This is a genomic window from Variovorax sp. OV329 (assembly GCF_900114785.1).
Taxonomy (GTDB): domain Bacteria; phylum Pseudomonadota; class Gammaproteobacteria; order Burkholderiales; family Burkholderiaceae_C; genus Variovorax.
The window spans coordinates 1-57,671 of record NZ_FOUG01000026.1 but is presented as its reverse complement, the minus strand read 5'-3'; the positions used below and the strand labels follow the sequence as shown (position 1 = coordinate 57,671).

48 protein-coding genes (1 of these 48 running past the window's edge) are annotated in these 57,671 nt (G+C 67.5%); 31 read left to right on the top strand and 17 right to left on the bottom strand.

Features of this window, described 5'->3' with window-relative positions:
• The 12 genes in view from napA to ccmI are tightly spaced (at most 16 nt apart) and all read left to right on the top strand, a layout consistent with a single transcriptional unit that may run on beyond the window.
• On the top strand, positions 1-1,064 hold the end of the coding sequence (gene napA, locus BM345_RS27680) for a periplasmic nitrate reductase subunit alpha (protein WP_093386535.1). It extends 1,435 nt beyond the left edge of the window; the window shows 1,064 of its 2,499 coding nt (coding positions 1,436-2,499); its start codon lies off the left edge, out of view; it ends in the stop codon at positions 1,062-1,064.
• Between the two features lie 16 nt (positions 1,065-1,080).
• Positions 1,081-1,527 (top strand): nitrate reductase cytochrome c-type subunit, encoded by a 447-nt coding sequence (locus BM345_RS27675; protein ID WP_093386532.1) that lies wholly within the window; start codon positions 1,081-1,083, stop codon positions 1,525-1,527.
• Between the two features lie 13 nt (positions 1,528-1,540).
• Positions 1,541-2,215: a cytochrome c3 family protein gene (locus tag BM345_RS27670; protein ID WP_093386530.1), complete on the top strand. Its 675-nt coding sequence runs from the start codon at positions 1,541-1,543 to the stop codon at positions 2,213-2,215.
• 13 nt (positions 2,216-2,228) lie between these two features.
• Complete coding sequence (gene ccmA / locus BM345_RS27665; RefSeq protein ID WP_093386527.1) at positions 2,229-2,870, top strand: cytochrome c biogenesis heme-transporting ATPase CcmA; 642 nt, start codon at positions 2,229-2,231, stop codon at positions 2,868-2,870.
• Entirely contained in the window at positions 2,836-3,501 is a 666-nt protein-coding gene (gene ccmB / locus BM345_RS27660) for a heme exporter protein CcmB (protein ID WP_093386524.1), read from the top strand. Before ccmA ends, ccmB begins: the two co-directional genes overlap by 35 nt.
• Before the next feature lie 11 nt (positions 3,502-3,512).
• On the top strand, positions 3,513-4,283 hold the full coding sequence (gene ccmC, locus BM345_RS27655; RefSeq protein WP_093386522.1) for a heme ABC transporter permease CcmC: 771 nt from the start codon (positions 3,513-3,515) through the stop codon (positions 4,281-4,283).
• Positions 4,280-4,417 (top strand): heme exporter protein CcmD, encoded by a 138-nt coding sequence (gene ccmD, locus BM345_RS27650; protein WP_093386519.1) that lies wholly within the window; start codon positions 4,280-4,282, stop codon positions 4,415-4,417. Before ccmC ends, ccmD begins: the two co-directional genes overlap by 4 nt.
• Positions 4,407-4,853 (top strand): cytochrome c maturation protein CcmE, encoded by a 447-nt coding sequence (ccmE, locus tag BM345_RS27645; RefSeq protein ID WP_093386517.1) that lies wholly within the window; start codon positions 4,407-4,409, stop codon positions 4,851-4,853. The genes ccmD and ccmE overlap by 11 nt, the downstream gene beginning before the upstream one ends.
• Positions 4,850-6,853 carry a heme lyase CcmF/NrfE family subunit gene (locus tag BM345_RS27640; RefSeq protein WP_093386514.1) on the top strand — a complete coding sequence of 668 codons (2,004 nt, stop codon included), beginning with the start codon at positions 4,850-4,852 and terminating at the stop codon, positions 6,851-6,853. The genes ccmE and BM345_RS27640 overlap by 4 nt, the downstream gene beginning before the upstream one ends.
• Positions 6,850-7,371 carry a DsbE family thiol:disulfide interchange protein gene (locus BM345_RS27635; protein WP_093386511.1) on the top strand — a complete coding sequence of 174 codons (522 nt, stop codon included), beginning with the start codon at positions 6,850-6,852 and terminating at the stop codon, positions 7,369-7,371. Before BM345_RS27640 ends, BM345_RS27635 begins: the two co-directional genes overlap by 4 nt.
• Positions 7,368-7,805 (top strand): cytochrome c-type biogenesis protein, encoded by a 438-nt coding sequence (locus tag BM345_RS27630; RefSeq protein ID WP_093386509.1) that lies wholly within the window; start codon positions 7,368-7,370, stop codon positions 7,803-7,805. Before BM345_RS27635 ends, BM345_RS27630 begins: the two co-directional genes overlap by 4 nt.
• Positions 7,802-9,004 carry a c-type cytochrome biogenesis protein CcmI gene (gene ccmI / locus BM345_RS27625; protein WP_093386506.1) on the top strand — a complete coding sequence of 401 codons (1,203 nt, stop codon included), beginning with the start codon at positions 7,802-7,804 and terminating at the stop codon, positions 9,002-9,004. The genes BM345_RS27630 and ccmI overlap by 4 nt, the downstream gene beginning before the upstream one ends.
• Positions 9,005-9,372: 368 nt before the next feature.
• On the opposite strand, the gene BM345_RS27620 is transcribed toward ccmI, so the two are convergent.
• Genes BM345_RS27620 through BM345_RS27605 form a run of 4 tightly spaced genes read right to left on the bottom strand, consistent with a single transcriptional unit; the run spans position 9,373 to position 15,675 of the window.
• Positions 9,373-10,203, bottom strand: a complete 831-nt coding sequence (locus BM345_RS27620; RefSeq protein ID WP_093386504.1) for an SDR family NAD(P)-dependent oxidoreductase — start codon at positions 10,201-10,203, stop codon at positions 9,373-9,375.
• A 40-nt stretch (positions 10,204-10,243) separates the two neighbouring features.
• Complete coding sequence (locus BM345_RS27615; RefSeq protein ID WP_093386501.1) at positions 10,244-11,431, bottom strand: lipid-transfer protein; 1,188 nt, start codon at positions 11,429-11,431, stop codon at positions 10,244-10,246.
• A 54-nt stretch (positions 11,432-11,485) separates the two neighbouring features.
• Complete coding sequence (locus BM345_RS27610; RefSeq protein ID WP_175545176.1) at positions 11,486-14,146, bottom strand: winged helix-turn-helix domain-containing protein; 2,661 nt, start codon at positions 14,144-14,146, stop codon at positions 11,486-11,488.
• 26 nt (positions 14,147-14,172) lie between these two features.
• On the bottom strand, positions 14,173-15,675 hold the full coding sequence (locus BM345_RS27605) for an aldehyde dehydrogenase family protein (RefSeq protein WP_093386497.1): 1,503 nt from the start codon (positions 15,673-15,675) through the stop codon (positions 14,173-14,175).
• A gap of 194 nt (positions 15,676-15,869) precedes the next feature.
• On the opposite strand from BM345_RS27605, the gene BM345_RS27600 reads away from it, so the two are divergent.
• The 3 genes from BM345_RS27600 to BM345_RS27590 all read left to right on the top strand — a co-directional run bounded on the left by BM345_RS27600 (position 15,870) and on the right by BM345_RS27590 (position 23,023).
• Entirely contained in the window at positions 15,870-16,955 is a 1,086-nt protein-coding gene (locus BM345_RS27600) for a Zn-dependent alcohol dehydrogenase (protein ID WP_093386495.1), read from the top strand.
• Between the two features lie 14 nt (positions 16,956-16,969).
• Positions 16,970-18,847 carry an AMP-binding protein gene (locus tag BM345_RS27595; protein ID WP_093386492.1) on the top strand — a complete coding sequence of 626 codons (1,878 nt, stop codon included), beginning with the start codon at positions 16,970-16,972 and terminating at the stop codon, positions 18,845-18,847.
• Between the two features lie 165 nt (positions 18,848-19,012).
• A complete protein-coding gene (locus BM345_RS27590) occupies positions 19,013-23,023 on the top strand; it encodes an autotransporter outer membrane beta-barrel domain-containing protein (protein WP_175545175.1) in 4,011 nt (1,336 codons plus the stop codon).
• A gap of 37 nt (positions 23,024-23,060) precedes the next feature.
• Here BM345_RS27590 and BM345_RS27585 read toward each other — a convergent pair whose 3' ends face one another.
• The 4 genes from BM345_RS27585 to BM345_RS27570 form a co-directional block, all read right to left on the bottom strand.
• Complete coding sequence (locus BM345_RS27585; protein ID WP_254790030.1) at positions 23,061-24,737, bottom strand: hypothetical protein; 1,677 nt, start codon at positions 24,735-24,737, stop codon at positions 23,061-23,063.
• Positions 24,738-24,813: 76 nt separating this feature from the next.
• Positions 24,814-25,326 carry a GNAT family N-acetyltransferase gene (locus BM345_RS27580; protein WP_175545174.1) on the bottom strand — a complete coding sequence of 171 codons (513 nt, stop codon included), beginning with the start codon at positions 25,324-25,326 and terminating at the stop codon, positions 24,814-24,816.
• A gap of 118 nt (positions 25,327-25,444) precedes the next feature.
• Complete coding sequence (locus tag BM345_RS27575; protein WP_093386482.1) at positions 25,445-26,713, bottom strand: porin; 1,269 nt, start codon at positions 26,711-26,713, stop codon at positions 25,445-25,447.
• Between the two features lie 105 nt (positions 26,714-26,818).
• Entirely contained in the window at positions 26,819-27,919 is a 1,101-nt protein-coding gene (locus BM345_RS27570) for an acyl-CoA dehydrogenase family protein (protein ID WP_093386480.1), read from the bottom strand.
• Positions 27,920-28,126: 207 nt separating this feature from the next.
• Here BM345_RS27570 and BM345_RS27565 point away from each other — a divergent pair, with 207 nt between their 5' ends.
• From BM345_RS27565 to BM345_RS27545, 5 genes are all read left to right on the top strand, one after another.
• Positions 28,127-29,245 carry an acyl-CoA dehydrogenase family protein gene (locus BM345_RS27565; RefSeq protein WP_093386477.1) on the top strand — a complete coding sequence of 373 codons (1,119 nt, stop codon included), beginning with the start codon at positions 28,127-28,129 and terminating at the stop codon, positions 29,243-29,245.
• A complete protein-coding gene (locus BM345_RS27560) occupies positions 29,242-30,312 on the top strand; it encodes a CaiB/BaiF CoA transferase family protein (RefSeq protein ID WP_093386474.1) in 1,071 nt (356 codons plus the stop codon). The genes BM345_RS27565 and BM345_RS27560 overlap by 4 nt, the downstream gene beginning before the upstream one ends.
• Complete coding sequence (locus tag BM345_RS27555) at positions 30,309-31,058, top strand: electron transfer flavoprotein subunit beta/FixA family protein (RefSeq protein WP_093386472.1); 750 nt, start codon at positions 30,309-30,311, stop codon at positions 31,056-31,058. Before BM345_RS27560 ends, BM345_RS27555 begins: the two co-directional genes overlap by 4 nt.
• A 21-nt stretch (positions 31,059-31,079) precedes the next feature.
• Positions 31,080-32,012: an electron transfer flavoprotein subunit alpha/FixB family protein gene (locus tag BM345_RS27550; protein WP_093386469.1), complete on the top strand. Its 933-nt coding sequence runs from the start codon at positions 31,080-31,082 to the stop codon at positions 32,010-32,012.
• Positions 32,013-32,340: 328 nt separating this feature from the next.
• Positions 32,341-35,067 (top strand): winged helix-turn-helix domain-containing protein, encoded by a 2,727-nt coding sequence (locus tag BM345_RS27545; protein WP_093386467.1) that lies wholly within the window; start codon positions 32,341-32,343, stop codon positions 35,065-35,067.
• 5 nt (positions 35,068-35,072) lie between these two features.
• On the opposite strand, the gene BM345_RS27540 is transcribed toward BM345_RS27545, so the two are convergent.
• From BM345_RS27540 to BM345_RS27500, 9 genes are all read right to left on the bottom strand, one after another.
• Positions 35,073-36,770, bottom strand: a complete 1,698-nt coding sequence (locus tag BM345_RS27540) for an AMP-binding protein (RefSeq protein ID WP_093386464.1) — start codon at positions 36,768-36,770, stop codon at positions 35,073-35,075.
• A 38-nt stretch (positions 36,771-36,808) separates the two neighbouring features.
• Positions 36,809-37,639 (bottom strand): SDR family NAD(P)-dependent oxidoreductase, encoded by an 831-nt coding sequence (locus tag BM345_RS27535; RefSeq protein WP_093386462.1) that lies wholly within the window; start codon positions 37,637-37,639, stop codon positions 36,809-36,811.
• 40 nt (positions 37,640-37,679) lie between these two features.
• The gene (locus tag BM345_RS27530; RefSeq protein ID WP_093386459.1) at positions 37,680-38,105 is read right to left on the bottom strand and encodes a MaoC/PaaZ C-terminal domain-containing protein; all 426 of its coding nucleotides are present in this window, start codon (positions 38,103-38,105) and stop codon (positions 37,680-37,682) included.
• On the bottom strand, positions 38,105-38,560 hold the full coding sequence (locus tag BM345_RS27525) for a MaoC family dehydratase N-terminal domain-containing protein (protein ID WP_093386457.1): 456 nt from the start codon (positions 38,558-38,560) through the stop codon (positions 38,105-38,107). The genes BM345_RS27530 and BM345_RS27525 overlap by 1 nt, the downstream gene beginning before the upstream one ends.
• 17 nt (positions 38,561-38,577) lie before the next feature.
• Entirely contained in the window at positions 38,578-39,762 is a 1,185-nt protein-coding gene (locus BM345_RS27520; RefSeq protein WP_093386454.1) for a lipid-transfer protein, read from the bottom strand.
• Positions 39,763-39,888: 126 nt separating this feature from the next.
• Positions 39,889-41,028 (bottom strand): acyl-CoA dehydrogenase family protein, encoded by a 1,140-nt coding sequence (locus BM345_RS27515; RefSeq protein ID WP_093386452.1) that lies wholly within the window; start codon positions 41,026-41,028, stop codon positions 39,889-39,891.
• Positions 41,029-41,152: 124 nt separating this feature from the next.
• Complete coding sequence (locus tag BM345_RS27510; protein ID WP_093386450.1) at positions 41,153-42,319, bottom strand: acyl-CoA dehydrogenase family protein; 1,167 nt, start codon at positions 42,317-42,319, stop codon at positions 41,153-41,155.
• Positions 42,320-42,338: 19 nt separating this feature from the next.
• Complete coding sequence (locus BM345_RS27505; protein ID WP_093386447.1) at positions 42,339-43,523, bottom strand: CaiB/BaiF CoA transferase family protein; 1,185 nt, start codon at positions 43,521-43,523, stop codon at positions 42,339-42,341.
• A gap of 4 nt (positions 43,524-43,527) precedes the next feature.
• On the bottom strand, positions 43,528-44,292 hold the full coding sequence (locus tag BM345_RS27500) for an enoyl-CoA hydratase/isomerase family protein (protein ID WP_093386445.1): 765 nt from the start codon (positions 44,290-44,292) through the stop codon (positions 43,528-43,530).
• A 134-nt stretch (positions 44,293-44,426) separates the two neighbouring features.
• Here BM345_RS27500 and BM345_RS27495 point away from each other — a divergent pair, with 134 nt between their 5' ends.
• From BM345_RS27495 to BM345_RS27445, 11 genes are all read left to right on the top strand, one after another.
• The gene (locus BM345_RS27495) at positions 44,427-45,281 is read left to right on the top strand and encodes an IclR family transcriptional regulator (protein ID WP_093386442.1); all 855 of its coding nucleotides are present in this window, start codon (positions 44,427-44,429) and stop codon (positions 45,279-45,281) included.
• Between the two features lie 100 nt (positions 45,282-45,381).
• On the top strand, positions 45,382-46,377 hold the full coding sequence (locus BM345_RS27490) for a Bug family tripartite tricarboxylate transporter substrate binding protein (protein ID WP_093386440.1): 996 nt from the start codon (positions 45,382-45,384) through the stop codon (positions 46,375-46,377).
• Between the two features lie 9 nt (positions 46,378-46,386).
• Complete coding sequence (locus BM345_RS27485) at positions 46,387-47,469, top strand: phosphotransferase family protein (RefSeq protein WP_093386437.1); 1,083 nt, start codon at positions 46,387-46,389, stop codon at positions 47,467-47,469.
• A 22-nt stretch (positions 47,470-47,491) separates the two neighbouring features.
• Positions 47,492-48,739, top strand: a complete 1,248-nt coding sequence (locus BM345_RS27480; protein ID WP_093386434.1) for an acyl-CoA dehydrogenase family protein — start codon at positions 47,492-47,494, stop codon at positions 48,737-48,739.
• Positions 48,740-48,821: 82 nt separating this feature from the next.
• Positions 48,822-50,486 (top strand): arylsulfatase, encoded by a 1,665-nt coding sequence (locus tag BM345_RS27475; RefSeq protein ID WP_093386432.1) that lies wholly within the window; start codon positions 48,822-48,824, stop codon positions 50,484-50,486.
• 148 nt (positions 50,487-50,634) lie between these two features.
• Complete coding sequence (locus BM345_RS27470; RefSeq protein WP_093386429.1) at positions 50,635-51,798, top strand: ABC transporter substrate-binding protein; 1,164 nt, start codon at positions 50,635-50,637, stop codon at positions 51,796-51,798.
• Positions 51,799-51,808: 10 nt separating this feature from the next.
• On the top strand, positions 51,809-52,684 hold the full coding sequence (locus tag BM345_RS27465) for a branched-chain amino acid ABC transporter permease (protein ID WP_093386427.1): 876 nt from the start codon (positions 51,809-51,811) through the stop codon (positions 52,682-52,684).
• A 2-nt stretch (positions 52,685-52,686) separates the two neighbouring features.
• The gene (locus tag BM345_RS27460) at positions 52,687-53,763 is read left to right on the top strand and encodes a branched-chain amino acid ABC transporter permease (RefSeq protein WP_093386424.1); all 1,077 of its coding nucleotides are present in this window, start codon (positions 52,687-52,689) and stop codon (positions 53,761-53,763) included.
• On the top strand, positions 53,760-54,650 hold the full coding sequence (locus tag BM345_RS27455; protein WP_093386422.1) for an ABC transporter ATP-binding protein: 891 nt from the start codon (positions 53,760-53,762) through the stop codon (positions 54,648-54,650). The genes BM345_RS27460 and BM345_RS27455 overlap by 4 nt, the downstream gene beginning before the upstream one ends.
• Positions 54,647-55,420, top strand: coding sequence for an ABC transporter ATP-binding protein (locus tag BM345_RS27450; RefSeq protein ID WP_093386419.1), 774 nt, complete (start codon positions 54,647-54,649; stop codon positions 55,418-55,420). Before BM345_RS27455 ends, BM345_RS27450 begins: the two co-directional genes overlap by 4 nt.
• Positions 55,421-55,436: 16 nt before the next feature.
• A complete protein-coding gene (locus BM345_RS27445; protein WP_093386417.1) occupies positions 55,437-57,302 on the top strand; it encodes an AMP-dependent synthetase/ligase in 1,866 nt (621 codons plus the stop codon).
• Positions 57,303-57,671: the final 369 nt, after the last annotated feature.

Genomic DNA, 57,671 nt, shown 5'->3' with positions numbered 1-57,671 from the left:
CCTACTGGGTCATGGTCAACAACAACATGCAGGCCGGCGCCAACCTGATGAACGAGGGCTATCCGGGCTACCGCAACCCGGAGAACTTCGTCGTCGTGTCCGATGTCTATCCCACCGTGACCGCGCTCACGGCGGACTTGATCCTGCCGGCGGCCATGTGGGTGGAAAAGGAAGGCTGCTACGGCAACGCCGAGCGCCGCACCCACATGTGGCACCAGCTCGTGAACGCGCCGGGCGAGGCGAAGTCGGACCTGTGGCAACTGATGGAGTTTTCCAAGCGCTTCAAGATCGAGGAAGTCTGGCCCGAGGAACTGCTCGCCAAGAAGCCCGAGCTGCGCGGCAAGACCGTGTACGAGGTGCTGTTTCGCAACGGCCAGGTCGACAAGTTCCCCAACGCGCAGATCGAGGCCGGCTACGAGAACGCCGAGGCCAAGGAATGCGGCTTCTATGTGCAGAAGGGCCTGTTCGAGGAATACGCGAGCTTCGGCCGCGGCCATGGCCACGACCTGGCGCCCTTCGACACCTATCACCAGGTGCGCGGCCTGCGCTGGCCGGTGGTCGACGGCAAGGAAACCCGCTGGCGCTACAAGGAGGGCCTCGACCCCTATGTGAAGGCCGGCACCGGCTACCAGTTCTATGGCTACCCGGACGGCAAGGCGCTGATCTTCGCGCTGCCCTACGAGCCGCCGCCGGAGATGCCCGACAAGGAATTCCCCTTCTGGCTGTCGACCGGCCGCGTGCTGGAGCACTGGCATTCGGGCTCGATGACGCGGCGCGTTCCCGAACTGCACAAGGCGGTGCCCAACGCCGTCTGCTACATGCACCCCGAGGACGCCAAGGCGCTGGGCATCCGGCGCGGCATCGAGGTGGAGATTTCCTCGCGGCGCGGCAGCATGCGCACCCGCGTCGAGACGCGCGGGCGCAACAAGCCGCCGCAGGGCCTGGTGTTCGTGCCCTGGTTCGACGCCAGCCAGCTGATCAACAAGGTCACGCTCGACGCCACCGATCCGATCTCCTTCCAGACGGACTTCAAGAAGTGCGCCGTAAAAATCACCAAGGTCTGACGCGAACGAGCCCGCCATGAAGCTGCGCCATCTCCTTCTCCTGCTGGGCCTGGTGGCGCTCGTGGCCAGTGCCCAACCGGACACCGGCCTGGTGGACGCGGCGCGCGGCCCGGTGGCGGTGAACCAGCCGACCGACCCGCCGCGCCTGACCAACGCGGTCAACGACGACGTGCGCCGCCCGCGCAACTACGACATGCAGCCGCCCACCATCCCGCACCGGGTGGACGGCTACCAGATCGACAAGAACTTCAACAAGTGCCTGGACTGCCACGCGCGGGCCAAGACGGAGTTCTCCCTGGCGATCCCGATCAGCCCCACGCACTACCTGGACCGCGCCGGCAAGGTGTTGCCGCAGGTCTCGACGCGGCGCTACTTCTGCATGCAGTGCCACGTGACACAGGAGCCGGTGCTGCCGATCGTCGGCAACGCGTTTGAAGGCGTCCCGGCGCCAAGCGGCAAATGAGAGGCAGCCCAGCATGATCGAACGCCTCAAGCGCTACTGGACCATCATCCGCCGGCCCAGCGTGCACTACAGCCTGGGCTTCCTGACGTTGGGCGGCTTCATTGGCGGGATCATCTTCTGGGGCGCCTTCAACACCGCGATGGAGCTGACCAACACCGAGAAGTTCTGCACTGGTTGCCACGAGATGCGCGACAACGTGTTTGCCGAACTGAAGACGACCATCCATTACACCAACCGCTCCGGCGTGCGCGCGATGTGCTCTAACTGTCACGTGCCGCACGACTGGACCGACAAGATCGCGCGCAAGATGCAGGCCTCCAAGGAAGTCTGGGGAAAGATCTTCGGCACCATCGCCACGCGCGAGAAGTTTGTCGACAAGCGGCTCGAGCTGGCGCAGCACGAGTGGGCCCGCTTCAAGGCGAACGACTCGCTCGAGTGTCGCAACTGCCATGACTACGAGTACATGGACTTCACGCGCCAGAGTGCGCGCGCGCAGAACATGCACACGACCTACCTGGCCAACAAGGAGAAGACCTGCATCGATTGCCACAAGGGCATCGCGCACCACCTGCCGCACATCCCGCCGGGCCAGGGGCCCTCGGACTCGCCAGGGCAAGTGGTGCCCAAGGAAGGCGGCGAGGCGCTGGCGCCCACCGCCGAGCCCGGGGCCGCAAAGAAGGGTGGCTGAGGTCTTGCAACCCATGCTGGCCGTTTGTGACCTGGCATGCACGCGCGCCGGGCGCCTGGTTTTTTCCGGGCTCACGTTCTCGGCACAGGCCGGCGCGACCTTGCAGGTCCGCGGCGCCAACGGCAGCGGCAAGAGCAGCCTGCTGCGCCTGCTGTGCGGTCTGCTGCAACCCGCGCGCGGCGAAGTCCACTGGCGGGGCCGGCCGATCGCGGCGCGGGGTGCGCACTTCAGCGCGCAACTGGCCTACCTGGGCCACGCCGACGGATGGCGCGGCGAACTCACGCTGCGCGAGAACCTCGATTTCTCGCTGCACATCGCCGGGCAGCGGCCGGATGCGGCGGTCAGTCGTACGGTGCTCGAACGCCTGCAGCTGGCCGGTCGCGAGAACGATCCGGTGCGCCTGCTGTCGCAGGGCCAGCGCCGCCGCCTCGGACTGGCGCGCGTCCTGCTGAGCCGGCGACCGCTGTGGCTGCTGGACGAGCCGCATGCCGGGCTGGACACGGGTGGCGAAGCGATACTCGAAGCGTGCCTGGCCGAACACACGCAAGGCGGCGGCCTGGCGGTGGTCGCGACACACCGGGCTGGCAGCGGCGATGCCCTGGACATGGACGAATTCAACGATGCTCCTCGCCGTGATCCCGATCGTCGAGCGTGAACTGCGCACGGCGGCGCGGCGGCCGATGGATGCACTCGGTGCGCTGCTGTTCTTCGTGGTGGTGGGCACCCTGTTCGCGCTGGCCGCGGGGCCCGATCCGGTACTGCTGCGCACCATCGGTCCGGGCGTGGTCTGGGTCGCGGCGCTGCTCGCCTTGCTGGTCTCGCTGCACCGGCTCTTCCTGCCCGAACTGGAAGACGGCGTGCTGGAACAGCTGCTACTGTCCCCACGTTCCCTGCTCGCGCTGGTCTGGGCCAAGGTCGCGGCCCACTGGCTCGTGACCTGCCTGCCGCTGCTGCTGGTGGCGCCCCTGCTGGGCCTGCAGTTCGACCTGTCCACGGCGTCGATCGCCGTCCTGCTCGCCTCTTTGCTGCTGGGCACGCCGACGCTGTCGCTGCTCGGGGCGCTCGGCGCCGCGCTCACCCTTGGCCTGCGCGGCAATGCCTTGCTCGCGCTCATCGTGCTGCCGCTGTGCGTGCCGGTGCTGGTGTTCGGCAGCGGCGCGGTCGGCGCCAGCCAGCAGAGCATGCCGGTCGGCCCGCACCTGTCGATCCTGGGAGCTTGGCTGCTGCTGGCCGCCGTGCTGTGCCCCTGGGCGATCTCGGCCGCGCTGCGGCTCGCGCTGGAATGAAGGGCCCCGCGATGGATGGCCTGCGCCCCCTCGATCCCGCCCTGCAGCGCGTGTCAGGCGGCGCGCCACGCGCCCGTTGGCGGCGCCTGGCCTCGCCGCCGGTGTTCCATCACTGGGCCGGGCGGGCGCTGCCCTGGTTCGCGGCGCTCGCGGGCGTGCTCGCGGCGGCCGGGCTGTTCGTCGGCTTCGTCGTGGCACCCACCGACCACCAGCAGGGCGAGGTCTACCGCATCATCTTCATCCATGTGCCGGCAGCCTGGATGTCGATGTTCATCTACCTAGTGGCCGCGCTGCATGCGGGCCTGGGCCTGGTCTTCCATACCCGCCTGTCGCCGCTGATGGCGCGCGCCCTGGCGCCGACCGGCGCGCTCTTCACCGTCATCGCCCTGTGGACCGGCATGGCCTGGGGCAAGCCGACCTGGGGCACTTGGTGGGTGTGGGACGCGCGCCTGACCTCCGAGCTGATCCTGCTCTTCCTGTACTTGGGGTACCTGGGACTGGTCTCTGCCATCGACGATCCGCGGCGTGCCGACCGGGCCGGGGCGATCCTGCTCCTGGCCGGCGTCGTCAACGTCCCGATCATCTATTTCTCGGTGCAGTGGTGGAGCACGCTGCACCAGGGCGCCTCGATCAGCTTCACCGCGGCGCCGACGATGGCCCGCACGATGGTCCTTGGCCTGTTGCTGATGGCGCTCGCGTGCTGGGCCTATTCGGTGGCGGCCGCCCTGGCACGGGTGCGCTGCCTGATTGCCGAACGCGACGCGCTGGCGAGGGGTGCATGAGCCAGGCTGGCGCCCATGTCTTCTTCATCGTCGCGGCCTACGCCGTGCCGGTGCTGCTGCTGGCCGTCGAGGTCTGGCACCTGGCACGGCGCAGCCGGCAGCTGCCACCGCAGGAGCTTGCGGATGAAGCCTAGGAACCGCCGCTTGGCCTTCGTCGCCGCAGGATTGATGGCGCTGGGCGCCGCGACCTGGCTGGTGCTCGATGCACTGCAGTCGAATCTGGTGTTCTTCTTCACGCCGACCCAGGTGGTGGGCCATGCCGCGCCACGTGCCGGCGCCTTCCGGCTGGGCGGGCTGGTGGAGGAAGGGTCGTTGCACAAGGCCGCGGACGGCCTGGCGCTGAGCTTCGTGGTGACCGACCGGGCGCAGCGGGTGCCGGTGCACTACCGCGGCCTGCTGCCCGACCTGTTTCGCGAAGGCAAGGGCGTGGTGGTATCGGGCCGCCTGCAGGACGACGGCAGTTTCATGGCCAGCCAGGTGCTGGCCAAGCACGACGAGAACTACATGCCGCCCGAGGCCGCAGCGGCGCTGGAACAGGCCCGTCCGTCCGCACCGGGGGGTCCGCAATGATCCCGGAGCTGGGCGTGTTCGCGCTGGTGCTGGCGCTGCTGCTGGCGCTGGTGCAGGGCAGCCTGCCGCTGGCCGGTGCGCACTGGGGCGTGGCCGGCTGGATGGCGGTGGCGCGCCCGGCCGCCATCGGCCAGTTCGCCATGGCCCTGCTGGCCTTCGCCTGCCTGGCGACGTCTTTCCTGCAAAACGACTTCTCGGTGCTCTACGTGGCCTCCAACTCGCACACCGAGCTGCCCACCGCCTACCGCTTTGCGGCGGTGTGGGGCGGGCACGAAGGCTCCATGCTGCTGTGGCTGTGCATGCTGTCGGGCTGGACGCTGGCGGTGGCGCGATTCAGCCGGCAACTGCCGCCGGCCTTCGTGGCGCGGGTGCTGGCGGTGATGGGATGGCTCAGCGTGGGCTTCCTGCTCTTCATCCTGTTCCTGTCGAACCCCTTCGCGCGCCTGATGCCCCCGGCACTGGAAGGGCGCGACCTCAACCCGCTGCTGCAGGACCCGGGCATGGTGATCCATCCGCCCATGCTCTACATGGGCTACGTGGGCTTCTCGGTGGCCTTTGCCTTTGCCATCGCGGCGCTGCTCTCGGGCGAGCTGAATGCCGCCTGGGCGCGCTGGTCGCGCCCGTGGACGGCGGCTGCCTGGACGTTCCTGACGCTGGGCATCCTGCTGGGCAGCGCCTGGGCCTACTACGTGCTCGGCTGGGGCGGCTGGTGGTTCTGGGACCCGGTGGAGAACGCCTCCTTCATGCCCTGGCTGGCCGGCACCGCGCTGCTGCATTCCCTGGCCGTCACCGAGAAGCGCGGTGCTTTTCGCAGCTGGTCAGTGCTGCTGGCCATCCTTACCTTTTCGCTAAGCCTGCTTGGCACCTTCCTGGTCCGCTCGGGCGTGCTGACCTCGGTGCACGCCTTCGCGGTCGATCCGGGCCGGGGCCTGTTTATCCTGGCCTTCATGGTGGCGGTGGTGGGCGGCTCGCTGCTGCTCTTCGGCTGGCGCGCGCCGCGCATCGGGCTGGGCGGCAGCTTCGGCCTGCTTTCGCGCGAATCGCTGCTCCTGGCCAACAACGTGGTGCTCACCGCCGCGGCCATGTCGGTGCTGCTCGGCACCCTCTACCCACTCGCGCTGGATGTGTTGCGCGGCGAGAAGATCTCGGTCGGGCCGCCGTACTTCGAAGCCGTGTTCGTGCCGCTGATGGCGCCCGCCATTTTCCTCATGGGCGTGGGGCCCATGGCGCGATGGAAGAACGCCCAGCTTCCCGAACTGGCCCGGCGCCTGCGCTGGGCGCTGGCGGTGGCGGGCGGGGCCGCCGTGCTGTGGCCCTTCGCCCTGCCGGCCGAGCAGCGTGCCTGGTCGCCGGTCTCTACCTTCGCCCTGCTGCTGGCCGGCTGGGCGCTCGGCAGTGCTGGCCTGCACGCCTGGCAGCGCCTGCGCGAGGGCCCGGGCGACTGGCGCACCAGGGCGCGCCGCCAGCCACGCGGCTGGTGGGGCATGCTGCTTGCCCACGCCGGCGTCGGCGTGTTCATCTTCGGCGCGACGCTGGCCGACGGCTTCGAGAGCAAGCGCGAGCTGAGCGTGCGCGTGGGCGAGACGGTGTCCCTGGCCGGCCATGACTTCCGCTTTGCGAGCATCGGGCCGGTTCGCGGCCCGAACTACGACGCCCAGCGCGCCAGCGTGGTGGTGAGCCGGGCCGGGCGCGAGGTCGTGACGCTGCATCCGGAAAAGCGTAGCTACCGGGCCCAGCAGATGCCACTCACGCAGGCCGCGATCGACGTGAGCGTAACGCGCGATCTCTTCGTCGCGCTGGGCGAGCCTGCGGGCGATGGTGCCTGGACCATGCGCCTGCATGTGAAGCCGTACATGGCCTGGATCTGGGCCGGCTGCCTCCTGATGGCGCTGGGTGGCATGCTGGCCGCCACCGATCGCCGCTATCGGCTGTCGCGCGCGCCACGCGCCGCGTCCGGGCCGGCCGCTGCATTGCAAGCGATGCCGCGGGAGGGCACCTGATGCGCTTCAAGCTGCCGCTGGCGATCTTCCTGGTGCTGGCCATCCTGCTGGCGGCCGGGCTGAGCCGGGATCCGCGTCGGCTGCCCTCGGCGCTGGTCGGCAAGCCGGCCCCCGCCATCGACCTGCCACTGCTGGAAGACCCGCAGCGGCACCTGCAGACCGACGCGTTGCGCGGGCAGGTTTGGCTGCTCAACGTGTGGGCCTCCTGGTGCGCGCCCTGCCGCGAGGAACTGCCGGTGCTGCAGGACGCCGCGCGCCGCGACGGCGTCGCGCTGTACGGCCTGAACTACAAGGACCAGGACGAAGCCGCACGCAGCATGCTGCGCCGGCACGGCAATCCCTACCGCGCTTCGGCCGTCGATAACGACGGTCGCGTCGGCATCGACTACGGCGTCTACGGCGTGCCCGAGACTTTCGTGATCGATCGCGAGGGCCTCATCCGCTTGCGCCATCCCGGGCCGGTGACAGCAGCGATCTGGCAGAGCGAGCTGCTGCCGCTGGTTCGGAGCCTGCAATGACGCACCGCTGGCTCCTGCTGCTGGCCTTGCTCGCGGCATTGGGGCGGGTGCAGGCCGCACCGGGGCTGGAAGAACGCGAGGTCGCGCTGGCCACCAGCCTGCGCTGCATGGTCTGCCAGAACCAGACCCTGGCCGAATCGAACGCGCCGCTGGCGCTCGACATGCGCAGGCAGATTCACGAGCAGCTGGCCGCCGGGCGCAGCGAGGCCCAGATCCGCGACTACTTCGAGGAGCGCTATGGCGCCTTCGTGCGCTACGACCCGCCCTTCAGGCCCTCGACTTGGCTGTTGTGGCTCGGGCCCTTCGCGCTCTTGCTGCTGGGCCTGGCCGTGCTCGCTCGCATCGTGCGGCGGCGTCAACGCGCAGCGCCTCAGCCCTTGACACCCGCCGAGCGTTCGCGCGCCGCGGCCTTGCTGAAGGGCGACTCGCCGTGACTGCCCTGTGGCTAACGGTCGTTGTACTCATCGCGCTGGCGCTCGCGCTGGTGCTGGCGCCGCTCTTCAAAGCCCACGACGCGATCGGCACGACGCAACAGGCGCTCGCGCGCCGCGTCTACGCCGAACAGTTGGCGCAACTCGCGCACGACCAGGATGCGCAGGCCTTGGACCCCGCAGACCGGGCGCAGGCCGTCGATGACCTGCAGCGCCAGTTGCTCGATGAAGCGTCTCGGCCTTCGGCTCCCACAAGGCCGGAAAAGCCCTGGATGGGCTGGGGCGTGGCCCTTGTCTTGAGCCTCGCGCTGCCGGCGGCGGCGCTGCTGCTCTATCAACAGGTGGGTGATCCGCGGGCTGCGGCTGCACTGGCGGCCGCCCCGGCCGGCTCGCATGAGCGCGCGGGCCAGGATCTGCAACAGCTGGTGGCGGCGCTGGCCGCGCGCCTGCAGGCGCAGCCTGCCGACGTGGAAGGCTGGACCATGCTGGCGCGCTCCTACGAGGTCCTGCAACGCTACGACGATGCAGTACTGGCCTACCGCAAGGCGATTGAGCTGGCGCCAGGCCAGCCGCAACTGCTTGCCGACTACGCGGATGCGCTTGGCTCGGCCCGCAAGGGCGACCTGGGTGGGCCGGCGCAGGAGGCCATCGACGCCGCACTGGCCGTCGACTCCCAACATCCCAAGGCACTGGCCTTGGCCGGAATGGCGGCCTATCAGCGCGGCGATGCGGCCTTGGCGCGCGCCCGCTGGCAAGCCGTGCGCGAGTTGATGCCGCCAGACTCCGAAGCGCGGCGCAGCATCGAGGCCAACCTGGCGCACCTGGACGCACCACCGGCGCCGAGCCGACCCAGCCCCGCGGCGCACATCAGTGGCACCGTATCGATTGCGCCGGAACTGCGCAACCGGGTTGCGCCGCAGGCCACCGTTTTCGTCCTGGCGCGGGCGACATCGGCCGGGCCCATGCCAGTGGCAGTGCTGCGCCTTTCGGCCAAGGACCTTCCAGCGCGCTTCGTTCTCGACGACAGCGTGGCGATGACGCCAGAACGGCCCTTGTCACGCTTCTCGTCAGTGATCGTGGAGGTGCGAGTGAGCGCGTCCGGCCAAGCGGCGTCGCAACCTGGCGATCTGTACGGGGTCGTGCGCGACGTCACCCTCGGTCAAGACGGTATTTCCTTACTCGCGAGCGAACAAGAAAAGTGACGCTGCTTGTTTGATCGGGCTCCATGGCCTGGATGCGCAGTAGTGCCGTCGCCTTTCGGCCCTCGGTTGCAAAGGTCACATCCGACGGCATGCGACGAAAGTCTGTTCTAAGAGGCACACCGGTCGAACGGCTCTTGAGCATGAGGGACAGCAACGGGCCCTGAACGCCATTTCGCGACGTTGGGAAACAGCCATTCAAAACGTCGTGGCCCTGGTCGTTGGCAGCACTGGACAGCGAAGGTCAAGTTTCCAAGTAGACCAGCCGGTCGCGCATAAAAGCGCGAACGTCAGCTATCCGCGGCCTCCGACGCTCGCCGGCGGAAATCGACTGGCTGCTACCAGTCTGATCCGGCCCTTCGCTTCGCCACTCAGACGTTTCCGAAACCACCGCCACAAACGAGGACTTGGCCCGACACGTAGTTGGATTCGGGCGCGCAGAACAGGTAGACCGCATCAGCTGCTTCTTCCGGTGTGCCCGGGCGGCCCAGCGGGATCGTGTGTTTGCTGGCGTCGATCATGGACTGCTGGATGCCCACCTTGATCTCGCGGCCCTCGATGCTCACCGTCTTGCTGTCCGTGCCGGCCAGGGCCTGAGTCAGGCGCGTCTCGATGTGGCCGAAGGCGACAGCGTTCACATTGATCTTCAGGCGCCCCCATTCGCGCGACAGCGTCTTGGTCATGCCCATCAGGCCCGCCTTTGCCGACGAGTAGTTGGCCTGGCCCACGTTGCCGCCGGCGGCAATCGACGAGATGTTGACCACCTTGCGGAATACTTCCTTGCCCTGCGCCGCCTCGGCCTTGGCCGCGGCGCTGATCACCGGATAGGCGGCACGCAGGATGCGGAAGGGCGCCTTCAGGTGGCAATCGAGGATGGCGTCCCACTGCTCGTCGCTCATCTTCTGGATCACGTTGTCCCAGGTGTAGCCGGCGTTGTTGACGACGATGTCGATGCCCTGGAAGCGGTCGACGGCGGTCTTGACGAAGCGCTCGGCAAAGTCGGGTGCGGTCACGCTGCCGGGGCAGGCGACGGCTTCGCCGCCTTGGCCGCGGATGGTCTCGACCACTGCGTGGGCCGGTTCGGCGTCCAGGTCGTTGACGACGACTCGCGCGCCTTCGGCGGCGAGCTTGAGGGCCAGAGCGCGGCCGATGCCTCGGCCAGAGCCGGTGACGAGTGCGGTCTTTCCAGTGAGCTTGGTCATGTGCTTGTATTGGGAATGGAAAAAGAGAAAAGGAGGGGGATCACGCGCGGCCGTACAGCGTGACCACGCAGGCGCCGCCCAGGCCCAGGTTGTGCTGGAGGGCCAGCTCGGCGCCTTTCACTTGCCGCGCTTCGGCCGTGCCACGCAACTGATGGGTCAGTTCGTAGCACTGAGCCAGGCCGGTGGCTCCCAGCGGGTGGCCCTTGGACAAGAGGCCGCCCGAGGGATTGGTCACGACCTGGCCGCCATAGGTGTTGTCGCCATCCATGACGAACTGCTCGGCGCCGCCTTCGGGGCAGAAGCCCAGCGCTTCGTAGGTGAGCAGCTCGTTGTGCGCGAAGCAGTCGTGCAGCTCGCACACGCGGATGTCCACGGGGCCGACGCCGGCCTGCTCATACACCTGTTGCGCGGCCGCCTTCGCCATGTCGAAGCCCACCATCCTGATCATCGAGGGTGGCTCGAAGGAACTCACGGCGTCGGTGGTCATGGCCTGGCCCAGGATGCACACGTCGGTGCGCAGGCCATGCTTCTTGGCGAAGCGTTCCGAGACGATGATGGCGGCCGCTCCTCCGCAGGTCGGAGGGCAAGCCATCAGGCGCGTCATCACGTCGGGCCAGATCTGCACGTCGTTCATCACGTCATCCACCGTGACTTCCTTGCGAAAGAGGGCCAGCGGGTTGTTGGCAGCGTGCCGGCTGGCCTTCGCACGGATGGCGGCAAAGGTCTCCAGCTGGGTGCCGTACTTCTGCATGTGTTCGCGGCCGGCGCCGCCGAACATGCGGATCGCCATGGGCATGTCCGGCACGTCGTGGGCGAGGATGTCCGCGACTCCAAAGCAGTTGCCCATGGCGGCGGGGCGGTCGTTGTACATGTTGCCGAGCGCACCCGGCTGCATCTGCTCGAAGCCCAGTGCCAGCGCACAGTCGACTGCGCCGCTTTGCACCGCCTGGCGTGCCAGGAACAACGCCGTCGAGCCTGTCGAGCAGTTGTTGTTGACGTTGACGATCGGTATGCCCGACAGGCCCACTTCGTACAGGGCTGACTGGCCGCTGGTTGAATCGCCGTACACGTAACCGACATAGGCCTGTTGGACCAGGTCGTAGCCGATGCCCGCATCGTCGAGCGCGAGGCGGGCGGCCTGCGCCCCCATCTCGATGTAACTGGCACTGGCGCCAGGCTTCCTGAAGCTGATCATGCCGACTCCGGCAACGACGACTGCTTGTGTCATGGGTCTATCTCCTGTGGGATTCAATGAAAAGGGAAGAGGGAGGCTGCAGGCGGGTCAGGCCTGCAGCCTGCGCGCCCGCGTGACCGCGTCGTAGCGGGTAGATACGCCGAGCTTGCGAAAGATGTTCTTCAGGTTCCACTTGACGGACTCGTAGGTGATGTCCAGCGTGAGTGCGATCCGCTTGTTTGACATCATCTGTGCGAGCAACTCCAGGATCTCGCCCTCGCGCCGCGTCAGCTTCGTGCCCTCCGGGGGGCTGCGCGGGTCGTCATTCGCCTGCTCGCGCACGGCGAAGGCATCGCTCAGCTGCACGAGGTACTCGCACAACCTCTCATCCGCCGGCGGCTCGAGACGGACCAGCGCAGCGCCTACCTCGGCGCCTTCGTCGATCACCGTCCGCAGCAGGCCGCGCCGCTGCGAAAGCGCCAACGCGGCGTGCCAGCGCGGCAGGGATTCGTCGGCACGCCCCAGGGCGTCGAGTGCCAGTGCGGCGAGCAGTTCGGCGGTAACCAGGAGACGCGAGCATCCGTGCGCTGTTGCGTGGCGGGCGACCCGTTCGAGCTCTCCCAGCGCGAGCACTGGCTTGCCGGTGGCCAGGGCGATCCTCGCATGCACCAGTGCGGCCATGACCGGAACTTGCGAGAGCAAGCCGCTGGCATCCCGATGCTTCGCCGCGAGCTCGTCGAGCTCGGTCGCCAGCTGGATCGCGCGGTCCACGTCGCCCTGAGCGAGCCCGATGCGCGCATGCTCGGCCAATACGTTGGCGAGTGCCCGGTCGGTGCCTGCCTGGCGGATGCGTGCCTCTTCCTGCGCCAGGGCCAGGAGCGCGGCCTGCGGGCTGTCTTCGACCTCCAGGAGCTTGGCATGGCAGAGCATCGCGTGCGCGGCCGCATGGCGCGACGCGGATTGCAGCATGTCGAGCCGGTTGGCCAGGGCCTCGCGCGCCTGGTCGACGCGGTTGGACTCGTAGAGCACGTCGGCCAGCACCGCGGCGCAGCCGTTAGCGCTGATCGAGCGCCGTCCGAATCGCTGCTCGGCGCGCGCGAGGCATTCGGCCGCAGTCTGTTGCGCCCGCGGTATGTCGCCCTGACGGAGCGCGGAATGTGCCAGGTGCAGCGTGGCCAGGATGGCCATTTCGTCGTCGCTGGTGCGCGTGATTCGTGCCACCGCCGATTCGTAGTGGCGCCGGGCCTCCAGGTGCCGGCCGGCGACACCATGGCAGGCGACGATCATCGCGGTACGCACGTGCGAGAAGAATGGATCCGAGAAGGGGTAGTCGGCCCATGGTGCGATCCACTTCCACATCTCCTCGGTGTCTTCCCGGCTGCTGGCGATCATGGCTCTCAGCACGCCGATCTGTGCCTGCATCTGCGCATCGGCCTGCCCCGGTGGAATCTGGTCGAGCCAACGCTGCGCGTCGTCGTAGCGGCCGCCCAGCACGAAGGTGCAGCAGGCGGTCACCAGCACGCCAGGGTGCCGCAGTGCGGTGCCGGCCGGCAGGCGATCGAAGCAGCGCAGGAAGGCGCCCAGGTGGCTCAGGTCGAGCGTCCGGGGTGCGCTGCGCTCGATGAGCCTGAGCGCGCCCTCCGGTTCCTCGCCCAGCAGGGCGTAGCGGATGCCTTCGGCCAGCAACTCGCGCTCGGCGAACCAGGCGCTGGCGCGAAGGGAGAGGCGGGCTGACTCGCGAGGCGCCAGGCGTTCGCAGAGGAACTCGGCGAACAGCGGGTGAAGGCGGAACCATGAGTAGCCGTCGTCAGAATCGACGGCAAAGACGAACAAGTTCCGGCGCTCGGCCTGCGCGATCAGCGCGGCCGCGTCGGGCGTTTCGGTGACCATGGCGGCCAGGTCGGCATTGAACCTGCGCAGGATCGAGATGCGTTCCAGGAAGCCCAGCAGCTCGGAAGGCAGGTGGGCGATGACGTCTTCCAGCAGGTAGGCGCGCAGGTCGGCTGTCCGGGGCATCAACCGGCGCAGCCGCGTGCGTGCGTTCGGATCCGCCTTGAACGCGATCGTCATCAGTTGCAGCCCAATTGGCCAGCCATCGGTGAGCGCGTGCATCCAGTGCGCGCCATCGGCGTCGATCGCCGCGTCGAGGTTCTCCTTGAGGAAGGACAGGCTCTCGTGGAAGTCGAAACTCAGGTCCGCGCAGTCGATCTCGGCCAGCTCGCCGCTCGCGCGCAGCCGCCCCAGCAGAAGGCCGGGCGTGGCGCGCGACGCCAGAACCAAGTAGAGCCGGTCCGGGGCGCAGTCGACCAGCGTCTGCAGCAGCTTGTTGACCTGCGAATCGTCGACGTGGTGGAAGTCGTCGATCATCAGGTGCACGTCTTGCTGGACCTTGGCCAGCGCATTGACCATCGCCCACGCCACGGGCTCGGGCGAGCTGCCGCGGTCGGCGCCGGCCGGGTAGGGAAGCTCCTGCTCGATCGGCACGCCCGCTTTCCGCAATGCGCCGATGAGGCTCGCGCAGAAGGGCACGAGCTGCCCGTCCTCGGCCACCAGCGACAGCCACGCGACCTGTTCGCCGGCCTTCAGCAGTTCCTTGCGCCGCTGCGCGAGCAAGGTTGTCTTGCCGTAGCCCGCCCCGCCGGTGACGAGGACCAGCCGGCACTGGCGGCTCTGCTGCAGCCGGTACAGCAGGTGTTGTCGCAGCACCGACCGGGCACCCGTCCTTGGTGGCGAGAACTTGGTGCTGGGCAGCAGCCTGGCGCCTTGCATAGTCGTGCGCCTGCCGGCAGGTTGCATCAGAGCGCGATGGCCACCGACTTGAGCTCGGTGTATGCGTCGACGCCTTCGCGGCCCAATTCGCGCCCGACGCCGGACTCCTTGTAGCCGCCGAAGGGAAGCGCCAGGTCCAGCCCGGCCGGCGCGTTGACCCGCACGGTGCCTGCCTTGATCTTGCGGGCCAGCTTGTGGGCCACGCTGATGTCGCGCGTCCAGATGTTCGACGACAGGCCGTAGTGGGTGTCGTTGGCCAGGCGCGCGATGGTGTCCAGGTCCTCGTCCTCGAAGGGCATGGCGCACAGTACAGGGCCGAAGATCTCCTCGCGCATCACCGACATGTCGGGCAGCGTGCCGGTCAGCACCGTCGGCTGCACGAAGTTGCCGGCGCCCTCGATGACGCCGCCGCCTGCGATGACCTGTGCGCCCGCCTGCCGGCCTGCCTCGATGTAGCCGGTAACGCGCTTGAGGTGCTCGGGGGTCACGAGCGGGCCGATCTCGGTGCGCGGGTCCAGGCCCGAGCCCACGCGCAGTTTGCCCGCGGCGCCGGCGATGGCACCGACCACGTCGTCGTACACCTTCCGGTGGACATACAGGCGCGAGCCGGCGATGCACATCTGGCCGGTGTTGCCGAAGATGCTGTGCACGGCTGCCGTGACGGCCTGTTCCAGGTTGGCATCGGGAAACACGATGAAGGGCGACTTGCCGCCCAGCTCCAGGGTCACGCGCTTCATGGTGCGCACGGACTCCTGCACGATGGCCTTGCCCACGGCCGTCGACCCGGTGAAGGTGATCTTGTCCACCAGCGGATGCGCGACCAGCGCCTGCCCCGCTACCGTGCCCAGGCCGGTGACGACGTTGACGACGCCGGGCGGAAAGCCCGCGCCCTCTACGAGCTGCGCCAGGCGCACGGCCGTCAGCGGCGTCTGCTCAGACGGCTTGAGCACGATGGTGCAGCCCGCGGCCAGAGCGGACGCAATCTTGGTCACGGCCATCATCAGCGGGTAGTTCCACGGCACGATGGCACCGACCACGCCGATCGGCTCGCGCAGCGTGTAGGCGTGCCATTGCCCAGGCATCGACGACGAGATCGTCTCGCCGTTGAGCTTGGTGGCCCAGCCTGCCATGTAGCGCAGGCACTCCGAGGCCAGCGCCACGTCGCCGATGCGGGCGATCTTCAGCGGCTTGCCGTTGTCCAGTGATTCGAGCAGCGCCAGTTCGTCGGCGTGGGCATCGATCGCGTCGGCCAGCCGGTGCATCAGCCGCGAGCGGCCCGCGGGCGGCATACGCGCCCAGGGGCCGGCGTCGAAAGCCTGGCGCGCGGCCTTCACGGCCATGTCGATGTCGGCGGCGCCACCGGCAGCGGCCTGGCCCAGCAAGTGATGGGTCGCGGGATCCACCACGCCCAGGATCTCGCCCGACTGGGCGGGCATCCATTTGCCCCCGATGAAGTTCTGCAGCGGCTGCGCCAGGAAGCCGGCGGCCAGGGCCGAGGCTTGTTGCTCGATGGTCAGGTTGGTGGTCATGGCGTCGTCTCGGTCGTCATTGGGGATTGAAGTTCACTCGCGGCAAAGGATTGCAGAGGCGGGGGTGGCGCGCACCACTCCGGTGGAGTGGCGAGGGCCCGCGCGCCACTCCACCGGAGTGGTGAATCGCTCGCGGGTGCGCTCTAACCTCGCGCCACCCCGTCAGCTTCAGCAACTTGAAAGAGATAGAGACAATGAAAGCAGCCGTTTTCCACAGCCCCGGCACGCCACTCCTCATCGAGGACATTTCCATCGACAAGCCCGGTCCGCATGAGGTGCTGATCCGCACCGTCGCGGCCGGTGTGTGCCACTCCGACCTGCACTTTGTTGACGGCATGCTGCCGCACCCGGCGCCTGTGGTGCTCGGTCATGAAGCAGCCGGGGTTGTCGAGCAGGTCGGCGCGCTGGTGCGCACCGTCAAGCCCGGCGATCACGTGGTGACCTGCCTGTCGGCCTACTGCGGGCATTGCGACCATTGCCTTACCGGCCACCTCTCGCTGTGCGTCTCGCCCGACACCCGGCGCGGCAAGGGGGAAGAGCAGCGCCTGTCCTACCAGCACAAGCCCATGCCCCAGTTCGGCAACCTGTCGGCCTTCGCCGAGCAGATGCTGGTGCATGAGCACGCCTGCGTCGCCATTCGGCGCGACATGCCACTGGACCGCGCAGCCCTCATCGGCTGCGCCATCACTACCGGCGCGGGCGCGGTGTTCAACACGGCGGGCGTGCGGCCGGGCGAGACGGTGGCGGTCATCGGCTGCGGCGGCATCGGGCTGGCGGCGATCAACGGCGCGGCGCTGGCCGGCGCCGGCCGCATCATCGCGATCGACATGCTCCCCGGCAAGCTCGACCTGGCCAAGCTGTTCGGCGCCACCGACGTGATCAACGCCGCCGACGGCGACGTGGTGAAGGCCGTGCGCGATCTCACCAACGGCGGCGTGCACTACTCCTTCGAATGCATCGGCTTGAAGGCGACCGCCGAACAGTCCTTTGCGATGCTGCGCCGCGGCGGCACTGCGACTGTGATCGGCATGATCAAGCCCGGTGTGAAGCTGGAACTGGACCCGAACCACCTGCTGCACGAGCGGCGCATCCAGGGCTCGGTGATGGGATCGAACCGCTTTCCGGTGGACATGCCGCGCCTGGTCGACTTCTACATGGCCGGCAAGCTGCACCTGGACCCGATGATCTCGCGCCGCCTGCGGCTCGACCAGATCAACGAGGCCTTCGACGAACTGCGCCGCGGCGAACTGGCCCGTTCGGTCATCGTGTTCGAACAGTAAGCAGTGAGAACGCCATGTCCTATGCACCACAAGGCTCGGCCCAGGCGAGCTATCGCGACTCGAAGCTGCTGAACTCGGCTGCATCGCACCAGCGTCTCGCTGACGGCACCCTGTTGATGAAGTCCCTGGACGAGCCGGGCGTGATCGCCGAGTCCAGCTTCAGCGAATTCGTTGCCCAATGGGCGCAATCTCGCGGCGCTCAGGTGGCGCTGGCCGAGCGCAACGGGCCCGACAGCTGGCGCACCGTCGACTGGGCGGCGTTCCACCGCCAGATGCTCTCGGTCGCTGCCGCACTGCTTGAGCTGGGCCTGTCGCAGACGCGGCCGCTGATGATCCTGTCAGGCAACTCGATCGAGCTGGCCGTGCTCACCATGGCGGCCGACTACGTCGGCATCCCGACGGCGCCGGTCACCCCGGCCGCCGCGCTGATGAGCCAAGAGTTCACGCGCCTGATCGACATGCACGCGCTGGTCGAGCCGGCCGCGGTCTTCGTGCAGTCGCTCGGGCCCTTCGCCAAGGCGTTGGAAGTGCTGGGAACCCCGGCCGCCGAGATTATCGCGGTCCAGGGCAGCACCGCGGGCCAGATCACGTGGCAATCGCTCATCGAGACGCCCATGACGCCCCAGAGGCGGGCCGCCGTGCAGGCCGCGCACCAGGCCATCGATGCCGAGCGCGACGTGGCGCGCATCTTCTTCACCTCGGGCTCGACCGGCGTTCCCAAGGGCGTGCCGCTGCACTACCGCAATGCCGCGGCCATGATCGGACAGATTCGCTACATGCACCGCCCCATGCTCGCCGAGACAGTGGTGATGCTGGATTGGCTGCCCTGGAGCCACGCTTTCGGCGCCGTGGCCAACCTGGGCCGCCTGTTCGTCACAGGTGGCTCCTTCTACATCGACGACGGCCGGCCCCTGCCTGCGCTGTTCGGGCGCACGGTGCAGAACCTGCGCGAAGTCTCGCCCTCGTTCTACGCCAACGTGCCGGCGGCCTGGGCCATGCTGAGCGCCGAACTGGAGCGCGACGAGGCACTGGCCCACTCCTTCTTCTCGCGCCTGAACTTCGCCGGCTATGGCGGGGCCAGCCTGGCGCGCGACGTCTGGAAGCGCTTCCAGGACGTGGCGGTGCGCACCGTGGGCCAGCGCATCGTCTTCGCCTCCGGCTTCGGTGCGACTGAGACCACCGGCCTTGGGTCGGGTTTTACGATGCCGGGGGAAGAGGTGGACAACATCGGCCTGCCCGGTCCGGGCGTCGAACTCAAGCTGGTCCCGCTGGAAGGCGAGGAGGGCCGCTACGAGATCCGCACGCGCGGTCCCCACGTCTTCCCCGGCTACCTCAAACGCCCGGACCTGAGCACAGCCGCCTTCGACGACGAGGGCTACTACTGCCTGGGCGACGCGGTCCGGCTGGCCGATCCGCAAGCCCCGGAGGCGGGCCTGCGCTATGCCGGCCGCTGCGTCGAGGATTTCAAGTTGGGCAGCGGCACCTGGGTGCGCACCGGCGCGGTTCGCCTGGGCCTGGTCGAGTCCTGCGCGCCGCTGCTGGCCGACGCGGTGATCTGCGGCCACGACCGCGACAAGGTGGCCGCGCTGGCGTGGCCGAACGTCGCGCAATGCCGCAGCCTGGCGCCCGAGCTGGCAGAAGCGCCGGTCGAGACGCTGATCCGGCATCCGCTGGTGATCGGTGCCTTGCGCGCCATGCTGCGTACGCAGACCGGCCCCGGCAGCCAGCAGGTGTACCGAGTGATGCTGATGGCCGAGGCGCCGTCGCCGGATGCCTACGAGATCGCCGACAAAGGCTATGTGAACCAGGCCATCACGCGGCAGCGACGTGCGCACCTGATCGACGTGCTCTACGCCGATCGGGCCGATGCCGCTATCGCCCGGATCGACTGAGAAAGCGCGCGGACTTCGGTTGGCCGTTTGCCCCATGTGCTGGACATTGCCGTCGGCCTCCGCCACCATCGCGCAGAGTTCAGGGAGCCGATCGAGTCTCTAGGCCACATGCGAGCCTGCTCTGGCCAGGCCGGTTCGGAGGCTGCATTCGCCAGGAGGCGGGCAATGAACAAGAAGGCACGTGGCCCCGGCACCTTCCGCAACGCCCAGTTGCGCAGGGCGCACCCTGATTGCGCGAGCGCCTCACGCTGGGTCATCCGATCGACCAGCGCCGCGGCTTTCTTGCTTGTCGCGACTCTCGCGGGGCAGGTTTGGGCCCAGACATGTCCTGCACCTGTCGTCGTTAACAACACGGCATGCACCGTGCCCCCTGGCAGTTCCGTCAATGTCCCAACTGCCAATGCCATCGGACTGCGGGCTACCGGCGCAAGCGGCCTCATCACGGCCAACGAAGCGCTGGTCAACCTCCTGACCTTGGGTACGACCGGTGCTCTTGCCGAGCAGGGCGCGGCAATCAGCTTCGATCGCGGGATTCTGAGCGCGACCTCTGGGGCGCTGGGCAACGCCGCCGGCCGTATCGGCCTGCGAGCCACCGACGGTGGCTCGATTGGGGCCAGCGCTGCCTCCATCATCATGGGGCTCGGCACCACGACCGGGATCAACCTGGTGGGGGTATCGGCGGAGGCCGGCGGGGTCCTGACCTTGACCAACAGCGCAGTCTCCATGAACACCGGCACCAACGGCACGGGTATCGTCGGCGCTCGTGCGGTCGGCGAGGGCAGTCGCATCGCCTTCTCCGGCGGCGCGGTCACCGCCGGCGGGCGCGCGGGGATCGGCGTTTCTGCGGAGAGCGGTGGCAGGGTCGATTTGAGCAATGGCTTCAACGTCACGACCAGCGGCCTCCAAACGACCGGCACCAACCCGCTGCCTTCCCTGGCACTACTGGCCACCGGCGCCGGGTCAGTCGTCGCTGGTGCCGGCATTTCATCGACGACCACGGCTACCTTGGGCAGTGCAGCCCGCGCAGAGCTCGGCGGAGTGATCCAGCTCGCCGACAGCACCTTGACTGCAAGCGGCGCCGGCAATGCGGTGACAGTTGCGGCCGCGGCAGCGGCGCTGTCGGGCGGTCAGCTCGCCTTGACGCGCGTCAAGGCGCTGGCTGAGGGTCAGACCGGCTACGCGCTGCACATCCAAGGCGCGGGCTCGACGGCCGCAGTCGAGAGTTCCCAGTTCACGGCCACCGGCAACCGCAGCCTCGCAGTCAATGTGGCCGGCGGCGCAGCGCTGGCCATGAAAGACAGCACCGTGACCAGTTCGTCGGGCGGAGCGCAAGGCGGAAGCGCCGTGTTGGTGGAGGGCGCCGGCTCCACGGCAGAATTCACGAACACCATCGTGCTTGGCGCGCCGACGAGCGACAGCCTTTCATCAGGGGTACAGGCCACGACTGGCGCCGCGGTGACGCTCGACGGCGGCTCCATCACCACCCATGCCAAGAACGGCACGGCGTTGGGCGCTTCCAATGCGGCGATCACGGCAACGAACGTGGTGATCAACACCACGGGGCCCGACAACTCCATGGGAGTGCTGGCCGATCTCGGCGGCCGAATCGATCTCATCGGCGGGTCCGTCACAACCAGCGGCAGCGAGGCACGCGCAGGCGCCCGCCCGCATGGGCTTGCTTCGCGCAACCCAGGAGGCACGTTGACGTCCACCAACACGGCGGTCCGCGTAGCGGGGAAAGGAGGCATGGGGGCCGTTGCAGATGACGGCGGCACCACCAACCTCCGTGGCAACACGATTCGCACCGAAGGGCTTGGCGGGATTGGCCTGTTCTCGGTGGTAGAGCAGGCCGGGCCAAAGTTCGCCGCCGCCATCAATGGCACCAACATCTCGGTGGAGACCCTCGGGCTCAACGCGCACGGCGCCCTGGCATCGCGCAGCTTCCTGGAGGCGCCAGCCACGATCGCGCTGACCGGCCAGAATTCCATCACGACCCACGGCGACAACTCTGTCGGATTGCGCGCCATCGGCGGCGGCGCTGTCGACGCCACGGGCACGACTGTACGCACGGAAGGCCTGATCTCCCACGGCATGCTGGCGCGTGACAACCCCAGCGCGGTCAGCATTCGGCAAAGCTCGATTTTCTCGACGGGCAGCAATGCCCACGGTGCGGTCGCCGAGACCGGCGGGCGGATCATTGGCGAGAACGCGACGGTGACTGCGACGGGGGCCAACGCATCGGCGCTCTACGCCGCCGGCGCGACGGGCAAGGTCTCCATTGCCACCTTCTCGGGCAGCACCCTTGGCAGCCGATCTGCGCCGGCCATTGCGATCGGTGGGCCGGCAAGCGTAGGCCTGGTGAGCACGCACGTGGGATCGGAAAGCGGCGAGTGGCTGCGGGTCGCAACAGTGGCGGATTTCCCTTTGCTGGCAGAACCAGAGCCGCCCATTGGCGGGGTCGGCGAGTTTCCGCCCGCCGATCCGCTGCCGCCGGATCCACCGGCCGGCGCCCAGAAGTCGCGACCGACTCTGCAGGCGCCGATTTCCGTGTCTCAAGGCGACGCAAGCATCGTCGCGAGCGCCTCCACCTTGACGGGATCAGCGTTCACGGCCGCTGGCAGCACGTCAAACCTCAGCTTGCAAAACGGCACGGTATGGAACCTGACCGGCAGCTCGAACGTCACGAACCTCACGCACGATGCGAGCCAGATTCTCTTTTCGCCGCCAGGTGGCGCCGGTTTCAAGACGCTCACTGTCAAGAGCCACGTGGGCAGCAACGGTGCCTTGATTGGTCTGAATACTGTCCTCGCTGGCGACGGCGCGCCCTCGGACAAACTGGCCGTCGACGCTGGCGCGGTCACCGGGAGGACGCTGCTGCGCATCACGAACGCAGGCGGGTCTGGCGCGGTCACCCAGGCCAGTGGCATCCAGGTGGTCGATGCGGTCAATGGCGGCACGACCGCAGCTACGGCGTTTGCACTTTCCGGTCGCGCGGTCGCCGGCCCCTACGAATACCGCCTCTATCGAAGCAGCATCGACGCATCGAACGCCAACGCCTGGTACCTTCGTTCCGAAGCGCCTGCGCCACCCGGGCCACCCGGGCCACCCGGGCCACCCGGGCCACCCGTGCCACCGGTGCCACCCGTGCCGTCGGACGACCCGGTGCCTGCGCCGACGCCCGCGCCGCGGCCTCTCTACCGGCCTGAGGTCGGCGCCTATCTTTCCAATCAGCGGCAGGCCGCGGGGATGTTCTTGCACAGCATGCATGACCGCTTGGGCGAGCCCCAATGGGTCGAAACGCAGAAATTCGACGAGCCTGATGACAAGCGGCGCTCCGGCTGGCTGCGTGTGGTGGGCAAGGACGGAAAGACGAGCAGCAGTGACGGCAACTTCGATGTCGATACCCGCAGCTGGCTGATCCAGGGCGGTGGCGACGTTGCGCGCTGGTCCGTGCTCAAGGATCAAGACGAGACCCCACCCGATCGCCTCCACCTGGGCCTGATGCTGGGCTATGGCAGCGCCACCAGCGACGCCAGCGCCTACGCGAACCCGGCGCGCGCCGAGGGCACGACCGAAGGTTGGAGCGCCGGCGCCTATGCGACCTGGTTCCAAAACGACGAGGATCCCAAGAAGCTCGGCTGGTACGTCGACGTGTGGGGCAACTACGGCTGGTACAGGAACACGGTCCAGGGCGACCTCTTGCCGCAGGTGCGATACGACTCCAATTCTCTGGCGCTTTCGGCGGAGACGGGCTACGCCAGGCGCATCCGTGAGGACAGCGACTGGATTGTCGAACCGCAAGCCCAGCTCATCTACATCCACTACGACGAGGACGACATCACCGAGCCCAACGGCACGGCAATCAACGGCAGCGAGGGCGGTGGCTGGGTTTCCCGCCTGGGCGTGCGCATGCACCGGACCTGGATTCACGAGGACGGTCGACGCACGCAGCCGTACTTCACGATCAACTGGTGGCACGACAACGTCGACAACGCGGTGCGCTTGAACCAGTTGCAGTTGGGCGACCTGTACCCCAGCAACCGCTACGAGCTGAAGCTGGGCGTCAATGCGCAATTCGACAGGGGTTGGACCGGTTGGACGAATCTCGGCTACCAGTGGGGCAATCAGAACTACCGCAACGTGACGGCTCGTGTCGGAGCGAAGTACACGTGGTGAGGCGCCAACCCCCACAGGGACGAGGCGACTGGTGGTTTCAGTCGTCCAGCCGCTTCATCTTCGAGGTGTCCATCCGCACCAGCCCGAACGCCATCCCAAACAGGATGTTCCCCTCCGGGTCGCACTTGATCGGCGCAAACATGCCGTTGAAGCGCGGATCGGTGCCAGTACGGATCCGCAGCACGGTCTTGCCGGTATCAAGGTCCATGCCGATCAGATGACGGTCGTTCATGCGGTCCGCGAAGTAGCCGTCGATGATGGCCATCCGGCTGCCGCCGCTGATCATCGGCACGATTGACACCGAGCCCACGTCGGTGCGGGCCCACTGAGTTTTCCATTCATGCTTGGCCGAGTCCCACTTCATCATCGCGGCGCCTCGTGGGCTGGGTCGGGTCGCGCCGTTGATCATGGACGCGAAATACGATTGGTTGCTCAGGTGCGGCGCCTGCTTGGTCGGGATGTTGTTGATCACGAATGCATAGTCACCATGCACGGCTACTGATTGCTCCGATTGCACCGTGTCGATCTCCGGGCCCAGGTCGACTTCCCGCTGGTCGGCGATGCGCCGAGATAGCGTGCCAGGCTTCTGCTTCCAGCCGGCAGGAATCGTGTCGCGCCACATCGCCACCAGGCGCATCTTGTTCGCGCCATCGGTGAAGACGACCAGCTTGTCGTCCTTCGGTCCAAAGCCCATCAGCGTCGGGGTCGCACCCGTGCCGTCGGCGATCTTGATGCTAGTGAACTTGGCGCCGCGCTCATAGGGCTCGTGCCACGCGCCGCTCTTCTCGTCGTCGTGGATCTTGCCCTTGGCGTCGACCACGAAGCGATACATGGTCGTGTTGGACGCCACGTACACGGCTCCGCCGCCCGCCTCCTGGCCGGTGGCGAATCCGTTCAGGAACAGCTCGTCGCTGCCCTTGACCGTGTACACGTCGACGACGTCCAGGGTCTTGCGGTCAAGCGTGATGATCTTGCCGCCCACGGTATTGATCAAGAGGTAGCCGTTGTAGGTCATACCGACACCGAACATGGCATCGACCGGGTAGCGCGTGCCGCGCTTGGCCTTCTCGTTGTCGAACAGTTCCTCGGGCAACACCTTTTCCTTGGGCGCCAACAGGCGAGACTCCGGATCTTTCGGATCGGACTGGGCGATCGTGAACAGGCGGCGGCCGCTGGCACCCACGAAGGTATCGTCGCGCGTCAACAAGGAATAGATGGCGCCGGTGCGCACCTGGTCTTCGACCGCGGTGAGCATGCGGTTGGGTTGCGCCTTCATGTAGTCGAGCAGCCCCTGCTCGTCCTTGGCCTGCAGGAACTTCTGCACGGCGGCTGCCTGCTCCATTCGCTCCTCGGACGTGGCTTCCTTGTAGTCTGGCAGCGTCAGCGGGATCTTCATCCGGTCGATCTCGACGAACTTGCCGTTCTCGATGCGCAGCTTGCGCAGCGAGAAGCCGGACCACCACCAGTAGATTTCCTTGCCGCCGACCTTGTCGCTGTAGTGCGGCAGGCTCGCCGATTCATTGGGGACGATGTCAAATGAGCCCGGCGCCACTTCGTACGCGCCGCGCGGCACGGCGATGTCGGTGCTGTCGGTGGCCGCGTCGTTCCAGTGACCCTGGTTGTTGTACGACTGCGCGAGGTACGGGTTGTACTTGGGCAGCGTGGACGAAGCCGCCGAAGCCGTTGCGGCGGTGGCGGCCAGCAGCAATGCCATGCCTGCAAGGGCGACACCGCGAATTGAAAATCTACTGTTGCTTTGCATGAAGTCAGTCTCCGTTGATATAAAAAAGTCAGGCGTTCAAGGCCCGGTCCAGGCCCATCACCTGCATGCGCGCGTTCACCGCGTCGATGTCGTGGCCGAGCAGCGCCAGGTCGCGCAGCCGGCCTTCGCGGTCCTTGACCTGGTTGCGCAGCACCGCCTCGGCCCGAAAGCCCAGTTCCTCGAACAGCGCGATGGCGCCGTGCTGGTCCACCGTCATGCGCACGACGAGCTTGTCGAGGCCCAAGCCCAGTGCCAGTGCGAAGCTCTCCTGCACCAGCACGCGGCCCAGGCCTCGGCCGCGCCATGAAGGATCGACCAGCACGCGCAGCTCGCCCACGTGCGCTGACCAGGACAGCGGATCGATGACGATGGCGGTGCAGCCGACCAGCGCGTCGCCTTCAAAGGCCACCAGGCTGCGCATGCGTCCGTGTGCCAGGGCGCTCATCCATGCGGCCGAAACGAGCGACTGGACGAGGTTGAGCAGGCGCAGGAAGGCGCGCGTCGCCCGGTCCGGCCGGATGCTGCGCAGGGCCTGCGGCATGCCGATTGCGGGGCCCTGACGCGGCGGCACCGGATGGGGCGCGAGGGCGGTCCCTCGAACAGCGTCGAGCCTGCGCGGCTGCCTTGGCGTTTTCGTCATGGTGGCCGCGTTTCCCTGGTCAGAACGCGTGCCGGATGCCTACGTCGTAGCCGTAGCCACGCGCTGCCCGATAGCTGGCTGCCGAGGAGTTGGGCGTGTTCGTGTAGCCCGGCCCCGTGTCGGCCGAGGTGACGCTGACTGGCGAGATGGCCGCGCCGTCCTCGTTTTCCGTCACCGCGAAGGTCGCGTACAGCGCCGTGCGCTTGGACAGGTTGTGCACGTAGCCGACGGCGTACTTCTGCGCCTTCGGGGGTGGTGTCGTCGCGGGCACCGCCCCGTTGCGCGTGAAGTTCGAGAACTCTCCCTTCACCTGCGCATACGAGGCTCTGATCTGGCCCACTCCGACTGGAATCGTCAGGCCGACGAGAAAGTTGTTGGTGTCCAGGTCGGACGGCGGGCTCAGCGCGGGCGTCAGCGGGAAGTTGGCAATGTTCGCAAAGTCGGTCTTGACGTCGACCTTCGAGTACTCGCCAAAGAGCTTCACCGGACCGAAGTCGTACGAGGCACCGGCGTTGAAGGTGTTCACGTTCGTGGTCGAGCCGAAGAAGTAGTTGTCAGCGACCGTGCTCTGGCCGTAGGCCAGTGCCACGTCGAACGGGCCATTGGCGTAGCCGGCGCGGCCGCCCGCATAGCGGCCTAAACGTGCGTTGTTCGCGACCGCAGGATCGTTCAGTGCGTCCGAATTGACGACCTCGTTGAACGCATACATCACCTGACCGTAGAAGCCACCCAGGCTGGCCGGCAGGAAATAGCCCACGGAGTTGGCCTTGCGGGCGTAGAAGCCCCGATTCAGCTGAAGGGTCGGGAACGCGCTGCCCATCGTCTGCACGATCAGGCTGCTGCCCGAACCTGCATTGCCGAAGGGATCGAAGACCCCGTCGTTCCAGAAGGTCGGGCTGTAGTCACGACCAAGCCGCACCTCGCCAAAGCGGCCGCTCAGGCTCACGGTCGAGCGCCTATCGAAGAAAAGGGCATTACGGCCGAGCGTTCCGATGTCGCCCCAGAGCGAGGCTTCCAGCCAGAAGCTCGCGGCCAGGCCTCCGCCGAGGTCTTCCTGCCCACGAAAGCCCAAGCGCCCGCCTGCATTTCCGCCATTGGACAAGACCGTTTGGCTCTGCCGCAGGTCCGGCTTCGGCGTCGAGGGTGCGACACCGTTGTCCTGGTACTTGCTGACGGTTTCGTAGTAGCTGGCGCCGATGTCGAGGACTCCGAAAGCGGTCACGCTCGATTGCGCCCAAGCCGGGCCGATGGCGGCCAAAGCGGCCAGCGCGATAAGGGTCTTGTTCATGGGTAGCTGTCTCTTGTTGTAGGAAATCTGAGTGAGTTTTCTCTTGTCGCGGCTGGCATTGGCGCCAGCCGTTGTGGGCGTGCGGGTCGCTAGGCGTCTCCTTTGCTAGCTCAAGGCCGAAATGCCGGTCAGCATCTGTGCGGCGGCCAGCTTCTGGGTCTCGATGGCGCGGTCGCCGAAGGCGCGGCGGGGAATGACCCACTCCGGCGCGTCAACGCCACGCAATTGCCGGGCTTGGTGCTGCAAGCCGATGGCGGCCTCGGCGGCAAACCAGCGCGCCATGCCAGCCTCGGTCTCGCAGTCCTTGCCGGCGTCGACCAAGGCCAGGCAGCGCTCGCACAGGAGGCGAGCCGACTCGACCCGTGTCGCCATCTCCGCGATGCGTGCCGCCACGAGGCGATGCGCCGCCATGGGTCGCCCGAACTCCTCGTGGACCCGGGCGTGGGCAATCGCCTCGTCTAGCTCCAGCTGCATCAGGCCCACGCTGGACAGGCCGCCATGGATCCACTGCTGCGTGCGAACGGCGGCGAGCAGCCCTTGTGCTTCGTCGCCGTGAGCCAGCAGATGGTCCGGCGCGACACGGGCGCGGGTCGAGAACACTTCCGTGGCGCCTGCGTCGAACCGGCCGGCCGCAGGGTCCAGGCGCACTTCGTAGCGGTGCGCCTCGCGGTCGAGCACCACCAGCGCCAGTGGCCCCGCCGCGGTGCGTGCCGGACAGATCACGAAGTCGGAATTGATGCCGTTGGCGACGCGGATCTCATCCGCCGTCACCAGGCAGTAGCCTTCTTCGAGGCGAGCCTGTGCGAGGGACTGCGCCGGCTCCATCGCGGCCAGCGCGCCGATCTTCCGGCCCGCGATCACGTCCGGCAGGTAGCGTTCGCGGATGGCCGGCGGCGCGGCGAGCAGCAGCCGCGCCACCACGATGCCGTCCTGCACGCCCGGGAGGGCTGCACCGCCGGCCTGGATGAACTGCTCGAAGAGCAGGCCCTGCGTGGCGCACGACAGTCCGAGCCCGCCATTCGCCTTTGGAATGGCGGCGCCGGGCAGGCCGAACTCGGCCACCATCTGCTGCACCTCGTGCGCCGCCGCCCACGGCATGACGCGGTGCCGATATTTGCTGGCGACCGGATCGACCTCGCGCTGTGCGAAGGTCCGAAAGACTTCGACGGCGAGCCGCTGCTCTTCGCTGGGTGTGGTGAATTGCATGCGTGGTCCTGTTGCCGACTGGGATGCATTGGAGAATTTCGGTGCCGCGATGTCGCCCCCCCACGATGGGGAAGGTATCGACCCCCTCGCCGCGGGGGGGTTACGCGCGTGGCGTCGCGCGCTAAGGTGCGTGCATAGGGCCCTACCCCCCCCAAGTACAGAGATTTCCAAGTGACCGGACTACCCCAGTTGCTTCGCCATCCGTGGATGGACGAAGACGTCGAGACTTTTCGCGACCAGGTGCGTCGCTTCATCCAGAACGAGCTGTCGCCGCAGCTGGAAGGCTGGCGCCGCCAGGGCTACATTCCGCGCGAGGCCTGGCGCCCGTTCGGGGAGATGGGCTTCCTGCTGCCGGAACTGGACGAGGACTACGGCGGCGCCGGCGCCTCGATGGCCTACCAGCTGGTAGTGCAGGACGAACTGGCCCGGGCCGAGTTTCCTGGAAACATCGCGGTGCACAACTTGGCGGCGCACTACATCGTCGACTACGGCACCGAAGCGCAGAAGCGCCGCTGGCTGCCGCGCCTGGCAAGCGGCGAGCTGCTGGCCGGCATTGCCCTCACCGAGCCGGGCGCCGGCTCGGACCTGAAGGCACTGCGTACCCGCGCACGCCCCGACGGCGACCACTACGTGGTGGACGGCGCCAAGACCTTCATCACCAACGGCTTCTCGGCCAACCTTCTTGTGATGGCGGTGCGCACGGGCGACGCCGGCAGTCGCGGCGTTTCGCTGATCGTGGTGGAGACGGAGGACTTGCCGGGCTTTCGAGTCGGGCGCCGGCTGGAGAAGCTGGGGCAGCACGCCTCCGACACGGCAGAGCTCTTCTTCGACGGCATGCGCGTGCCGGCTGACCACCTGCTGGGCAAGGAAGGCGAGGGCTTTGCCCAGCTCATGAGCCAGCTGCCCTATGAGCGCATGCTCCTGTGCGTGCCGGCGGCCGCGGTCATCGAGCTGGCGGTCGAGCTCACGGTCGAGTACACGCGGCAACGCAAGGCCTTCGGCCAGCCCGTGTTCGACTTCCAGAACACGCGCTTCAAGCTGGCCGAATGCGCGACCATTGCGCACGTGGTGCGCAGCTTCGTCAACGACTGCGTGCAGCGTCTGGTCGATGGCAAGCTCGAACCCGAGGCGGCCTACATGGCCAAGCTTTATTGCACGGAGCAGCAGGGCAAGGTGGTCGACGAGTGCCTGCAGCTCTTTGGCGGCTACGGCTACATGGTCGAGTACCCCATTGCGCGCCTTTACGCCGACGCGCGCATCCAGCGCATCTACGGCGGCACCAGCGAGATCATGAAAGATCTCATTGCACGGAGGTTGGGAGCATGAAGCCGCCATTGACCGGGGTGAAGGTCGTCGAGTTCGAGGGCATCGGACCGGGGCCGCTGGCCGGCCGCATGCTGGCCGACATGGGCGCCGAGGTGACCGTGGTGGCGCCGCCGCGCCGGGGCTCGGTGGCCACGACCCTGGGCGGCGAACTGGTGAGCCCGCTGCGGCGCGGCAAGACGATCGTTCCGCTGGACCTCAAGAGGCCCGAGGACAACGCAAAAGCCATGGCACTGGTCGACGCGGCCGATGTGCTGATCGAGGGCAACCGCCCCGGCGTAATGGAGCGCCTGGGCCTGGGGCCCGCGCAGTGCGCCACGCGCAACCCGCGCCTGGTTTACGGCCGCATGACCGGCTGGGGCCAGAGCGGCCCGTTGGCGCCGCTTGCCGGACACGACCTGAACTACGTGGCGCTGACGGGCCTGCTGTCGCTGTCGGCGCACCGCGGCGAGCGCCCCATCCTGCCGCCAACTGTCGTCGGCGATGCCGGCGGCGCTCTCGGCCTGGTCTTTGGCATTGCCTGCGCGCTTGTCGATGCCCGTGCCAGCGGGCAGGGCCGCGTGGTGGATGCCGCCATCGTCGACATCGTGGCCATGTTGGGCACCATCGCGCACTGGGCGCGCGCCAACGGGCAGCTCGACAGCCCCGAGCCGAGCCCTTTTCATGACTCTGCGTTCTACGACGTGTTTGCGTGCGCGGATGGCGGCTTCGTCACCATCGGTGCGCTGGAGCCCAAGTTCTATGCGCTGATGCTTGAAAAGCTCGGGCTGCACGACGTGGATCCGGCATCGCAATACGACAAGGCGGCCTGGCCGGCGCTGAAGGGGCGGTTGGAGCAGCTCATTGCCAGTCAGCCGCGTGCGCATTGGTGCGCGCTGCTGGAAGGCACCGACGTCTGCTTTGCGCCGGTGCTGAGCATCCAGGAAGCGACCGAACATCCTCACAACGTGGCACGCGGAATCTACAGCCTGAGTGCCAGTGGCGGCCTGGAAGTAGCTGGCGCGCCGCGCTTCCTGCCGCTGGCGGATGACGCAGAAGCAACTCACTCAACCGATTCAAGTCAAGCATGAAAGCACTCGTCGCCGTCAAGCGCGTCATCGACGCAAACGTCAAGGCACAGGTCAAGTCGAATGGCTCGGGCATCGAGTTGGCCAACGTCAAGATGAGCATGAACCCCTTCGACGAGATCGCCGTCGAAGAAGCGGTTCGCCTGAAGGAAAAGGGCGTGGTCACCGAGATCATCGCCGTCTCGTGCGGCGAAGCGAAGTGCCAGGAGACCCTGCGCACCGCCATGGCCATCGGCGCGGACCGCGGCATCCTGGTGGAGACGTCCGAAGAGCTTCAGCCACTGGTGGTGGCCAAGCTGCTGAAGGCCCTGATCGACAAGGAACAGCCCCAACTCATCATCCTGGGCAAGCAGGCCATTGATGACGACAACAACCAGACCGGCCAGATGCTGGCGGCCCTGGCCGACCTGCCCCAAGGCACCTTCGCCTCCAAGGTCGAAGTGGCGGGCGACAAGGTCAACGTCACGCGCGAAGTGGACGGCGGCCTGGAGACCATCTCTCTCACGCTGCCCGCGGTGATCACCACCGACCTGCGCCTCAATGAGCCGCGCTACGTCACCTTGCCCAACATCATGAAGGCCAAGAAGAAGCAGCTGGACACCATGACCCCCGCCGACCTGGGCGTGGACGTGGCCCCGCGCCTGAAGACCCTTAAGGTGGTCGAGCCTGCCAAGCGCGGCGCCGGCATCAAGGTGCCTGACGTGGCGACCTTGGTGGACAAGCTCAAGAACGAAGCCAAAGTGATCTAAGTCAGGGAAGGAAGAATAGAAATGACCGTCCTCGTTATTGCCGAACACGACCACGCCACCGTCAAGCCGGCTACCCTCAACACCGTGACCGCCGCCATCGCCTGCGGTGGTGACGTGCACGTGCTGGTGGCCGGCGCCAATGCCGCCGAAGCCGCAGCCGCTGCCGCCAAGATCGCCGGCGTGGCCAAGGTGATCGCCGCCGACAGCCCCAGCCTGGCCGAGAACCTGGCCGAGAACGTCGCTGCGCAAGTGCTGGCGATCGCCTCGAACTACAGCCACATCCTGTTCCCCGCCACCGCCGACGGCAAGAACGTGGCCCCGCGCGTGGCCGCCAAGCTCGATGTTGCGCAGATCAGCGACATCACCAAGGTGGTCTCCGCCGACACCTTCGAGCGCCCCATCTACGCGGGCAACGCGATTGCCACGGTGCAGAGCTGCGATGCCACCAAGGTGATCACCGTGCGCACCACCGGCTTTGATGCCGCGGCCAAGGAAGGCGGCAGCGCCTCGGTCGAGAACGCCGCGGGCGTGGCCGATTCGGGCAAGTCCTCCTTCGTGGGCCGCGAAGTCACCAAGAGCGAGCGCCCCGAGCTGACGGCCGCCAAGATCATCGTCTCGGGTGGCCGTGCCCTGGGCAGCGCCGAGAAGTTCCAGGAAGTCATGGCCCCGCTGGCCGACAAGCTGGGCGCCGGCCTGGGTGCCAGCCGCGCCGCCGTCGATGCGGGCTACGCCCCCAACGACTGGCAAGTGGGCCAGACGGGCAAGATCGTGGCACCGCAGCTGTACATCGCCGCGGGCATCTCGGGTGCGATCCAGCACTTGGCCGGCATGAAGGATTCGAAGGTGATCGTGGCGATCAACAAGGATCCGGAAGCACCGATCTTCTCGGTGGCCGACTACGGCCTGGAAGCCGATCTGTTTGCGGCCGTGCCTGAACTGGCGGCCGCCATCTGAGGGAGGGGGCCGGACATGGCACTCCTTCGCCAATGCCTGCTGGAGCTGAGGGCGGCCGCTGAGGCACGTGCTGAGCGCTCGCCATTGCAGGCGCCGACTGGCTCGACGTGGCCATGTCCGCCGGTGCCGGCGCGTGACGGCAGTCCATGGGAAAGGTGCGTGACGCTGGAGGCGGCATCCCTGCGGCGTGTGTCCAGACAGGACTAACCGGCCAGCGGCCGTCTTCCAAAGGGTTTTCCCCGGGCGCATGCTGCTTCATTTCAATCGGCGAAATTGCGGTCTTCCGGTCGAGCGCCTCCGGGTCAATACTCGCCCCAGGAGACCAAACATGACCCTCGAGTGGCCGGGCGCCATCGCCAGCACCAAAGTGACAGCGCCTCGCGCGGCTCGGCGGCTCGTGCCGCGCGAAGGGTTGCTGGCGCGCCTGGTCGGGGCGCGCAACCAGCGCTGCGTGGTCATCCAGGCGCCTGCAGGAAGCGGCAAGACCAGCTCGCTGGTCGCATGGCTGCAGGCGCTGGTGCCCTTCGATGTCGACGTGGCCTGGCTGTCGATCGCTCCCGAGGACAACGACCTGCCGCGCTTTCTGCGCTGCCTCCTTGCCAGCATCGCGGAGGTGGACGTCGACCTGGTGGGCGAGGCCTCGCTGCTGGTCGACACCGATGTGGACGAGGCGGCCGTCGAGCACTGCGTCATCTCCCTGGTGCAGGCCATCGCGTCGCGCCGGCGCTCGCTGATGCTGATGCTCGACGACCTGCACTGGCTCGACGACCCGCGCATCTTCCAGACGATTCAGTGGCTGCTCGACCATGCTCCGCCGCAATTGCATCTGGCGCTCGCCTCGCGCAGCGCGCTGCCCCTGTCGCTGGCGCGGCTGCGCGCGCAGGGCCAGCTGTCCACCTTCGACCTGCGCGACCTAAAGTTCTCTGCCGATGAATCGGAGAACTTCCTGCGCGAGCACCTGGGGCCGATCGAGACGCGCGAGGCACGCGCCCTGCATGAGATGACGGACGGCTGGGTGGCCGGCCTGCAGTTGTATGCGATGGATCTGAAGGGAAAGCGCGGGTCATCTCGCTCGCCGGTGCCCTTGTCGAACCCACGGGCCTTTGCCGCCTACTGCGAACGCGAGGTGCTGGACCAGCTCACGCCGGAAGACCTGCACCTGCTCACGCGCATGGCGGTGTGCCAGCGCTTCTGTGCTCCCCTGTGCGCGGCGCTGCTGGTGCAGCCCCACGCCGTGCCCCGGCTGATGGCGCGGCTCACGCAATTGGACAGCGACAACTTCTTCATCGTCCGCATCGAGGGACGCGACCGCGAAGCTTGGTATCGGCTCCATCCGCTGCTGCGCGAGGTTCTACTCGCGCGCCTGGCGCGCGAACCGGCCGAGGAGGTACGCGCGCTGCATGCCCTGGCCTGGCACTGGTTCGAGGAGAACGGGCCGGTCGACGAAGCGGTCCGACACGCGCTGCGGGTGAACGAGGCGAAGGCGGCGGCGGACATGGTGGAGGCCGTGGTGCGCGAGCTGCTCGCCTGCGGCGAGCTGGGCCGCCTGTCTGTTCTTTTGCGCCAGATACCGTCGCAAGAGCTGCGCATGCGCGGCAGCCTGCGCCTTGCGCAAGCCAACCTTCAGGTGTTCGCGCGCGACCTGCGTCCGCTGTCGCAGACCATCGCGCAGATCGATGCCGACAGTCAGGCCGGTGAGCTGCTGCTGGACCAATTGCAAAGCTACGAACTCCTGCTGCTGCGCGCCTGCCTGGCTCTGCACCTGGACGACACCGCGGCCCTGCAGGCCATGCTGCCCGCCATGGGGCGCGTTCCCGATGGGGCGGACGATCTTGCGCTGGCGGGCAGCAGCACGATCCAGGGCTGGGCGTACATCCACCTGGGCCGCTTCGAGCAGGCCCGCGACGTCCTGGCCGCCGGCGCAGCCGGCAGCGCCCGCCAGGTGCTGATTGCGCGCAGCCTGGGGGCCCTGAGCCACATGATGGAGGGCAGGGTCGTCGAGGCCGAGCGGGTACTGCGCGAGGTCTACGACGAGGCCGCGCATGGCGGACCGGCCTTTGCCGGCGTGGCCTGCACGGCTGCAGCACTCCTTGGCGACGTGCTGTACGAACTGGGAGAGGTTGAAGCTGCCTGCCGCTTGCTGGAATCCCGCATCGAGCTGATCGAACGCGTCACCATTCCCGATGCGGTGCTGCGTGCCTACGTGGTGCTGGCCATGGCGCACTGGCAGCAAGGCCGACGGCTGGAAGCCTTCGATGCGTTGGACCGCCTGGAAGACTTTGCCGACGTGCGCGGCCTGGACCGCCTGCACGCCCATGCGCTGCGCCTGCGGACCGGCTGGAATCTGCAGCAGGGAAAGTCCGACGCCGCAAAGGCCGGGGTGGCCCGCCTCGAGGCACTGGCGGCAGAGTACGCGGACACGCCTCCGCCCATACAGAGCGAGATCGAATGGTGCGCCGCGAGCGCGCGCGTGGCCTTGGCCTTGCAGCTGGGCGACTTCCATGCTGCGCTCGGCACGCTGGATGCGATGCTCGGGCGCGCCGAGAAGGCCGGCCGAGCACGCGCCATCGCACAGAACAGTCTGAAGCGGGCCTATGCGAACTGGCGGCTGGGGAAGACCGAGCGCGCACGCGCGGACCTGGTCGAAGCGCTGGTAGTCGGACGCCGGCTCGGTCTGGTACGGCGCCTGCTCGACGCCGCCCCCGAGTTCGCGGACCTGATTGCCGCGCTGTTGCGCGAGGACGACTTCGATCCGGTGCGCGCGTTCTACGTGCGCCAGCTCCTCGATGCGGCAAGCGCTGCGATCCTGGCGCCCGCTACGGTCGCGGCGACCGAGGGCGCCGAGCCGCTGAAGGAGCGGGAGGTCGAGATCCTGGAACTGCTGGCCCAGGCCCTGCCCAACAAGAAGATTGCCCGCGCGCTCGGCCTGTCGACGCAGACCATCAAGTGGCACCTGAAGAACATCTTCACGAAGCTCGGCGTGAGCAGCCGCGACGAAGCGGTTGCGCGCATGCGCGAGGTGCAGGCCCGCAAGGCGGCATCGCCCGCGGGCTGAACGCTTCAGGCGGTTCGCGCGAGCGCCTGATCCTGCTCGTTCTGCGCCTGCTGCAGCACGCGCCAAAGCACCTTGCCGGTGGGCGTCTTGGGCAGGCTGTCCACGATCTCCACCAGCCGTGGCGCCTTGTAGGCCGCCATGGTGTCGCGGGCCCACTCGATCAGCTGCTCGGGCGTCACCGTCGCGCGCGCCTCGGGCCGCAGGACGACGAAGGCCTTGACGGTCTCGCCGCGGCGCGAGTCGGCAGCGGCAATGACGCACGCCTCCTGCACGGCAGGGTGGCCGTACATCCACGATTCGACTTCACTGGGCCAGACCTTGAGCCCCGAGGCGTTGATCATCCGCTTGAGCCGGTCGACCACGTAGAAGTAGCCGTCCTCGTCGTGGTAGCCGATGTCGCCGCTGCGCAGGAACCGCTTTCCGTCGATCTCGATGAAGGCTTCGGCGGTGGCGTGCGGCATGTTCCAGTAGCCGTCGAACAGCGTTTTCGTGTGAAGGATGATCTCGCCATGCTCGCGGGGGCCGAGTTCGGCACCGCTCACCGGGTCGATCACGCGCGCATCGCTGTCAATCCACGGAACGCCCGCGCACTGGCGCCGCGGCGCGTGGGGCGGATTGACGTGCGAGGCGCTGCAGGTTTCCGTCATGCCATAGCTCTCGATCAGCGTCAGGCCGAAGCGCTGCTTGATCTCGTCGGCGACGGCTTGCGGGATGGGCGTCGCCCCCCCCAGGACGTAGCGCAGGGAGGACAGGTCGCGCGGCTTCTCGGCCAGGTGGGCGAGCACCTCCACGATCATCGGCGTCACGCCGCCCCAGACGCGCACGCGGCGCCGCTCGAGCAGCTCGACGGCGGCACCGGCGTCCCAGCGCGAGAGCTGCACCTGGGTGCGTCCGCCCGCGAGCAGCACGTTCATCATCGCCATGCCGCCCATGTGGTTCAGGGGCATGCAGGTCAGCTCGGTGTCGTCCTCGCCAAAGCCCATCCACGCGATGCGCTGATTGAGCGTCTGCACGAAGGCCCGGTGCGACATCATGGCGCCCTTGGCCTTGCCGGTGGTGCCCGAGGTGTAGGCGATCACGGCGAGATCCGCGCCGCGCGCGCTGGAGGGCAGGGGTGCGATGTCGGCCGCCAGCGCACCCATGAAGTCGTGCACCAGCGGATGGTTGCCCGGCTCGCGCGGCGCCAGCACGAAGTCGGGGATCGTCATGAAGGGGACGTCTTGCGGTCGGCCGGCCAGCTCGCTATAGGCACCGACCACCACGCCTTCGAGGGCACCGTCGTCCAGCAGCGGCTGAAGGCGGGGCAGGAAGTCCTGCATGGTGACGGCCACCCGCGCGCCGGAGTCGCTGGCGTAGTAGCGCAACTCGGCATCGGTGCTCATCGGGCTGAGCGCCACCACCGCTGCATCGCAGCGCAGGATGGCGTAATAGGCCATCACAAACTGCGGGCAGGGCTGCATGACTAGCAGCACCCGGTCGCCGCGGCGAACCTCCAGGTGCTGCTGCAGGTAGCCGGCCAGCGCCACGGCGCCATCGTGCAGCGTGCGGTAGGTGGTGTGGCGCCCGTAATAGTCGATGGCCGTGCGCTCCGGGTGGAGCTCCGCCCGCTGCGGCAGGTGGTCGAAGATGTTGCGCTCGGGCACGTCCAGGGTGTGCGGAACGCCGGCGGGCCAATGGGCGTGGTGCCTAGTCAACTGTGGCATGGGGAATCCTTGAGTCAGCTGCCGTTGCGTATGGCAGATCAGAAGCCGCCGCGGCCACCACCGCAGATCAGCGTCTGGCCCGTCACGTAGTTCGACTCGGGCAGGCACAGGATGTAGACCGCGCCGGCCGCTTCCTCGACGGTGCCCATGCGGCCGAGCGGAATTTCCTTGGCGGCGAGTGCGATCTTGTCTGCGGGAATGCCCACGCGGACGTCGCGACCGTCGACATTCACGGTCGTTTCCTGGGTGACGGCTTGCGTCAGGCGAGTCTCGACCGCACCGAAGGCGACGCAGTTGACGTTGACCTTCATGCGGCCCCATTCCTTGGCCAGCGCCTTGGTCATGCCCATCACGCCGGACTTGGCCGACGAGTAGTTGACCTGGCCCGCGGTGCCGCCGGTGCCCGAGGTCGACGAGATGTTGACCACCTTGCGGAACACTTCCTTGCCCGCTTCGGCCTCGGCCTTGCTGGCTTCGCGGAAGTGCGGCTGGGCGGCGCGCAGCACGCGGAAGGGCGCCTTCAGGTGGCAATCGAGGATGGCATCCCACTGCTCGTCGCTCATCTTCTGGATGACGTTGTCCCAGGTGTAGCCGGCGTTGTTCACGATGATGTCGAGCCCGCCGAAGCTGTCCAGCGCGGTCTTGACGACGCGGTCGCCGAAGTCGGCAGCGGTCACGTTGCCGACGCAGGCCACCGCCTCGCCGCCAGCCTGCTTGATCTCGGCCACCACTTCCTCGGCCGGTCCGGCGTCGAGGTCGTTGATGACGATGCGCGCGCCTTCACTGGCGAGCTTCAGGGCCACGCCGCGGCCGATGCCGCGGCCCGAGCCGGTGATGATGGCGACCTTGCCTTCGAGTTTTCTGTTCATTTGAGGTGTCTCTTGCTCAATGTGTTGGGTGGGATGGGACTCAGTCGACGGCGACCACGGCCTGCCCGGTGATCTTCACGTCGCCCTGCTGGTTGGCGACCTGCATGTCTATGCGCAGACGCGTCTCGCCGTCCTCTTCGAAGCGCTCGGCGACGACGCCGGTGCAGGTGGGCGCGTCATGGACGGCGGTGATGCCGGTGAAGCGCACGGTCAGGGAGCGCACGCGCTCCTGGCCGGCCCAGTCGGTGACCATGCGGCCCAGGTAGGCAGCCGAGAGCATGCCGTGCGCGAACACGTCGTCCACGCCGGCCGCGCGCGCGAAGTCGATGTCGATGTGCATGGGGTTGTGGTCGCCCGAGGCGCCGGCGTACAGCGCGAGCGTAGTGCGGGAGATCGCGGGCACCTGCAGGGTGGTCGTGCTGTCGCCCACCTGCAGGGCCTGGAGTTGTTGGAGGTCGATGGCCATCAGCTTGCCTTTCCCAGTTGGCGCTGCACGACGGTGGAGCGCAGATCGGCCACGTGCACGCCGTCCTGGTTGGTGACGCGGGTTTCCTTGATGAGGAATTCCAGCGCGCCGCCCTTCTTCTCGTAGATGTCGGCGATGCGCGATTCGAAGGTGAGCGACTCTCCCGCGCACACCGGCGCGTGGTAGGTGTAGGCCTGCTCGGCGTGCAGGATGCGCTTGAGCTCCATGCCCACCAGCTTGAGCACGTCGCGCGAGGGGAAGGCCTGCGTTTCCAGGCACGACATGTAGGTCGGCGGCACGCGCAGCGAGCGCAGGCCGGCCGACCGGGCGGCGTCGACGTCGGAGTAGATGGGGTCGGTCTCGCCGATCGCCTTGGCGTAGAGGCGCACCGCGCCTTCCTCGATGACGAGGGTGCGCCGGCCGAGGTCGGCGCCGATGAAGGACTTGTCGATCATGGGTGTCTGCCGGCCGCTCAGTTCTTGCCGTACAGCGTCACCACGCAGGCGCCGCCCAGGCCGATGTTGTGCTGCAGGCCGATGCTCGCGCCTTCGACCTGGCGCTTGTCCGCGGTGCCGCGCAGCTGGTGGGTGAGCTCGTAGCACTGGGCCAGGCCGGTGGCCCCCAGCGGGTGGCCCTTGGACAAGAGGCCGCCGGACGGGTTGGTCACCACCTGGCCGCCGTAGGTGTTGTTGCCGTCCAGCACGAACTTCATGCCTTCGCCGGTGGCGCAGAAGCCCAGGCTCTCGTAGGAGAGCAGTTCGTTCTGCGCGAAGCAGTCGTGCAGCTCGCACACACGGATGTCCTCGGGGCCGATGCCGGCCTTCTCGTAGACCTGCTGGGCGGCGGCGCGCGTCATGTGGTCGCCCACGTAGCTGATGAGCGACGGCGGGTCGAAGGATTCGACCGGGTCGGTGGTCATGGCCTGCGCCAGGATCTGCACGTCGGTGCGAAGGCCGTGCTTCCTCGCGAACTTCTCGGACACGATGATGGCGGCCGCGGCGCCGCAGGTGGGCGGGCAGGCCATCAGGCGGGTCATCACGCCGGGCCACATGACCTTGTCGGCCATCACTTCCTCGGTGGTGACGATCTTCTTGAACAGGGCCAGCGGGTTGTTGGCGGCATGGCGGCTGGCCTTGGCGCGGATCGCTGCAAAGGTCTCCATCGTGGTGCCGTACTTCTGCATGTGCTCGCGGCCGGCGCCGCCGAAGCCGCGCAGCGCCTGTGGAATCTCGATGTCCGAGGTCAGGCCGAACAGCACCGGCAGAAAGCGTTCGCGCGTGGGCGGGCGGTCGTCGTAGGGCGACTTGAGCGCGCCGGCCTGCATCTGCTCGAAGCCCAGCGCCAGCGCGCAGTCGACCTGGCCGCTTTCGACCGCGGCACGCGCCAGGAAGAGGGCGGTGGAGCCGGTCGAGCAGTTGTTGTTCACGTTGACGATGGGGATGCTGGTCTGGCCCACCTCGTAGATCGCGGTCTGGCCGCTGGTGGAGTCGCCGAAGACGTAGCCGGCGAAGGCCATCTGCACCTTGTCGTAGCTGATGGCGGCATCGGCCAGCGCCAGGCGCAGGGCCTCGGCACCCATCTGCGTGTAGCTCGGGCTCGCGCCGGGCTTGCTGAAGGGAATCATGCCGACGCCGGCCACAAGAACCTTGTTTGTCATATCTCTAACTCCTGTTGAACGCTGTATTTAGGTGGAACACCGCGGAACCGGCTCCGCCGGGCCGCTGGTGTTGCCCCCGGTGGGGGGTGGGCGGCCTACACGCAGTGAGGCCAACCTGGGGGAGAGTCAAAGCTTCCTTGCGATCAGCTCGCGCATCACTTCGCTGGCGCCGCCGGCAATGCGCTGGTAGCGCAGGTCGATGAACGCCCGGGCGATCGGGTACTCGACCATGTAGCCGTAGCCGCCGTGCATCTGCACCATGTCGTCCACGGCCTTCCACATCGCCTCGGTGGAATAGAGCTTGGCGATTGCCGCTTCCTGCAGCGTCAGCTTGCGCGCCATGTGCTCGCCGATGTAGTGGTCGACCAACAGGCGCGTGGCGACGGCCTGCGCCTTGATGTCGGCCAACTTGAACTTGGTGTTCTGGAAGTCCCACACCGTCTGGTCGAAGGCCTTGCGCTGCTTCACGTACTCGATGGTCAGGCCCAGCAGCCATTCGAGCTTGCTGGCCGCGGCGACTGCCATGAGCAGGCGCTCCTGGGCCAGTTCCTGCATGAGGTACTTGAAGCCCTGATTTTCCTCGCCCAGCAAGTTGCCGACGGGCACGCGCACATCGTCGAAGAAGAGTTCGGCGGTGTCGGCCGCGTGCAGGCCAACCTTCTCGAGCTTGCGTCCGCGGCGAAAGCCCGCGCGCTCGGCCTCGACCAGGATCAGGCTCACGCCCTTGGCGCCGGCCTGCGGGTCGGTCTTGCAGGCCAGCAGGATCAGGTCGCAGTTCAGGCCGTTGCTGATGAAGGTCTTGGCGCCGTTGATGACGTATTCGTCACCTTCGCGCCTGGCGCTGGTGCGCATCGCCTTGAGATCGCTGCCGCCACTGGGCTCCGACATGGCGATCGCCAGGATGGATTCGCCGGCGCAGATTGCAGGCAGCCACTTGCGCTTCTGTTCCTCGGTGCCCAGGCGCAGGATGTAGGGCGCGATGATCTCGGAGTGCAGGCCGAAGCCCAGGCCCGAGACGCCGCAGCTGGACTGGGCCTCCGCCAGCACGGCCGCATGGCCGAAGTCGCCGCCGCCGCCGCCGTACTCGACCGGGATGCTGGTGCACAGCAGGCCCTCGCGGCCGGCCTTGCGCCAGGTCTCGCGGTCCACGCGGCCGGCACGGTCCCAGTCGGCTTGGCGCGGGAGGCATTCACGCTCGAAGAAGCGCTGTGCCGTGTCGCGAAACTGCTCGTGGTCCTCGCGGTAGACCTTGCGTTGAATTTCCATGGAATCCTCTTGGCAGATGTGGTGTCACGGCGGCATGGCGTCATTTGCGCAGGCGGCCGGCATGCATGTCATGGTCGCGCGAGGCCCGGGGCCGGTCACCACTCCCGTGGAGTGGAAGAGCCCGTCAGCGGCGCAGGCCCAGCAGTTCACGGGCCACCACCCAACGGTGCACCTCGCTGGGCCCTTCGTAGATGCGCATCAGGCGCGTCTCGTTGGCCATCTGCTGCAGCGGCAGTTCCTTGGTCATGCCCATGGCGCCAAAGGCCTGCATCACGTGGTCGATGATTTCCCAGGCCATCTCGGTGGCGTAGACCTTGATCATCGAGACCTGGCTGCGCGCTTCCTCGCCACGGTCGATGCGGGCGGCGGCCTCGTAGGTCATGAGGCGGCAGGCGTGGATGCGGGTGGCCGCGTCGGCGATCCACCACTGGATGGCCTGGCGTTCGGCCAATGGCGCGCCGAAGGTGCTGCGCTGGGGCGCGTATTCGCACAGCATGTCCAGCGCGCGCTGCGCGCGGCCGATGCACCAGGCGGCCATCTGCACGCGGCGGCTGCTCAGGCGCGCCTGCATCGGTGCGAAGCCCGAGCCCTCCTTGCCCAGCAACTGGCCGCCACCGATGCGGCAGTTGTCGAAGCTCACCTCGAAGGTCGAGTGGCCGCCGATCATCGGGATGCGCCGCTCGACGGTGAAGCCGGGCGTGCCCTTGTCCACAATGAAGGCAGAGATGCCGCCGCGCGCGCCTTTGGCCTTGTCGGTGACGGCCAGCACGATGGACCAGTCGGCGCGGTCGGCGCGGGTGATCCAGATCTTGCGGCCGTTGAGCACCCAGCCGTCGCCGTCGCGCTCGGCTCGGGTCTTCATGCCGGCAGGGTCGGCGCCGGCGCCAGGCTCGGAGATGGCCATGGCCGAGACAGTCTCGCCGCGGGCGTAAGGCGCCAGGTAGCGCGAGCGCTGGTCGTCGTTGGCGCTGAGCATCAGCATGCGCAGGTTGGGCGAATCGGGCGGCAGCTCGTAGGGCGTGATGGTCTTGCCGAACTCCTCGTTGACGCCCACCATCGCCGTGACGGGCATGTCGGCACCACCCATCTCGGTGGGGGCATCCAGACCCCACAGGCCCAGTTCCTTCGAGAGCGCGTCGAGCCGCTGGTGTTCCTCCGGCAGCAGGGCGAACTGACCGGTGGCGGCTTCGCGGGCCATGGCGCCCGCTTCCAGGGGCAGCAGCTCGTCGCGCACGAAGCGGGCGACAAGGTCCTTGAGCATCTGGTGGTCTTCGTCGAGTTCGAAGTTCATGGTGTGTCTCTTTTCAGTCTTAGCGGTGGGGGAGGGTGCGCGGCATCGCGATGCCGGCTTCGCGCAGCACCTCCTGGGTGTGCTCGCCGAGCGTCGGCGCATGGCGGCGAAGCGTGGCGGGGGTCTTGTGGAACAGGGTGGCGGGACGCAGCTCGCGGATCGCGCCTTCGCTCGGATGCACCGTGGGCTGGAACAGGCCGACTGCTTCGAGCTGCGGGTGCCGCAGCAGGTCGTCGAGTCGGCAGATCTCGGTGGCGGGGATGTCGAGCCGCTCGCACAGCGCCAGCCAGTCGGCGCTGGGTCGCGTGGGCGTGAGCTCGGCCAGGCAGGCGTAGAGCTGGCGGATGTGCCTGTTGAGCTGCTCGCGGCTGGACAGGTCGTAGGCGCGGGCGATGTCCTCGCGCCCCACGGCATCGAAGAAGGCGCTCCAATGGCGGCCGGTGTAGGGCAGCAGGCTGATCCAGCCGTCGGCCGTGGGCACGGGGCGGCGGCCGCCGCCGAGCAGGCGCGCATAGCCCGCCGGGGCAGTCGAGCCGGGGAAGCTGATGCCACCCATGTGCTCGGCCAACACGAAGGCGGCCATGGTCTCGAGCATCGGCACCTCGACGTATTGGCCCTCGCCGCCGCGCTCGCGGTGGAGCAGGGCAGCCATCACAGCGTTGGCCAGTGCCAGCCCGCAAACCTTGTCGGCGATCAGGCTGGGCAGGTAGCGGGGTGCGTCGCCGTCGACGGCGCCGAGGCCCACCATGCCGCAGGCCGCCTGGATGATGTCGTCGAAGGCGGGGCGGTCGCGCCAGGGGCCGCCCTGGCCGAAGCCGGTGGCGACGCAGTAGACGATCTTCGGGTTGAGGGCGGCCACCGCCTCGTAGCCGAAGCCCAGGCGTTCGATGGCGGCCACGCGCATGTTGTGCACTACCACGTCGGCGCCCGCGATCAGCGTGCGCAGGGCGGCGGCATCGTCTTCCTGCTTGAGGTCGAGCACCACCGAGCGCTTGTTGCGGTTGAGCGCCAGGTAGATCGAGCTCATGCCCGGGTGCAGCGACACGCCGTTGGCGCGCATCAAGTCGCCTTCCGGCGGCTCGACCTTGATCACGTCGGCGCCGAAGTCGGCGAGCGTCTGCGTGGCCAGCGGGCCGAGCACCACGGCCGTCAGGTCGATGACGCGGATGCCGTCGAGCGGTCCGGCGAGTGTGTGTTCGCTCATGGCATCAGCTCCGGGTGAAGTTGGCCGGGCGGCGCTCGGCCATGGCGGCCACGCCTTCGCGGAAGTCCGCGCTGCCCATCTGTCCGACCTGGATCTCGCGCTCGCGCCGGTTCACCTCGGCGATGCGCTCGGCCAAGCCCAGGCGCAGCGAGGCGCGCGTGCTTTCGACGGCCGTCGGGCTGGACTCGGCGATCTCGGCGGCCAGTGCCAGGGCGCGTGCGAGCACTTCGGCGTCGGCCACCAGGTCGTCGGCCAGGCCGATGCGCTGCGCTTCGACGCCGTCGATGCGGCGGCCCGTGAAAAAGAGCAGGGCGGCCTGCTGCTCGCCGACCAGCCGCGGCAGCGTGAGCGTGAGGCCGAAGCCGGGATGGATGCCCAGGCGGTTGAAATTGGCGGCGAGGCGCGCGGACGGGCCCACCACGCGAAAGTCGGCCACCACCGCCAGGCCCAGCCCGGCGCCGATCGCCGCGCCCCGTACGGCCGCCACGATGGGCTTGCGCGTGCGAAAGAGGCGCATGGCCTGTTCGTAGAAGGGGGCGGGGTCGGGCGTGCCCTGCGCGGCGCCGCCGAAGTTGGCGCCCGCGCAGAAAGTCTTGCCGGCTGACCACAGCACGATGGCGCGGCAGTCGTCGTCGGCATCCAGTGCCTCGAGCTGGTCGGCCAGGCGGGTGACGAAGTCGATGTCGATGTAGCCCGGGGCCTGGCGCCGCATCTCGATGCTGGCGACGTGGCCGGTTCGGGTCAGGCAAAGGTCGGGGGTGCTGGTCATTAGGGTTGTCTCAGTGTCGGCAGGGCCTTCTCGTGCAGCGCCGCCTGGGGGTCTTGGGTGCGCAAAGTTTGGTGTGGCGAAGGTCTTCTCGCCATGGTCAAATTTCGCTTTTCGAAATTGCGAGCGAGCAGCGCATGGCCTCTTCAAACGCTTCGACCCAGGCTTCGACGCGCACCCTGACCCGGCAGAGCGGTACCTTCACGCGTTCGACCGCCGGCAGCCAGTCGCTGGTGCGCGGCCTCGCGCTGCTGCGCGCCTTCCTGCCGAGCGTGCCGGCGCTCAGCAATGCGGAACTGGCCGAGCGCACCGGCCTGCCGCGGTCCACCGTCAGCCGGCTGACGAACTCGCTGGTGGGAGCGGGCTTCCTGGTGCATGAGGCGCAGACCGGCGCCTACCGGCTCGCCCCCGTGCACCTGAGCCTGGGCGTGGCCTTTCGGCAGACCAAGTCGGAACTGGGGCTGGCCCTGCCACTGATGCGCAAGGTCGCCGTGGCCGAGAAGATCAATGTTGGCCTTTCCACACCCGACGGGCTGTGGATGGTGTACCTGGAGACATTGCGCGAGAGCCGCGGGCCGGTGCAGCGGCAGGTGACGGCGGGCATCCGGCTGGCGATCGAGTCGAATTCGCCAGGCCATGCTTACCTGGCCGCGCTCGACGCACGCTCGCGCCAACGCATCCTGAAAGCGCTCGGGGCTCAGTACGGCGCGCGCTGGCCCGCATTGCGCAAGGCGATCGACAAGTCGCTGGCCTGCCAAGTTAGCTTGGGCTATTGCCGCTCGGACGCCATCCCCGGCATGTCGGCCATCGCAGCCGGCCTGCGCGCGCCGGACCGCACCTTCTACGCCATCAACTTCAGCCTCTCGGCCAAGGACGGTGACAACGAAGCGCTGGTGCAGCGCTGTGCACCGGTGCTGCGCAAGCTGGTGGACGATGTGCAGCGCGCGTGGGATGAGATGGCCCGGGTGCAGGTGCCCGCCGGGGTGGCCTGAGCGCAGGCGCAACGACAAACGACAATTTCGATCACCGAAATTGGGCTGTGGAAGCGCCGCGACCTTGGGCGAATACTGGGTGCAAACAGGAGACAAAGACATGCACCACCCGACCGATCTTTCGCGCCGCCGACTGCTTTGCAGCATCGCCGGTGGCGGCCTGGGCTCCCTGGCCGGAACCTTGCCCTTCGCCGCCCGCGCACAGAACAATTTCCCGTCGCGCCCGATCCGCATGGTGGTGGCCTTCAATCCGGGCAGCGGCTCGGACACGCAAGCGCGCGTCATTGCGCAGGTGCTCAGCGAGAGCATCGGACAACCGGTGGTGGTCGACAACAAGGCGGGCGCCAACGGCATCGTCGCGGTGCAGACGGTGCTCAACGCGCCGGCCGACGGCTACACCGTGCTCTTCGGCAGCAACTCGACCTTTGCGATCAACGCCGCGCTGATCCGCAACATGCCCTACGACCCGATCGCCGACTTCACGCCCCTGAGCCTAATCAGCAGCCAGTACTGCATGGTGCTGGTGCCGGCCGATTCGCCCTACAAGACGATGGCCGACCTGATCGCCGATGCGCGCAAGCGCCCGGGCGCGCTGAACAACGGCGCGGGATCGCCGGGCTACAACCTGTGGTCCACCTGGCTCAACGAACTCGCGGGCATCAAGACGGTCAACATCCAGTACAAGGGCGCCGGGGAAGTGGTCAGCGCACTGCTGGGCAAGCAGGTGGACTATGCGGTGGCGGTCATCGGCCTGGAGATGATCCGGTCCGGCAAGCTGCGCGCCCTGGCCGTGAGTGGCCCCAAGCGCATGCCCTCGCTGCCTGAGGTGCCGACCATGGCCGAGGCCGGCGTGCCCGAGTTCCAGGCCTTCGTCTGGACCGCGCTGGGCGTCTCGACCAAGACGCCGCAACCCATCGTGCGCCAACTGGAAGCCGCCGTACTGAAGGCGGCAAGGTCGCAGGCCTCGCTCGACTTCCTGCAGAAGCAGGATGCGTCGCCGATGGCCGGCGGCCCCGAGCAGATGCGCAACTTCCAGCGCGAGGAAATCCAGCGCTGGAAGCGGATCGTGGCGGCCAACGGCATCGAGCTGCAGTAGGGCTCGGCCATGCTCAACCAAAGCCCTCCGCAAGTCGGCGGCCTGGAAAAGAGCGACCCCGTACCGGCCGCCGGGCTGGCGGTCGATCGGCTCGAGCCCTTCCTGCATCGGCAACTGCCGGGCCTGCGCGGCCGCATGCGCATCGAAGCCATCGGCGGTGGGCAATCCAATCCCACCTACTTCCTCTGCTTCGACAATCGCCGCATGGTGCTACGCAAGAAGCCTGCAGGTGATGTCCTGCCTTCGGCCCACGCGGTGGACCGCGAATACCGGGTCATGCAGGCGCTCGCGTCCACGCCGCTGCCGGTGCCGCCTGTGGTGCTCTACCACGCGGAGCCCGACATCGTGGGCACCCCGTTCTACCTCATGGAGCGCGTCGAGGGCCGCGTCTTCCAGGACAGCCGACTGCCGGGCATGTCGCCCGACGGGCGCCGCGCCATCTACCTGGCCATGGCCGATACGCTCGCGATGCTGCACGGAGTGGACTGGCGCGCCGCGGGCCTTGGGGACTTCGGCCGCGAGGGCGGCTTCTTCGCACGCCAGTTGCGCCGCTGGCAGCAGCAGTGGGCGCTGTCCAAGACGCGCGAGAACCCGGCCATCGACGAGCTGCTGGCCTGGTTGGGCGAGCACCTGCCCGCCGATGACGAGACCACACTCACGCATGGCGATTTCAAGCTCAACAACCTGCTGTTCCATCCGACGGAGCCGCGCGTGGTGGCAGTGCTCGACTGGGAACTCTCGACCCTGGGCCATCCGCTGGCCGATGTGGCCTTCAATACGGTGGCCTGGCGCACGCTGCCCAGCGAGTTCGGCGGCATCCGCGGGCTGGACCTGGCGGCGCTGGGCATTCCATCGGAGCACGAGTATCTGGCCCACTACTACCGCCGCGCCGGCCGCGACGCGGCCCGCCAGGCCACGCCTTTCCACTGGGCCTTTGCCCTGATGCGCTGGGCCGTGATGTTCGAGGGCATCGCGGCACGCGCCGCGCGCGGCAACGCCGTGGCCGAGAACGCGGCCGAGGTGGGGCAGATGGCGCGCGCGCTGGCTCAGCGCGGGCTCGAGGCCATCCGTACCCCGGCTCCCCATTTCTGAAACTTGCCGACGGGAGACGATCTTGGAATTCCAGTACAGCGAAGACAGCCTGCAGATGCAGCGCACCGTGCGACAGTTCATGGAGCGCCACGTGCTACCGCGCCATGCCGAGTTCGAGCGGGTCGCGGCCACCAGGGCCTATCCGACGGCCGTCGTCGAGCCGCTGAAGACCTCGGCGCGCGAGGCGGGTCTGTGGAACCTGTTCCTGCCGGGGCTGCGCGAGGACGAGCCGGGCACACGGCTTGGCAACATGGAATACGCGCCGCTAGCCGAGATCATGGGGCGCATCCCCTGGGCGTCCGAGGTGTTCAATTGCAGCGCGCCCGACACCGGCAACATGGAACTGCTACACCTGTTCGCGACGACCGAGCAGCGCAAGCGCTGGCTCGTGCCGTTGCTCGATGGCGAAATCCGATCCTGCTTCTCCATGACCGAGCCCGACGTGTGCTCGTCCGATGCCACCAACATCGAGACCAGCATCAGGCGCGAGGGCGACGAGTACGTCATCAACGGCCGCAAGTGGTTCACGACCGGCGCGCTGCACCCGAATTGCAAATTCGCCATCGTCATGGGCGTGACCAACGACCAGCCCGATGCACCGCGGCATGCCCGCCATTCGATGGTCATCGTGCCACTGGACACTCCTGGCTTTCGCATGGTGCGCGACGTGCCCATCATGCATCACCACGCGCCCGAAGGGCATTGCGAAGTGAGCTACACCAACGTGCGCGTGCCGGTGGCCAACCTGCTGGGCGAAGAGGGCGCCGGCTTCGCGCTGGCGCAGGCGCGCCTGGGGCCGGGCCGGGTGCACCACTGCATGCGCACCATCGGCCAGTGCGAGCTGGCGATGGAGCTGATGTGCGAACGCGCGCTGACGCGCCGCGCCTTCGGCAAGCACCTGGGGGACTTCTCGAACGTGCAGGACTGGATCGGACATTCCCGCGTCGAGATCGACCAGGCGCGTTTGCTCGTGCTGCAGGCGGCTTGGAAGATGGACACTCATGGCAACAAGGCGGCCCATGTGGACGTCTCGGCCATCAAGCTGGTGGCCGCACAACTGCAGACCCGCGTGGTCGACCGGGCCATGCAGGTGTTCGGCGCCATGGGCATCACACCCGACACACCCCTGTCCTACCTGTGGTCCTGGGGCCGGGCCATGCGCTTCTTCGACGGGCCCGACGAAGTCCACCTGCGCACAGTGGCGCGCGCGGAGTTGTCGAAGGCACGCGAAAACCTCGGCTCGACGGCGGTTTACTATGCCGCGCACTGAGAAGAGGGAGAGAACCTGCGCAAACCTGCGGGTTCCTCTATCATTTTCCGGTATTTAGGAACCCGCATCGAAGGAGCGCCCTATGGAACTGTCGAATGGCCGGAGTAAGAGCACGCCAGCAGGGCGAATCCTGAGGGTGATCGGGGCGGCGCTCGTCGCGCTGGGTCTCGGAGCGTTCGCGGAGTCGACCGCGCAGGCACAGACGCCGGGCAAGAAACCCAACATCGTCGTCATCATGGCCGACGACGTCGGCGTGTGGAACGTCAGCGCCTACCACCAGGGAATGATGGGCGGCCGCACGCCCAACATCGACCGCATCGGCAAGGAGGGCGCAAGGTTCACCGACTACTACGGCCAGCAGTCCTGCACTGCAGGCCGTGCCGCATTCATTCTTGGCCAGACGCCCTTTCGAACCGGGCTGCTGAAGGTCGGGCTGCCGGCGGCCAAGCAAGGCCTGCAGGACAAGGACCCGACCATCGCCGAGTTGCTCAAGCCCCACGGCTATGCCACCGCCCAGATCGGCAAGAACCATTTGGGCGACCGCAACGAGTACCTGCCGACGGTGCATGGCTTCGACGAGTTCTACGGCATCCTCTATCACCTCAACGCGATGGAAGAGCCCTACCAGGCGGATTATCCGAAGGACGCGAAATTCAGGGCCATGTTCGGGCCGCGCAACATCGTCGATTCCAAGGCGAGCACGACCGACGACGCGAGCACCGACCCACGCTGGGGCCGGGTGGGCCGGCAGACCATCGCCGATGGCGGACCGCTGCCACCGGGGCCGAATATGGATGCCGCGGCCAAGACCAACATGCAGGACGTCGACGACGTGCTGGTGCAGCGCTCGCTCGACTTCATGGACCGTTCGGTCAAGGCCGGCAAACCCTTCTTCTTGTGGCACAACAGCACGCGCATGCACTCCTTCACCCATCTCTCGCCCAAGTGGGAGAACAAGAGCGGCTACGGGCTCTACGCGGACGGCATGGCGCAACTGGACGACATCGTCGGTTCGCTGCTAAAGAAAATCGACGCGCTGGGCATCGCCGACAACACGATCGTGGTGTTCACCAGCGACAACGGCGCCGAGACCTTCTCCTGGCCGGACGGCGGGAACACGCCGTTCCGTGGCGAGAAGGGAACGACTTTCGAAGGAGGATTTCGGGTGCCGATGGTGGTGCGCTGGCCGGGCACCGTCAAGCCGGGGCTGGTCGTCAACGAGATCATGGCTGGCGAGGACTGGATGCCGACGCTGCTGGCCGCCGCAGGCGAACCGGACGTGAAAGAGAAGCTTCTCAAGGGCATCAAGGTGGGTAGCAAGAGCTTCAAGAACCATCTGGACGGCTACAACTTCATGCCCTACTTCAAGGGCGAAGTCGACAAAGGTCCGCGCCACGAGATGTTCTACTTCACCGACAACGGCGATCTGAACGCCGTGCGCTATGACGACTGGAAGATCACCTTCAAGACCATCAAGGGCAATCTGCTCACCGGCAGCGTCGAGTCGACCAACGTTCCGTGGGTGACCAACCTGCGGCAGGATCCATGGGAACGCTACCAGGAGCAATCGCTGTCGTATGGGCGCTGGTGGGGTGACAAGCTTTGGACGCTGATTCCCAGCGGCGTCATCGTCGGCGAGTTCCTGGCGACGTTCAAGGAGTTTCCGCCCAGCCAGCTGTCCGCCACCACGGGCATCGAACGGGCACTGCAGACCATCCAGGCGGGCAGCAAGGGCGCCGGCGGCTGATGGTCGGCCGGCGGAGTCATCGCCGCGCGGCCGTTGCCTGAGGAGCCCCCCGCCGCCCCTCACCGTGGGTGGTGGTCGCAAGTCTGTCGAATCCGTACCGTTGCTGTCTCGCGCCGGACCGTCCGGCCGGTACATAACGGAGACAGACATGAAGAGCATCCTTGCAACGCTGGGCCTGGCCCTGGCCCTGCCCGCTGCGCTGGCCCAGCCCCAGGGCGTCACCAAGAACGAGATCGTGGTCGGAACGATCCAGGACCTGTCCGGCCCGGCGGCGGGCCTGGGCAAGCAGGCGCGCTTTGGCATGCAGATGCGCGTGGACGAGATCAACGAGCAGGGCGGCATCCACGGCCGCAAGATCCGCCTCTTGGTGGAGGACTCTGCCTACGATCCGCGCAAGGCGGTGCTGGCGGCACAGAAGCTGGTCAATCAGGACGGCATCTTCGTGATGGCCGGGCACTTCGGCACCGCAGGCAACGTGGCCGTGATGCCACTGCTGCTCGAAAAGAACATCGTGAACTTCATGCCGCTGACCGGCGCGCGCGAGATGTACGAACCGGCGCACAAGCTGAAGTACGCCATGCAGCAGTCGTACTACGACCAGCTTTCCGTGGTCGTTCCCAAGCTGGTCAAGGAAAAGCAGGCCAAGCAGGTCTGCACGATGTACCAGGACGACGATGCCGGCCTGGAGATGTTCCGCGGCGCCGAAGCGGGTCTCAAGAGCATCGGCATGCAGTTCGCGGAGAAGACAACCTACAAGCGCGGCGCCACCGATTTCTCTTCGCAGGTGGCACGCATGAAGGCAGCGAACTGCGACTTCGTGGTGCTCGGTACCATCATCCGCGAGACCGTCGGCGCGATGGCCGAGGCACGCAAGAATGACTTCAACCCGACCTTCCTGGCGTCGGTGGCTGCGTACAGCGACCTGATCCCCAAGCTGGGCGGCAAGGCGGTGGACGGGCTCTATGCCGGCATGGCTTCGCAGAACCCGTACGTGGACGACAGCTCGCCGGCATTGCGTGCCTGGGCCACCAAGTACCAAGCCAGCTACCACGAGGATCCCGCCGTGACCTCTGCCTACGGCTACATCGCGATGGACCTGTTCGTGAAGGGCGCGCAGAAGGCGGGCCCGGACCTGAGCACCGAGACGCTGGTGAAGGCGATGGACAGCCTGAGCGTGCCGCCGGACATCTTCGGCACCGACACGCTGAGCTTCTCGCCGACCAAGCGCCTGGGTAGCGATTCCGCGCGCCTGTCGCAGTTGCAGGACGGCCGCTGGAAGGTGGTGTCCGACTACGTCAAGCCCGCGCGCTGATCGGACAGCCATGCTCTCACTCCAGATCCTGGTCAGCGGGATCGCGCAGGGCTGCATCTACGGATTGATCGCCCTGGGCTTCGTGCTGATCTACAAGGCCACCGAGACCGTGAGCTTCGCTCAGGGCGAGCTGATGATGCTCGGCGCCTTCGCGGGCCTAGCGCTTACCACTGCTTTCGGGCTGCCCTTCTGGCTGGCGCTGCCAGCGGTAGTGGTGGCCATGGCGGGCTTCGGCATCGCCATCGAGCGCGTGGCGATCCGCCCGGTGCTGGGCCAGCCCGCCTTCTCGATCGTGATGCTCACCATCGGCCTGGGCTACATGGCGCGTGGCGCGATCACGATGCTGCCGTCCATCGGCACCGACACCCACCCGCTCGCGGTGCCCTACAAGGGCGCAGTTCTGCGCCTGGGCGGCATGACCTTTGCGGCCGAGCACCTCATGGTGATCGGCGCTACCGCACTGCTGTGCCTCGGCCTGTACCTGATGTTCAGCCGCAGCCGCATCGGCACCGCGATGCAGGCCAGCTCGCAGAATCAGCTAGCGGCCTACTACATGGGCATCCCGGTCAAGCACCTCAACGGCCTGGTCTGGGGCCTGGCCGCGGCGGTGGCGGCGGTGGCCGGCCTGCTGCTGGCGCCCATCACCTTCGTGCACGCCAACATGGGCTTCATCGGCCTGAAGGCCTTCCCGGCCGCGGTAGTCGGCGGCTTCGGCAGCCTGCCGGGCGCCATCGTCGGTGGCCTGCTGGTGGGCGTGGTCGAGGCCTTTGCCGGCTTCTACCTGCCCGAGGGCCTGAAGGATGTCGCGGCCTACGTCGTGGTGCTGCTGATGCTGATCCTCAAGCCCAACGGGCTGTTCGGCGAAACGTCCCTCAAGAAAGTCTGACCGTGCGCTTTATCTTCAAGACCGACTACGACCAGGACATCAACCTGGCCAAGCACGGCGGGCACGTCTTCTGGTACGGGGCGCTGCTCATGGCCTTGCTTGCAGCGCCATGGTGGCTCGGCCCCTACGGCCTGACGCAACTCAGCTTCGTACTGATCTATTCCATCGTGGGCCTGGGCCTGATGCTGCTGGCCGGCTACACGGGCCTGTTCTCGATGGGCCACGCAGCCTTTTTGGGCGTGGGTGCGTACATCGAGGCCAAGCTTTCCGCAATGGGCTGGCCCTTTCCGGCTTCGGCGGCGGCCGCGGCTTTGCTCTCGGCGGGCGCAGGCGTGGTGGTGGGGCTGCCCGCGCTGCGCATCAAGGGCATCTACCTGGGCATCGCGACGCTCGCCTTCGGCGTGATCGTCGAGGAGGTGTTCGCGCGCTGGGAAAGCATGACCGGGGGCAACGCCGGCATGACAGTGACCACGCTGCAGGCCTTCGGCTGGAAGGCCGATACGGGAGCCGAGTTCTACTTCGTCTGCCTGGTCTGCTGCGTGCTCGCGACCCTGGGCGTGCTGAACCTGCTGCGCTCGCCGATCGGCCGGGCCTTCGTCGCGATCCGCGATTCGGAGATCTCGGCGCAGAGCATGGGCATCCGGCTGGCGCAGTACAAGACGCTGGCTTTCGCCGTGTCCGCAGCACTGGCAGGGCTGGGCGGCGCGCTCTACGCGCACCAGATCCGCTTTCTCTCGCCCGACCAGTTCGGCATCTCGCAGTCGATCGACCTGCTGCTCCTGGTGGTGATCGGCGGACTGGGCTCGATCCACGGCGCCTTCCTGGGCGCGGTGTTCCTGATCGCCATGCCGCAGGCGATCTCGGCCGCCAAGGACCTGCTGCCTGCGGCCCTGGCCCAGGCGCCGGGACTGCAGGCCTTCGTCTACGGCGCGGTCCTGGTCGGCTTCGTGCTCTTCGAGCCGATGGGCCTGAACGGGCGCTGGGTCAAGGTGCGCACCTGGCTGCAGCTCTTCCCCTTCTACCGCCGCGGCATGTTCAGCCGCCAGAAATCCTTCCAGAAATCGGAGCGCGTGCGATGAGCGCCGGCCATTCTTCCAGCGCCCCGCTGCTCTGCGTGCGGGACCTGTGCGTGCAGTTCGGCGGCGTGCGCGCCGTCGACGGCGTCAGCTTCGACGTGCAGCGCGGCGAGGTGTTCACCCTGATCGGCCCCAACGGCGCCGGCAAGACCACGGTGTTCAACCTTATCAGTCGCATCTACCGGGCGAGCCTGGGCAGCATCGAGTTCGAGGGCCGGGCGCTCGGCGCGGTCGCGCCGCATGCGGTGGCCGTCCGGGGCATTGCGCGCACCTTCCAGAACATCGAGCTGTTCGAGCACGCCACCGTGCTGCAGAACCTGCTGATCGGGCGCCACGTGCACCAGCGCCATGGCTTCTGGAGCCAACTGGTGTTCACCCCGTCGCTGCGGCAGGCGGAGCGCGAGACGCGCCGCAAGGTGGAGGAGGTGATCGAGTTCCTCGACCTGCAGCACTACCGCGACACCCTGGTTGCCGGCCTGCCTTACGGCGTGCGCAAGGTGGTCGAGCTGGCGCGCGCGCTGGCCACCGAGCCCCGGCTGCTCCTGCTGGACGAGCCCTCCTCGGGCCTGAACGTCGAGGAGACCAGCGACATGGCCTTCTGGATCCAGGACATCCGCAGCGAGCTGGGCATCACGGTGCTGATGGTCGAGCACGACATGGCGCTGGTCTCGAAGGTCTCCGACCGCGTGCTGGCGATGGCGCAAGGCAAGGTGCTGGCGCTGGGCACGCCCGGCGAGGTGCAGGCGAACCTCGCGGTGATCGAGGCCTACCTCGGCACGGCCGGCGAGGCGGAATCGCTGCGCCGGCCCAAGCCGCTGAAACCGCAGCAGGCTCAGCCCGAGGGCAGGGCGATCGCCCCCACCAAGGGCATCCTGGAGTTCGCGCGATGAGCGATGCCATCCTCACCCTCTCGAATGTAGAGAGCGCCTACGGCCCCGTGAAGGCCATCCGCGGCGTCAGCCTGCAGGTGCGCAAGGGCGAGATCGCCACCGTGCTCGGTGCCAACGGCGCCGGCAAGTCGACCATCCTCAAGACCGTCTCCGGCATCCTCGACCCGCGCAAGGGCCGCATCGCGTTCGACGGCCACGACATCACCGCGCGCGACCCGGCCCACATCGTGCGCCTGCGGCTGTGCCACGTGCCCGAGGGCCGCGAGGTGTTCCCGCTGCTGTCGGTACACGACAACCTGATGATGGGCGCCTACACCCGCGCCGACCGCGACGGAGTGGCACGCGACCTGGAAACGGTACTGGGCTACTTCCCCATCCTGAAGGAGCGCGCGCGCCAGCCAGCCGGGCTGCTCTCGGGCGGACAACAGCAGATGCTGGCCATCAGCCGCGCGCTGATGGCGGATCCGCGCCTGATCCTGCTCGACGAGCCGAGCCTGGGCCTGTCGCCTAAGCTCACCAAGGAGATCTTCGAGATCGTGGTGCGCATCAACCGCGAGCGCGGCACCACCATCCTTCTGGTCGAGCAGAACGCGCAGATGGCGCTCAACGCGGCCGACCACGGCTACGTGCTTGAGAACGGCCGCATCGTCATGGAAGACCGCTGCGAGGTGCTGCGCGAGAAGGACGACATCAAGGAGTTCTACCTGGGCATGAAGCAGGCGGGGGTGCGCGCAGAGCGCCGTTGGAAAACCAAGAAGAACTGGCGCTGAGGAAAGAGGCGAAGCTATGACAAATTCAAGAGACAAGAGCGCGCCGGCACTGGACGCGACCGTACCCCTGGTTCCCGGCGAGACGATGACCGAGTTGTTCTGGAACGCCGTCGCGCAGCGCGGCGACCGCGATTTCATGCGCGAGAAGGAGCTGGGCGTCTGGCGCCGCTGGAGCTGGAACGAGACGGGCCAGGCGGCGCGCGAACTGGCGATGGGCCTGGTCTCGCTCGACTTCGCCCCGGGCGAGTGCGCATCGATCCTCGCCAACACGGTGGTCGAATGGGTGCTGGTCGACCTGGCGGTGTTGAGCGCAGGCGGCGTCTCCAACGGCATCTATCCGACCGATGCAGCCGGCCAGGTGGCGTACCTGTGCGCCGATTCGCGCACCACGGTGCTCTTCGTCGAGGACGAGGAACAGCTCGACAAGGCGCTCGAGGTGCGCGCCTCGCTGCCGCTCCTGCGCCACATCGTCGTGTTCGATACCAAGGGCCTGCAGCGCTACGAGGACCCGATGGTGATGAGCCTCGCGGCGCTGCGCACGCGCGGTGCCGCGTGGGATGCGGCGCATCCCGGCCTGTTCGACCAGCGCCGCGGCTGCCGCCGGCCGGGCGACCTCGCCATCCTCGTCTACACCTCCGGCACCACCGGCAAGCCCAAGGGCGCGATGCACAGCCACGCAGGGCTGCTCTATGGGACGCGGGCCACCCACGCCATGATGCCGCAGCGCGAAGGCGACCAGCGCATCTGCTTCCTGCCGCTGTGCCACATCGCCGAGCGCATGGCCGGCGAATACGTCGCCATCTGCGCGGGCTCGGTGCTCAACTTCGTCGAGAACCCGGAGACCGTGCCCGAGAACGTGCGCGAGATTGCGCCGACGGTGTTCCTGGCCGTGCCGCGCGTGTGGGAGAAGTTCTACTCGGCCGTGAGCCTCGCGGTTTCGGAGGCCGGCGCGGTGCAGCGCTGGGCCTATCGCCGGGCCCTGGGTATCGGCGAGCAGGTGGCGCAGCGGGTGCTGGCCGGGCAGGGCGCGGGGTTGTTGCTGAAGGCGCGCTTCGCGCTGGCGCGCTGGCTGGTGCTGGACAACGTGCGCCGGCTGATAGGCATCCACCGCGCGCGCTTTCTCGTCACCGGAGCGGCGCCCATCTCGCCCGACCTGGTGCGCTGGTACCTCGCGCTCGGCGTACCGATGATGGAAGTCTGGGGCCAGACCGAATCGGGCTGCGCCGCGACGGCGATGCCGGCTGGCAACATCCGGCCCGGCTCGATCGGCCGCGCCGGCCCGCACAACGAGGTCAAGCTCGACCCTGCCACCGGCGAACTGCTGGTGCGCGGGCCGAATGTCTTCATGGGTTATCTGAACCAGCCCGAGAAGACGGCCGAGACCATCGGGCCCGAGGGCTGGCTGCACACCGGCGACGTGGGCACGGTGGACGCAGATGGATTTTTCCGCATCACCGACCGCATGAAGGACATCATCATCACCGCCGGCGGCAAGAACGTGACGCCCAGCGAGATCGAGAACGAGTTGAAGTTTTCGCCCTACATCACCGACGCGGTAGTGATCGGCGACAAGCGGCCGTTCCTGTCGGCGCTGATCATGATCGACCACGAGAACGTCGAGAAGTACGCGCAGGACCACGACGTGCCCTTCTCGAACTACCAGAGCCTGACGCGCGCCAAGGAAGTGCAGGCGTTGATCCAGCGCGAAGTCGACAAGGCAAATGGCAAGTTTGCGCGCGTCGAGCAGGTGAGGGCTTTCCGCCTGCTGGAGACGCAGCTGGGCGCAGAGGACGAGGAACTGACGCCGACGATGAAGCTCAAGCGCAGCTTCGTGCAGACGAAGTACGCCGAGCTGATCAACAGGATGTACGTGGGCGGTTGAATTCTTCGGGGATCGAGTGCCGTCCTCCCATGCGGCATCGGGTCTTGTGTCGTTGCCCAATTTGAGCCAATCTTTGGCCCTTCGACCTTCCCGGCTCTGTGACGGGGGGCCTTGCCAAGCGAAAGACTTCGTGCGAACGAGTCAGGAGGGGTCAACATGCCTCATCTGTACGGCGCGCCCGGTGCGTGCGATCGAGGAGAACGGCGCCGCGGGAATCTGATGCTCCCGGTCATGCAGCTCTCGGCGTTGGCGTTGGCTGCGCAGGGAGCGCAAGCTGTTGAGTTCCATGCAATCCTGACCCGGCATTTCCATCCAATATTGACCCACCCTCTTTGCGAGCCTGGTGGCTCACGGTGTGGATAAGTTCTT

Bases quoted from the DNA above. Each gene is read 5' to 3' on its own strand.
- BM345_RS27675 (WP_093386532.1), top strand. From the start codon at position 1,081: ATGAAGCTGCGCCATCTCCTTCTCCTGCTGGGCCTGGTGGCGCTCGTG.
- BM345_RS27670 (WP_093386530.1), top strand. From the start codon at position 1,541: ATGATCGAACGCCTCAAGCGCTACTGGACCATCATCCGCCGGCCCAGC.
- ccmA (WP_093386527.1), top strand. From the start codon at position 2,229: ATGCTGGCCGTTTGTGACCTGGCATGCACGCGCGCCGGGCGCCTGGTT.
- ccmB (WP_093386524.1), top strand. From the start codon at position 2,836: ATGCTCCTCGCCGTGATCCCGATCGTCGAGCGTGAACTGCGCACGGCG.
- ccmC (WP_093386522.1), top strand. From the start codon at position 3,513: ATGGATGGCCTGCGCCCCCTCGATCCCGCCCTGCAGCGCGTGTCAGGC.
- ccmD (WP_093386519.1), top strand. From the start codon at position 4,280: ATGAGCCAGGCTGGCGCCCATGTCTTCTTCATCGTCGCGGCCTACGCC.
- ccmE (WP_093386517.1), top strand. From the start codon at position 4,407: ATGAAGCCTAGGAACCGCCGCTTGGCCTTCGTCGCCGCAGGATTGATG.
- BM345_RS27640 (WP_093386514.1), top strand. From the start codon at position 4,850: ATGATCCCGGAGCTGGGCGTGTTCGCGCTGGTGCTGGCGCTGCTGCTG.
- BM345_RS27630 (WP_093386509.1), top strand. From the start codon at position 7,368: ATGACGCACCGCTGGCTCCTGCTGCTGGCCTTGCTCGCGGCATTGGGG.
- BM345_RS27620 (WP_093386504.1), bottom strand. From the start codon at position 10,203: ATGACCAAGCTCACTGGAAAGACCGCACTCGTCACCGGCTCTGGCCGA.
- BM345_RS27615 (WP_093386501.1), bottom strand. From the start codon at position 11,431: ATGACACAAGCAGTCGTCGTTGCCGGAGTCGGCATGATCAGCTTCAGG.
- BM345_RS27610 (WP_175545176.1), bottom strand. From the start codon at position 14,146: ATGCAAGGCGCCAGGCTGCTGCCCAGCACCAAGTTCTCGCCACCAAGG.
- BM345_RS27605 (WP_093386497.1), bottom strand. From the start codon at position 15,675: ATGACCACCAACCTGACCATCGAGCAACAAGCCTCGGCCCTGGCCGCC.
- BM345_RS27600 (WP_093386495.1), top strand. From the start codon at position 15,870: ATGAAAGCAGCCGTTTTCCACAGCCCCGGCACGCCACTCCTCATCGAG.
- BM345_RS27595 (WP_093386492.1), top strand. From the start codon at position 16,970: ATGTCCTATGCACCACAAGGCTCGGCCCAGGCGAGCTATCGCGACTCG.
- BM345_RS27590 (WP_175545175.1), top strand. From the start codon at position 19,013: ATGAACAAGAAGGCACGTGGCCCCGGCACCTTCCGCAACGCCCAGTTG.
- BM345_RS27585 (WP_254790030.1), bottom strand. From the start codon at position 24,737: ATGGCATTGCTGCTGGCCGCCACCGCCGCAACGGCTTCGGCGGCTTCG.
- BM345_RS27580 (WP_175545174.1), bottom strand. From the start codon at position 25,326: ATGCCGCAGGCCCTGCGCAGCATCCGGCCGGACCGGGCGACGCGCGCC.
- BM345_RS27575 (WP_093386482.1), bottom strand. From the start codon at position 26,713: ATGAACAAGACCCTTATCGCGCTGGCCGCTTTGGCCGCCATCGGCCCG.
- BM345_RS27570 (WP_093386480.1), bottom strand. From the start codon at position 27,919: ATGCAATTCACCACACCCAGCGAAGAGCAGCGGCTCGCCGTCGAAGTC.
- BM345_RS27565 (WP_093386477.1), top strand. From the start codon at position 28,127: ATGGACGAAGACGTCGAGACTTTTCGCGACCAGGTGCGTCGCTTCATC.
- BM345_RS27560 (WP_093386474.1), top strand. From the start codon at position 29,242: ATGAAGCCGCCATTGACCGGGGTGAAGGTCGTCGAGTTCGAGGGCATC.
- BM345_RS27555 (WP_093386472.1), top strand. From the start codon at position 30,309: ATGAAAGCACTCGTCGCCGTCAAGCGCGTCATCGACGCAAACGTCAAG.
- BM345_RS27550 (WP_093386469.1), top strand. From the start codon at position 31,080: ATGACCGTCCTCGTTATTGCCGAACACGACCACGCCACCGTCAAGCCG.
- BM345_RS27545 (WP_093386467.1), top strand. From the start codon at position 32,341: ATGACCCTCGAGTGGCCGGGCGCCATCGCCAGCACCAAAGTGACAGCG.
- BM345_RS27540 (WP_093386464.1), bottom strand. From the start codon at position 36,770: ATGCCACAGTTGACTAGGCACCACGCCCATTGGCCCGCCGGCGTTCCG.
- BM345_RS27535 (WP_093386462.1), bottom strand. From the start codon at position 37,639: ATGAACAGAAAACTCGAAGGCAAGGTCGCCATCATCACCGGCTCGGGC.
- BM345_RS27530 (WP_093386459.1), bottom strand. From the start codon at position 38,105: ATGGCCATCGACCTCCAACAACTCCAGGCCCTGCAGGTGGGCGACAGC.
- BM345_RS27525 (WP_093386457.1), bottom strand. From the start codon at position 38,560: ATGATCGACAAGTCCTTCATCGGCGCCGACCTCGGCCGGCGCACCCTC.
- BM345_RS27520 (WP_093386454.1), bottom strand. From the start codon at position 39,762: ATGACAAACAAGGTTCTTGTGGCCGGCGTCGGCATGATTCCCTTCAGC.
- BM345_RS27515 (WP_093386452.1), bottom strand. From the start codon at position 41,028: ATGGAAATTCAACGCAAGGTCTACCGCGAGGACCACGAGCAGTTTCGC.
- BM345_RS27510 (WP_093386450.1), bottom strand. From the start codon at position 42,319: ATGAACTTCGAACTCGACGAAGACCACCAGATGCTCAAGGACCTTGTC.
- BM345_RS27505 (WP_093386447.1), bottom strand. From the start codon at position 43,523: ATGAGCGAACACACACTCGCCGGACCGCTCGACGGCATCCGCGTCATC.
- BM345_RS27500 (WP_093386445.1), bottom strand. From the start codon at position 44,292: ATGACCAGCACCCCCGACCTTTGCCTGACCCGAACCGGCCACGTCGCC.
- BM345_RS27495 (WP_093386442.1), top strand. From the start codon at position 44,427: ATGGCCTCTTCAAACGCTTCGACCCAGGCTTCGACGCGCACCCTGACC.
- BM345_RS27490 (WP_093386440.1), top strand. From the start codon at position 45,382: ATGCACCACCCGACCGATCTTTCGCGCCGCCGACTGCTTTGCAGCATC.
- BM345_RS27485 (WP_093386437.1), top strand. From the start codon at position 46,387: ATGCTCAACCAAAGCCCTCCGCAAGTCGGCGGCCTGGAAAAGAGCGAC.
- BM345_RS27475 (WP_093386432.1), top strand. From the start codon at position 48,822: ATGGAACTGTCGAATGGCCGGAGTAAGAGCACGCCAGCAGGGCGAATC.
- BM345_RS27470 (WP_093386429.1), top strand. From the start codon at position 50,635: ATGAAGAGCATCCTTGCAACGCTGGGCCTGGCCCTGGCCCTGCCCGCT.
- BM345_RS27465 (WP_093386427.1), top strand. From the start codon at position 51,809: ATGCTCTCACTCCAGATCCTGGTCAGCGGGATCGCGCAGGGCTGCATC.
- BM345_RS27455 (WP_093386422.1), top strand. From the start codon at position 53,760: ATGAGCGCCGGCCATTCTTCCAGCGCCCCGCTGCTCTGCGTGCGGGAC.
- BM345_RS27450 (WP_093386419.1), top strand. From the start codon at position 54,647: ATGAGCGATGCCATCCTCACCCTCTCGAATGTAGAGAGCGCCTACGGC.
- BM345_RS27445 (WP_093386417.1), top strand. From the start codon at position 55,437: ATGACAAATTCAAGAGACAAGAGCGCGCCGGCACTGGACGCGACCGTA.